This window comes from Streptomyces marincola, assembly GCF_020410765.1.
In the GTDB taxonomy this organism is placed as follows: domain Bacteria; phylum Actinomycetota; class Actinomycetes; order Streptomycetales; family Streptomycetaceae; genus Streptomyces; species Streptomyces marincola.
Genome location: NZ_CP084541.1, coordinates 6,415,959 through 6,473,629, shown reverse-complemented (window position 1 = coordinate 6,473,629; position 57,671 = coordinate 6,415,959). Strand labels below are relative to the sequence as shown.

Here is a 57,671-nt window from a genome sequence, read left to right as displayed (position 1 = left end):
CGCTGGACCGCAGCCAGCGCTCGCGCAGCCGGGACTCCTCGTACAGCCGGGCGTTGTCGATCGCCACCCCCGCCGCCACCGCGAGCGTGGACAGGATGGACTCGTCCTCCTCGTCGAACTCGGCGCCGCCGCGCTTCTCGGTCATGTACAGGTTGCCGAACACCTGGTCGCGCACCCGGATCGGCACCCCGAGGAAGGTGTGCATCGGGGGGTGGTGGGCGGGGACGCCGTAGGAGGAAGGGTGTTCCGACAGCCTGGCGAGGCGCAGCGGCTCGGGGTGCCGGATCAGCTCCCCGAGAATGCCGTGGCCCTCGGGGAAAGGGCCGATGCGGGCGATCTGCTCGTCGCTCATGCCGACCGTGAAGAAGTCGGTCAGCAGCCTGCCGTCGGGGCCTATCACGCCGAGCGCCGCGTACTCGGCGTCGACCAGCGCGGCGGCGGATTCGACGATCCGGCGCAGCGCCTGTTCGAGATCGAGTTCCCTGCCGACGCTGAGCACCGCCTCCAGCAGGCTGTGCACCCGGTCCCTGGTGCCGCGGGCCGCGTCGACGCGGGCCTGCAACTCCTCAAGCAGTTCGTCCAGGCGCAACTGCGGCAGCCGCACCCGGGCCTCCCCCGGCTCCACGGGATGTCCCACGGCTGCTCCTCTCACGTGATCCGGCTCACCGGCGGCGGGGCGTGCCCCGCCGCTTCGCCACGGTAACGGTCCCTCCCGCCGTCCTGGGCACGTGCCCGGTGCGCGGCTCCCCGGGGCCCTGGGGCCCGGCGGCCGGGGCCGGAGGGCCCTGGGGCGGGGCCGCGGGCCGGGGGAGCCTGGAGGTCCGGCTCATCGGTCCGAGGAGGGAACCCATGACGGTCGAGTTCACCGGCGCCCGCGGCGCAGCCGCCGCGGTGCGCGTGCGCCCGCAGGGCGACGCCGCCGCCGTGGCGCGGCGGCCCGGCGCGCTGAGCACGCGCCCGCGGGGGCGTCAGTGGCCACCGCGCAGCCGGTCGCGGACCTCGGTGGCGATGACGGCGGCCTGGATGCGCCGTTCCACGCCGAGCTTGGCGAGCAGGCGGGAGATGTGGTTCTTCACCGTCTTCTCGGCCAGGTAGAGGCGCTGGCCGATCTGGCGGTTGGTCAGGCCCTCGCCGATGAGGACCAGGATCTCGCGCTCCCGGTCGGTGAGCCCGGGCAGCGCGTCCCGTTCCTCCTCCTGGCGGCTGCCGCCGCGCAGCCTGGCCATCAGCTTGGTGGTGGCGCTCGGGTCGAGGAGCGACTGGCCGCGGGCCACGGTGCGCACGGCCGAGACGAGGTCGGAGCCCTGGATCTGCTTCAGCACGTAGCCGGCCGCGCCCGCCATGATCGAGTCGAGCAGCGCCTCCTCGTCGTCGAACGAGGTGAGCATGAGGCAGGCGAGTTCCGGCAGGCGGGAGCGCAGTTCGCGGCACACGGTCACGCCGTCGCCGTCCGGCAGGCGGACGTCGAGCACCGCGACGTCGGGGCGCAGGGCCGGGACGCGCGCCAGGGCCTGCGCGACGCTGCCGGCCTCACCGACCACCTCGATGTCCGGCTCGTCGTTCAGCAGGTCGTGGACCCCGCGCCGCACCACCTCGTGGTCGTCGAGGAGGAAGACCCTGGTCGGTGTGTCGGGGCCGGCCTGCTCGTCCGCCATCGGTCGCTCCTCGCGGTGTGTGCTGGGTCCGGGGCGTGGTTTCCCGGAGCAGCATGGTTTCCCGGGGCAGGGCCCGACGGCCAGGGCCGATCGGCCCTGATCCGGGGAACGCGCCGGACGTGGCCGGCCGCGCGGCCCGGCCCCGGCGGTCAGACGTACAGGGTGCCATCGGCGGCGATGGTCCCGTGCCCGCCGACGGTCACCCGGTGGACGTGCTCGCCCCGGCCCTGCGCGACGACCCGCATGAGGGAGGGGCGGCCCATCTCGACGCCCTGCGTGATCTCCAGCTCCTGGCCGTACGAGGCGAGGCCGTGCCTGGCCAGGTGCACGGCGAGGGGCCCGGCCGCGGAGCCGGTGGCCGCGTCCTCGACCACGCCGTAGGCCGGGGAGAACATCCGGGTGCGCCAGCGGCTGCCGCTCCCCGCGAAGCAGTTGGCGGCCATGTCGGGGAACGCGCCGAGCGCCCGGTGGTCGGGGCGCAGCGCCGAGAGCGCGGCCACGTCCGGCAGGCCGACGAACACGTGGCGCGGGCCGTTGCGGTAGATCTCCACCGGCAGCGTCGACGCGGGAACGCCGAGTGCCGCCAGCAGCTGTGCCGCGTGCTCGTAGGGCTCCCACGTCGGGATGGGCTGCCGCATCCGCGCCGCCGCGGCGCCGTCGTCGTCGAACAGTTCGATGGGGATGACGCCGAGCGCGGTCTCCAGCCGCAGGCTGTCCTTCTTGAGCCGCCGGCCGAGGGCGAGCGCGGTGCCGAGGATCGGGTGGCCGGCGAACGGCAGTTCGTTGACGGGGGTGAAGATGCGGATGTGGGCGTCGCCGCGCCGGGACGGGAGGACGAAGGTGGTCTCCGAGAGGTTGGTCTCCCGGGCGATGCGCTGCATCACCTCGGGCGTGAGGTCGTCCGCGTCGAAGAAGACGGCCACGGGGTTTCCCGCCAGCGGATGGCGGCTGAAGGCGTCCACCACCGTGTACCTGTGCATGGGGTCTCCTACCTCGGTGGGGCCGGGCCCGGCTCGCCGGGACCGGCAGGTGACCAGTGGCCCTCGACCGCGGCTTCGACGTCGAAGGCGAGGCGGTGGGTCGGCGGGCGGCCGATCAGTCCGGCCGCGAGGTTGGGTGGCAGGTGTGCGGGGCGCTCGTTCTCCCAGATCATCACCGCGCCCCACCGGTTGCCCGCGCGGTCGGCGATCCACAGCTTCAGGCGCAGGCCGGGCACCTGCGCCCAGGGCTCGACCGCGCCCGTGCGCAGGTGCTCGTTCAGGGAGTCGATGGTCCGGCCGGTGCCGTCCAGCTCCCACCAGACGAGCTCCGCCCTCATCGGTCGAGCACCCCCTGGATGAGCCGGGCCAGGATGCGGGGGCCGTCGACGGTCAGCACGGATTCGGCGTGGAACTGGACGGACGCGAAGTGCGGTCCGCGCAGGGCGTGCACCTCGCCGGTCCGCGCGTCCCTGCTGACGTCCACGACACCGGTGCCCGCCACCTCCCACTTGTCCTCGGCGCTGCGCGCGGCGAACGTGTTGTAGTAGCCGACGCGCTCGGCGGAGCCGAAGAGGTCGATCCTGCGGCGCGTGCCCTGGTGGGGAGCGGCCAGGCGCGTGAGGTGGAGGCCGAGGCGCCTGCTGAGGACCTGGTGGCTCAGGCACACCGCGAGGAAGGCGCGGCGTTCGGCGAGGAGGGCGTCGATCGCGGCGGCCAGGTGGCGGATCTTGGGGTCGGCGTCCCGGCGCGGGTCGCCGGGTCCCGGTCCCATCACCACGAGGTCGTGTCCGTCGAACGTGTAGGGCTCGTCGAAGCGGCGGACGGTCACGTCGAGGCCGATGGCGGACAGCTGGTGCCGGATCATCGCGGTGAAGGTGTCCTCGGCGTCGACGACCAGCGCGCTCACGCCGGCCAGGCGCGGCGCCGCGACGCCTCGTGCGCCGCCGCCGCTCAGCCAGAAGTCCGCGATGCCGTCGTTGCGCCGCCGCAGGGCCGCGCGGACGTCGGGGTGCCTGCCCAGCCGGCCGCTGTCCCCCGACTTCAGCGCGTCGAGCAGGGCCGCCGATTTGGCGCGGGTCTCGGCGGCCTCGGCCGCGGGTACCGAGTGGCGCACCAGGGTGGCGCCGACGTCGATGCGCGTGTGCCCGCGCGGATCGATGTCGGCGGTGCGGATGAGGATCGCGGAGTCGAGGGTGCGGTCCCCCGCGCGGTCGCGGCCGATGAGCGCGGCCACGCCGCTGTAGTACCCGCGCCCCTCCGGCTCGTGGCGGCTGATGACGCGGGCCGCGCTCTCCAGCGGGCTTCCGGTGACGGTGGGCGCGAACATCGTCTCGCGCAGGATCTCGCGCACGTCGCGCCGGGTGCGGCCCTCGATGAGGTATTCGGTGTGGGCCAGCCGTGCCATCTCCTTCAGGTAGGGGCCCTTGATGCGGGCCCCGCCGTCGCACAGGCGCGCCATCATCTTGAGTTCCTCGTCGACGACCATGTACAGCTCGTCGGTCTCCTTCTCGTCCGCGAGGAACGCGGTGAGCCCGGGGAGCGTGGGCCCGGTGGCGGGGTAGCGGTAGGTGCCGCTGACGGGGTTCATCGTGGCGGTGCCGCCGCGCAGGGAGACGTGGCGCTCGGGGGTGGCGCCGACGAGCGTCCGCTGCCCGGTGTGGATGACGAACGTCCAGTAGGCGCCCTGTTCGCGGCGGAGCAGGCTGCGGAAGAAGGAGAGCGCGTGCCGCGGCGAGAAGGCCCGGATGTCGGCGCGGAAGGAGCGTTTGATGACGAAGTTGGCGCCCTCGCCGGTGCCGATCTCGTCCGTGACGACGCGGCGGACGGTGTCCGCGTAGGCGTCGTCGTCCTCGTCGAAGCCGTGCGACGCCACCTCGGCCGGCACGTGGGGGACGCGGGCGAGCACGTCGGGCAGCGGCACCTCCTCCCGGTCCGTGATGGCCATCGCGACCAGCGGGGCGCCGTCGTCGGGTGCGGGGTATCCGCGTTCGGCGAGCTGCCGGTAGGGCACAAGGAGCAGCGTTCCGTGCCCCTCCGCGCGGTCGTCGTCGAGGGGGAGGTCCGCCAGCGTCCGCGGGTGGGTGATGTCGCCGGTCAGCACGTCGACGACGCCGGCGGTGCCGCTCTCCGGGCGGTGCAGCAGCGCGAACGGCGCGTGGGGCGCCGCGGCGGTCAGGAGGCGGTCGAGCAGGTCGGGGGTGCCGGCGGCCCGCGGCGCCTCCGGGCGCGGAGCGGGGGTGTGGGCGGTCATGGCAGCACCGCCCCGGTCGCGAGGACCATGCCGCAGCGCTGGGCCGCGTAGTCGAGGGCCATCCGGTGGTGGGCCTCGGAGAAGTCGCCGAGCGCGTCGGCGACGAGGAACGGCTCGATGTCGTGCGCGTAGGCGTCGAGCGCGGTCGCCAGCACCCCGACGTGGGCGTAGACCCCGCACAGCACGAGCTGGTCGCGGCCCGCGGCGCGCAGGCGCGCGAGCAGGTCGGTGCGGTGGAAGGCGCTGTAGCGCCACTTGGTGAACGTCCAGTCGCCCGGCGCGGGGGCGAGTTCCGCGACCACGTCGCGGTCGGCGGGCTCGGTGCGCATGCCCGGGCCCCAGAAGTCTTTGAGCAGGCCGCGTTCCTCGTCGGTCATCCGGCCGGGCTGGGCCGTGTAGGCCACGGGCACGCCCAGGGCGGCGCAGCGCGCGCGGAGCGTGCCGGCGTTGCGCACCAGCTCGGACCGCAGCGGTTCAGGGAAGGGCCGCAGGAAGTAGCGCTGCATGTCGTGCACGAGCAGCACCGCGCGTTCCGGCCGCACGCGCCAGTGCGCGCGGTTGCCGGGCGGGCCCGGCTCGGTGGGCAGCGGGTAGGGGGCGATGGCGGGGATGCCGGTCATCGGGCCGCGACCCGGCCGGAGCGCGGCGCGGCGACCAGGGCTGTGGTCTCCATGGGCAGCGCGGCGGCGCGCTCGACCTGCCAGCCGGCGCGGTCGAGCAGCGAGGTGAACTCCTCGACGCCGCGGTGCCGTCCGCCGGTCGTCATCAGCAGGTGGAGGTCCCACAGGGCGGGCAGCACGCTCGACTCCTCGTCCACCACCATCCGGTCGAGGACCAGCAGCCGGGCGGAGGGGTCGGTGATCGCCCGCCGGCAGTGGGCGAACGCCGCGACCGCGTCGTCGTCGTGCCAGCCGGCCAGCACCCGGCAGAAGACGTAGACGTCACCGCCCTCGGGAACCGCTTCGAACATGTCGCCGCCGACGAGTTCCACGCGGTCGAGCCCGATGGTGCGGGAGAGGTTCGCGCGGGCGAGGGGGATGACGTGCTCCCGGTCGAGGAGGGTGCCGCGGGCGTCGGGCACGGCGTCGAGGATCACCGAGAGCAGGTGGCCGTTGCCCCCGCCGCAGTCGACGATCGTCTTGCCTCCGGTGAAGTCGAAGACCTCGGGGACACTGTCGAAGAAGAGGTTGCCTGCCACCATCGCGCGCTGGAAGCGGTCCGCGAGGCCGGGGTGCTCGTCGAGGTGCGCGTAGAGGGGGCGGCCGTAGGCGAGTTCGAAGCCGGACGTCACGGTGCTGATGCTCTCGGCCGCGTGGCCCCAGGCCGTGTAGAACTCCTCGCCGTACAGCAGGCACATGTCGCGCAGGCTGCCGGGGGCGTCGAGCAGCGTCGCGCTCACCGGGGTGTTGCGGTAGCCGGCGCTGGGGCCGCCCTCGAACAGGCCCACCGCGACGAGGAGCCGCATGAGGCGGCGGATGCCGTCCTCCCGCGCGCCGGTCGCCGCCGCGAGTCCGGCGTCCGTGGTCACGCCCGCCGCTATGTGGTCGGGTAACCGGAGTTTCGCGGCGGTGTGAACGGCCTGCGCGCGCCAGCCGCCGGATATCAGTTCGACAGCCGCCTGAACGGCTTTGAAATCGGTGGTCACGTGTTTCTCCCCGGGCAGGGTCATATGACGTCGGCTCATGCTAGGAGCGGTGGTGCCGTCCAACCACAGGACCGCGAGTCCAACGCGGGACGTTGACCTGGTTGGACATCGGGGCGCCGCGTCCCGGCGCGCGGGGTGTCCAGCCGGCGGTTCGCCCGCACAGGGCACGTGGGGGAATCATGACCCGGTCTGCCGGCTCCTCGGCAGGTGACGTGACGTGGAAGGAAGACGGGAAAGCCATGACCAACGACATCGCGCCCGCCCATCCCCCGGTCGACGAAAAGGAACTGCGCGACCACAATCGCGCCATTGTCGAGCAGTACATGAACACGCGGGGCCAGGACCGCCTGCGCCGCCACTTGCTGTTCACCGAGGACGGGACGGGCGGGCTGTGGACGACGGAGAGCGGTGAGCCGATCGTCATTCGCGGGCGCGACCGGCTCGGCGATCACGCCGTTTGGTCGCTCAGGTGCTTCCCGGACTGGGCGTGGATCAACATCGAGATTTTCGACACCCAGGACCCCAACCGGTTCTGGGTCGAATGCGACGGCGAGGGGAAAATCCTGTTCCCCGGCTACCCCGAGGGACACTACCGCAACCACTTCCTCCATTCGTTCCTGTTCGAAGGGGGAAAGATCAAGCAGCAGCGGGAGTTCATGAACCCGTGCCAGCAGTTCCGCGCCCTGGGGATCGCCGTGCCCGAGATCCGCAGGGAAGGAATCCCCACCTGAGCGGAGCGGCCCCGTGGACTCAAGCAGGTTCGAATCCCTCACCGGCACGGTCGGCCTCGACTTCCCCGAGTACGACGCGCCGCCCGACCGCCCCCTGGGGCTCGTCCGGCGCTGGCTGGCCGAGGCCACCGAGCGCGGCGTCCGCGAGCCCCGCTCCATGGCGCTCGCCACCTCGGACCGGGACGGCCGGGCCTCCAACCGCATGGTGACCGTGACCCGGCTCGACGACGCCGGCCTCGTCTTCAGCACGCACGCCACCAGCCGCAAGGGGCGCGAGATGGAGGCGACGGGCTGGGCGTCGGGCCTGCTGTACTGGCGGGAGACCAGCCAGCAGGTCGTGCTGTCGGGGCCGGTCGCCCGGCTCGGCGACGAGGAGTCCGACGCACTGTGGGCGGCGCGCCCCGTCCCGCTGCACCCCATGTCGCACCTGTCCCACCAGAGCGAGCCGCTGGGGGACGCCGAGGCGCTGCGCGGCCGGGCCCGCCGCCTTGAGGCGGCGGGCGCGCCGCTGCCCCGCCCGGCGAGGTTCGCCGGCTACCTGCTCGGCCCCGAGTCGGTGGAGTTCTGGTCGGCCGCCCCCGACCGCCTGCACCGCCGGCTGCGGTACGACAGGGACGCGGGCGAGGCGGAAGGCTGGCGCGTCACCCGCCTCCAGCCGTGAGGCCGCGGCCTTCCGCGCCACCGCGGGGCCGAGGCCCCGCGGTGGCGCGCGACGCCCAGCAGCCCGGTCACCGGGCGCCCGGCTCGCCTCCCGGGCGCACCCGCAGCGCGAAGTCCCGCCAGAAGTCGGCGTATTCGACGGCCAGCCGGTGAACGGCACCGCGCCAGTGCGGCGGGACGCTGCGGACGAGCGCGTCGCGCTTCTCGTCCGACAGGGCGTTGGCGGCCAGGACGCGCAGCAGGAAGCGCCCCTGGTCGGAGTATTTCAGGGCCGGGTCGCCGAGCAGCCCGTCGAGCCGGTGGGGCTCCTCCCGCGCGCCCCTGGCCGGCCGGGGGTCGGGGACGGCGCGCAGCAGCGGTCTTGAGGGGCTTTCCGGTCTGGGCCCGGACCGGCCCGCGGGCAGCGGGTCATCGCCCCGCCGCAGCCGTTCCCTGACGTCCCGCACCGTCCACGGCGATATGCCGGCCTCCCTGGCGACCGCTCGGAGCGATGCCCCGGGATTCTCCCTGATCACCTCGGCCGCCCGCAGCCGCCCGGCCGTGCTGTCGACGGGGCGCGCCCTGCCGTCCCTCCCCACCCTGACGGCGGCGGGGAGCACGCCGGCGGCCGTGTCGCGCCGCAGCGTGCGGACCGTCTTCGTGGAGAGCGCCGCGATGGCGGCGACCACGCCGTCCGACCATTCCGGGTGGGAGGCGAGGATGCGCCGCGCCGCCGCCGTGCGTTCGGAAAGGGTCAGCGGAAGGCCGTGGCGCGTGTTCCGCTCCACGGACAGGGCGAACGCCTCGCTCTCCGATCCGTCGAAGAACCGGACGGCTATCCACGTTCTGCCCGAATCGCCCGCCACCCGCAGCCGGTGCCTTCCGTCAATCACGCGCATGGTGGGCCGGTGGACGATGATGGGCGGTAACTCCCCCTCCGATTCGGCGAGTACTTTCACGTGCACCTGGTCCTCGGCCGAGGAACGCGGCGAATCGGCGGCGGTGAGCGCGGCGACGGGCACCATTTCGATGGCCGAAAGCACGCGCGCCCACCTGGCGCGCAGGAATGCGAAGTCGTCTCCTGGCTGAACGGCGGCACGGGGCGGCACGATATTGCGGCTCATTGAGGGCTCCTTCATGGCCTTCCGACGGCATGTTCGCTCGATCACGCTCGGATGGTCACATGCCGTCAGCAGGCTCGGGCGCCGCCACGGAAACGTCGCTCGGCGTCGGCGACGCGGCAGGCCCGGCCGCTGCGCCACGAGACACCATTCCAGATGATCCCCTGGAGAACTCCGGGAATAACCCCGCCGCAGGGGGTTAATTTTCGCTGAAATCAAAGTCCTGGCACTGGGGCCCGAGTGCACTCGTGGGGCGGTTGTGCCGTGCGGAGCGCCCTACCGGCGGCGCCGTCCGCCCCGGTCGGGGCGGACGGCGCCGCGGGCGGGAGGGCCGCGGGTCAGCGCGGGGGGCCGGCTTCGCCGGCCGGCCCCTGGGCCATCCGCCGCCGCTGCGCGGCCATGAACACGTCCAGTTTGTGGTCGAGTTCCGTGGCCGGCGGCAACGCGCTGAACAGCGCTTTCGCCCGCTGGGTGAGCTGCCCGGCCGCGCTCCGGTCGGTGATGGCGTAGGGCGCGCCGGCCTTCACCGCGGCCACCACCATGGGGCCTGCCGCGTCCGGGTCCATGCCGAGGTTGCGCAGGAAGCTGGTCTCGTCCCGCTCGCGCCGCTCGTCGCGCTCCCGCTCCTCGGCGGACGCCTCGGGGCGCGGGGCGGCGCCGTCCCTGGCCGTGCGCGAGGTGGCGGCCAGGTTCGTCGCCACCACGCCGGGGCACAGGACCGTGACGCCGACCGGGTGGCCCTCCAGGGCGAGTTGCTTGCCGAGGGACTCGGAGAGTCCGACCACCGCGGTCTTCGACGTCTCGTAGATGGTCGAGCCGCCCGCGGGGGCGAGACCGACCGCGGAGGCGGTGTTCACCACGTGCCCCGGCTCGCCGCGCGCGATGATGCGCGGCAGGAACGTCTGGATTCCGTTGATCACCCCGCCGATGTTGATGCCCACGTAGAGGTCCCACAGCTCGTAGGACATCTCGGCGATCGACAGCGGCCCGCCGATGCCGGCGTTGTTGACCAGCAGCGTCACCGGGCCGACGCGCGCCTCCGCCGCGTCCGCGACGCTCGCGAACGCCGCGCGGTCGCGCACGTCGAGGCGGAAGGCCGCCACGGTGGTGAGTGCGGACAGTTCGGCTTCCGCCTTGTCCAGTGCCTCCTGGTCGATGTCGGTGATCGCGAGTCCGACGCCCTCCCGGGCGAAGGCGCGGGCGATGCCGAGGCCGATTCCCTGGGCGGCACCGGTGATGAACGCGGTCCGCCCGGCCAGTTCGAGCACGGTGTGCTCCCTTCTGCTTCGCTGCTGTGCGCGGCCGGCGGGCTCTCGCCCGCGCCGGCCGCCGTTGGTCCCGGGCGGGGCCGCGGGACCGGGCTGCTCACGCCTCGAACCGCTGGCGCAGCCACTCGTCCAGGACTCCGGCGGTGTGCGTGCCGCCCGGCCCCTCGATCACGGAGAAGTGGTTGCCCGGCACGGCGATCGACGTGTGCGGGTGCTTCCAGTCGGCCACCGAGTCCTCTCCTTCCGCGTCCGGGTCGATGCGTTCGCTCGCCCGCAGGAGCAGCGTTTCCGCGGCCACCTGCCGGGGCTCGAACCGCATGCCCATGTACCGGGCCCGCGCGGTCACCCACGCGTCGCCCCAGTCCTCGCCGAGCTGGTCCTGCTGGCTGCCGCGGTCGAGCACGCCGCTGGCGATGTTCTTCACCCACGGGTCGTCCTCGTTGTAGCCGTAGAGGTCCATCCAGTGGGTGTCGATCATCACCAGGGCGGCCGGGCCGGAACCGGCCTGTTCGAGCCGGTGGGTGATGGCGTTGGCGAGGAAGCCGCCGATGGAGTAGCCGACCACGACGAACGGATCGTCGCCCATCTCCCGGCGGATCGCCTCGGCCTGGGCGTCGACGAGCGCGTCGAGCCCGCTGGGCAGTTGCTCGCCGCTCTTGAAACCGGGCAGCGCGAGCACGGACAGGGACCGGTTCCCGGTGAAGCCGGCCGCGAACGTCGAGTACTGGTAGGGGCTCGGCTTCCACGCGAAGGTCGGCACGCACACCAGCCGCGGCAGCCGCGGGCCGCGGGCCAGCGGGGTCAGGCGCGGCAGCTCGGCGATGTCCTCGGCCGAGGTGAACCTCGGGCGGAACTCGGCCAGTTGCAGCATGACCTCGTGCAGCTGGGGGCCGCGTCCCGCGGCGAACTGCGTCTGCCACATCGCGCTGATCGACTCCGGCGCCGGGGGCGCGGCGGGAGCCGCCGCCACGGGTGCCGCGCCGGAGGCCAGGGTGTCGCGCAGTTCTTCCGTCAGGTGCCGGGCCAGCGCGAGGGGCGTCGGGTGCTCGAAGATCAGCGTGGGCGCCAGTTCGAGGCCGGTCGCGGCGTTGAGGCGGTTGCGCAGCTCCACGGCGGTGAGCGAGTCGAACCCGAGGGCCAGGAACTCCCGCCCGGTGTCGATGCCTTCGGCGTCGGCGAAGCCGAGCACCACCGCGACGTGGTCGCGGACCAGGGCGAGCAGCGCCTGCTCGCGTGCGGCCTCGTCCAGGCCGGCGAGCCGGGCGTTCAGCGCCCCGGCGTCGGTGGTCGCGGCGGCGCCGCCGGTCGCGCGCTCCACGGAACGGCGCTGCGCGGGCGGGCGGATCAGTGCCCGCATCATCGCGGGCAGGCTCGCCGCCGAGCCGGCCGCGGCGGCCAGGCCGCGGATGCCCGCGAGGTCGAGGCGCGCGGTGACCAGCAGGGCCTCGTCGGTGCGGACGGCCGCGTCGAACAGGGCGTTGCCCTCCTGGGCGGTCAGGGGCACGAGTCCGTTGCCCGAGATCCGGTCCCGGTCGCGTCCGCCGAGGTGCCCGGTCATGCCGCTCGCGTCCGCCCAGAACCCCCACACGAGCGAGGTGGCGGGCAGCCCCCGGGCGCGCCGGTGGTGGGCCAGGGCGTCGAGGAAGGCGTTGGCCGCCGCGTAGTTGCCCTGCCCCGGGCCGCCGAAGACACCGGCGGCCGAGGAGTAGAGAGCGAACATGGACAGGTCGGCGTCGCGCGTCAGCTCGTGCAGGTTCAGCGCGGCGTCGACCTTGGGCCGCCACACGCGGTGGACCTGCTCCTCGGTGAGCGAGGCGAGGACGCCGTCGTCCAGCACGCCCGCGGCGTGGACGACGCCGGTCAGCGGGTGTTCGGCCGGGATGGCGGACAGGACGGCGGCCAGTTCGCCGCGGTCGGCCGCGTCGCAGGCGGCGATCTCCACGCGGGCCCCCGACTCGGCCAGCTCGGCGGCCAGTTCGGCCGCGCCCGGCGTCTCAAGACCCCTGCGGCTGGTGAGCACGAGGGACCGCACGCCGCGCTCGGTGACCAGGTGGCGGGCGAGGATCGAGCCGAGCGTTCCGGTGCCGCCGGTGATCAGCACCGTGCCCTGCGGGTCGAGGGCGGGCGGCACGGTGAGCACGATCTTCCCGATGTGCTTGGCCTGCGACATGAAACGGAACGCCTCCGGCGCCCGCCGCACATCCCACATGGTGATCGGCAGCGGACGCAGGGCTCCCGTCTCGAAGAGCCGCACGATCTCGGCCAGGATCTCGCCGACCCGCTGCTCGCCGGCGTCCCCGAGGTCGTAGGCCCGGTAGCGGACTCCGGGGTGGTCGGCGGCGACCTGTTCCGGGTCGCGGATGTCGGTCTTGCCCATGGAGGTGAACCGGCCGCCGCGCGGCAGCAGTTCGAGGGAGGCGTCCACGAACTCCCGCGCCAGCGAGTCCAGCACCACATCCACACCGGCGCCGTCGGTCGCGGCGAGGAAGGTGTCGCGGAAGTCCAGATCGCGCGAGGACGCGATCCGCTCCACCGGCACCCCCAGCTCCCGCACGGTCGCCTGCTTGGCCTCGCTCGCGGTGGCGAACACCGTCGCCCCCAGGTGCTGCGCGAGCTGCACCGCCGCCATGCCCACACCGCCCGCGGCAGCGTGGACCAGCACCGACTCCCCCGCCCGCAGCCCGGCCAGGTCCACCAGGCCGTAGTACGCGGTCACGAACGCCACCGGCACCGACGCCGCCTGCTCGAACGACCACCCCTCGGGGACGCGGACCACGGCGCGTGCCGGGGTGATCGCCAGGGGGCCGAAGCCCTTGGGGATCAGGCCCATCACCCGGTCGCCCACGGCCAGGCCGGTCACATCGGCGCCGACCTCGACCACCACACCGGCGGCCTCGCTGCCCAGCGGCGCCTCCTCCGGGTACATGCCGAGGCCGAGCAGCACGTCGCGGAAGTTGAGGCCGGCCGCCCGGACGGCGACGCGCACCTCGTTCGGGGCGAGCGGGTCGTGGGCCTCGGGCGTCGCGACCAGGGCCAGGTCCTCCAGGGTGCCCGAGCCCGTGGCGCGCAGCGCCCAGGCGGTCGCGTCGGCCGGCGGGGCCAGCGCGCCGCCGTGCGCCCGCACCAGGCGGGGCACCAGGGCCTGCGCGGCGCGGATCGCCACCTGCGGCTCGCTCGCGGCCATGGCGGCGAGCACGGCGGCGACCAGTTCCTGCTCCGCACCGGTCGCGGGATCGACATCGAGCAGCAGGAAGCGGTCGGGGTGTTCGGACTGCGCCGAGCGCAGCAGGCCCCAGAGCGGGGCGTTGCGGAGGTCGGTGACCTCCTGCCCCGGGCCGGTGGCGATCGCTCCCTGGGTGACCACGACCAGCCGGGTCTCGGTCAGCCGTTCGTCGGCCAGCCATTCCTGGGCGACGCGCAGGACGTCCACGACGACGTCGGGGCTCGCCTCACCCGCCGGCTCGCCGGGCGGGCAGGTCAGCAGCATGACGGCGGGCGCGGGCACCCCGGCGTCGAGCACGGCGCGCAGGGAGTCCAGGTCGGGATAGGCGTCGATGGCCAGGCCGGCCGCGTGCACGGCGGCCCCGACGCCGAACGCCTCATCGCCCAGCACCGCCCACACGCCGAAGGGCACGCTGTCGGTGTCGATGGGCAGGCCGGTCCAGTCCACGCGGAACAGGGACTCGGCCCCCGCCTGGTCGTCCGCGGCGAGCTGGCCGGCGGTGACCGGCCGCAGCACCAGCGATTCGGCGCGCGCGACGGTCCGGCCCGAGGAGTCCGCCACCAGCAGGGAGACTTCCTCGGGGCCGGCCGACTTGAGGCGCACCCGCAGCCGCGCCGCGCCGGTGGCGTGCAGGGACACGCCGGTCCAGGCGAACGGCAGCAGCAGCGTGTCCCTGGCCTCGTCGGACGCGGCCACGGCGTTCGCGTGGAGTGCGGCGTCGAGCAGGGCGGGGTGGATGCCGAAGCGGGCGGCGTCGGCCTGCGCCGTCTCCGGCAGGGCGACCTCGGCGTAGATCTCCTCGCCGCGCCGCCAGGCGGCGCGCAGCCCTTGGAACACCGGCCCGTACTCGTAGCCGGCCTCGGCGGCGGCCGGGTAGAAGGCGGAGACGTCGACCGGTTCCGCGCCCTGCGGCGGCCAGTTCGTGAGGTCCTCGGTGCCGCCGGTGTGCGGCTCGTCGGTCAGGATGCCTTCGCCGTGGCAGGTCCAGGGCAGTGCCGGATCGGCGTCCTCGGCACGCGAGTACACGTGCACGCTCCTGCGCCCGTCCTCACCCGGCACACCGACCACGACCTGAAGCTGAACGCCCCCCTCATCCGGCAGCAGCAGCGGCGCCTGAAGCGTCAGTTCCCGCAGCTGACCGCAGCCGACCTCATCACCCGCACGCAACGCCAACTCGACAAAACCCGTCCCCGGCAGCAGCACCGTGCCGTTCACCGCGTGATCCGCCAGCCACGGATGCGTACGCGACGACAACCGCCCCGTCAGCAGCACACCGCCGTCCACGGCCAGCGTGACCGAGGCACCGAGCAACGGGTGCTCGGCGGCGCGCAGACCGGCACCGCTGACGTCCACGTCCTGGGCGCCGCTGTCCAGCCAGTAGGGAGAGCGCTGGAAGGCGTAGGTGGGCAGGTCCACGCGGTGCACGGCGCGCCCGGCGTAGAACGCCGCCCAGTCCACGGTGGCGCCGTTGACCCACAGTTCGGCAGCGGAAGCCACCAACCGCGCGGCCTCGTCCTCGTTGCGGCGCAGCGTGCCCACCACCACGGCGTCCTGCGCGCCCGCGGACTCCGCGATCTCCTGCACGCTCATCGTCAGCACCGGGTGGGCGCTGACCTCAACCACCGACCGGAACCCCAACGACAGAGCCGTGCCCACCGCGTCGGCGAACCGCACCGGCTGCCGCAGATTCCGATACCAGTACCCCGCATCCATCCCGGCCGTGTCCAGCACCTCACCCGACACCGCCGACACCAACGGCACCCGAGACGAACGGGGCTCGATGGGGGCGAGGTCGGCCAGGATCCGCTCCTCGATCGCCTCGACGTGCGGGGAGTGGGAGGCGTAGTCCACCGGCACCCGACGCGCCCGCACCCCCGCCGCCTCAGCGGCAGCGATCACCGCGTCGAGCCCCGCCACATCACCCGCCACCACCGTCGCCGACGGCCCGTTCAACGCCGCCACCGACACCCCACCCGCACCAGCCTCAGCCAGCAACTCCTCCACCCGCCCCGCACCCGCAGCCAGGGACACCATGCCCCCGCCACCGGCCAACTCACGAATCGCGAGCGAGCGCAGCGCCACCACCCGCGCGCCATCCGCCAGCGACAACGCACCCGCCACCACCGCGGCGGCGATCTCGCCCTGGGAATGCCCCACGACCGCAGAGGGCACCACACCCACCGACTCCCACACCGCCGCCAACGACACCATCACCCCCCACAGCACCGGCTGAACCACATCCACCCGCTCCAGCCAGCTCTCATCCGCACCCCGCAGCACCTCGACCAACGACCACTCCACGAACGGCGCCAACGCCTCCCCGCACTCACCCAACCGCGCCGCGAACACCGGCGAGCACTCCAACAACCCACGCCCCATACCCACCCACTGCGACCCCTGCCCCGGGAACACAAACAGCAGGCCGGTGTCCTCGGCACCGGTGCCGTGCGTGGCGTTGACCGCCGGGCTGTCCGCCGCGACGGCCCGGAGCCCGCTGACCAGCTCGCCCCGCTCCGCACCCCAGACGACCGCCCGGTGCTCCAGTGCCGCGCGGCCCGTGATGAGGCTCCAGCCGATGTCGGCGGGTTCGGCGCGCTCGGCCGCGTCGGCCACGCGCTCGGCCTGCGCGGCCAGCGCCGCGGCGCCCCGGGCGGAGACGATCCAGGGCAGCAACGGCGCCGTCCAGGCGCGCGGCGCGTCCCCGGCCGGGGGAACGACGGGCCCGTCGGCGGCGGCGTCGGCCGGTGCCTCCTCCACGATCAGGTGGGAGTTGGTGCCGCTGATGCCGAACGAGGAGACGCCGGCGCGGCGAGGCCGCTCACCGGCGGGCCACGGGCGGGAACGGGTGAGGAGTTCCACGGCTCCGGCCGACCAGTCGACCTTGGGAGTCGGCTCGTCGACGTGCAAGGTGCGCGGCAGCACGCCTTCCCGCATCGCCATCACCATCTTGATGACGCCCGCGACTCCGGCGGCGGCCTGGGCGTGGCCGATGTTCGACTTCACCGAGCCCAGCCACAGCGGCCGGTCCTCAGGACGGCCCTGGCCGTAGGTGGCGATCAGTGCCTGGGCCTCGATCGGGTCGCCCAGCGTGGTGCCCGTGCCGTGCGCCTCGACCGCGTCCACGTCGGCGGCCGAAAGACCGGCGTTGGCCAGCGCCTGTCGGATGACGCGCTGCTGCGAGGGGCCGTTCGGCGCGGTCAGACCGTTACTGGCGCCGTCCTGGTTGACCGCCGAGCCACGGATGACGGCGAGCACCTGGTGGCCGTTCCGCCGCGCGTCGGACAGTCGTTCGAGGACGACCATGCCGACGCCCTCGCCCGGGCCGAAGCCGTCGGCCGCCGCCGAGAAGGCCCGGCAGCGGCCGTCCGCCGAGGCGCCTTTGAGGCGGCTCTGGAGAACGAAGCTGGTCGGGGTGCTCATGACCGTGACGCCGCCCGCCAGGGCGAGAGAGCACTCGCCGTTGCGCAACGCCTGCGCCGCGAGGTGCATGGCCACCAGCGAGGAGGAGCAGGCCGTGTCGAGCGAGACGGCTGGTCCTTCGAGGCCCAGGGTGTAGGCGATCCGCCCCGACACCACGCTGGGCGAGTTGCCCGTGCCGAGGAAGATCTCGATCTCGTCCGGGGCGCTGACGATGCGGCTGGTGTACTCGGAGGGCAGGGTGCCCGCGAAGACGCCGATCTGGCTGCCGCGCAGCCCGGTGGGCGGTATGCCCGCCCGTTCGAACGCCTCCCACGACGTCTCAAGCAGCAGCCGCTGCTGCGGGTCCATCGCCAGCGCCTCACGCGGGCTGATGCCGAAGGGCGCGGGGTCGAAGGAGGTGGCGTCCCGCAGGAAGCCGCCCTCGACGACGTAGCTCTTGCCCGGCTGCTCCGGGTCCGGGTCGTAGAGGCTTTCCAGGTCCCAGTCCCGGTCGGTGGGGAACTTGTCGACCGCGTCCACCTCGTCGCGGACGACCCGCCACAGGTCCTCGGGGGACTCGACGCCGCCGGGGAACCGGCAGGCCATGCCGACGATGGCGATCGGCTGGTGCTCCTCCAGCTCCTTGACCCGCCGCCGGACCTGGCGCAGGTCCGCCGTCGCCCGCTTGAGGTACTCACGGAGCTTGTCTTCGTTGTTCATCCCTAAGTCACCTAATTCAGGCCGTGTCGTGGGAGGGGGATCAAGGAGTGCCGAGCTCGTCTTCGAGGAGTTCGAAGAGTTCGTCGTCGGTGACGGACGCCAGGTCGTCCTCGGTGTCGGCGGGGGCCGGGTCGGTCGAGCCGTCCTTGAGCCGGGCGAGCGTGGCACGCAGCCGGTCGGCGATGCGGTCGCGCGCGATGTCGTCGGGGCTCGCGGTGTCGAGCGTGGCGTCGAGCCGGTCGAGTTGGGCGACCAGGGACGGGACGTTCTCCGTCTCCTTCCGCGGCTCGGTCAGGACCAGCTCGGACCGGATCAGCTCGGCGAGCGCGAGCGGTGACGGGTGGTCGAAGATCAGGGTGGCGGGGAGGCTGAGGCCGGTCGCGGTGTTGAGCCGGTTGCGGAGTTCGACGGCCGTGAGGGAGTCGAAGCCCATGTCCTTGAACGGCCGGTCGGCGCCGATGGCCCGGGCGTCTGCGTGTCCGAGCACGGTGGCGACGTTCCCCCGGATCAGGTCGAGGAGCGCCTTGTCCCGTTCCGCGTCGCTCAGCGCGGCCAGGCGCGTCGTCAGGGCCGTGCCGCCGCCGGTGGCCGCGGCCGACTGCGCGGCGCGCCGGGTCGGCGCGGTGCGGACCAGTGCGCGCATCAGCGGCGGCAGGGCCGTCGCGTCGGCGGGTGCGGAGCCCCCGGCGAGATCGAGGCGTGCGGTGACCAGCAGGGCCTCGTCGGTGCGGATGGCCGCGTCGAACAGGGCGTTGCCCTCCTCGGGGGTGAGGGGCACGAGTCCGTTGTTCGAGATCCGGTCCCGGTCGCGTCCGCCGAGGTGGCCGGTCATGCCGCTCGCGTCCGCCCAGAATCCCCAGGCCAGCGAGGTGGCGGACAGCCCCCGGGCGCGCCGGTGGTGGGCCAGGGCGTCGAGGAAGGCGTTGGCCGCCGCGTAGTTGCCCTGGCCCGGGGCGCCGAAGACACCGGCCACGGACGAGTACATCGCGAACATGGCGAGGTCGGCGTGCCGGGTCAGCTCGTGCAGGTTCAGCGCGGCGTCGATCTTGGGCCGCAGGACGCGGTGGACCTGCTCCTCGGTGAGCGAGGCGAGGACGCCGTCGTCCAGCACGCCAGCGGCGTGGACGACGCCCGTCAGCGGATGCCTGGCGGGGATGCCGGCGAGTACCTTGGCGAGCTGGTCGCGGTCGGCCGCGTCGCAGGCGGCGAGCACCACCCGGGCGCCCAGGTCCTCCAGTTCGGCGGCGAGATCGGTGGCGCCCGGCGCGAGCGCACCGGCGCGGCTGGTCAGGACGAGGGAGCGGATGCCGTGCTCGGTGACCAGGTGGCGGGCGAGGATCGAGCCGAGCGTTCCGGTGCCGCCGGTGATCAGCACCGTGCCCTGCGGGTCGAGGGCGGGCGGCACGGTGAGCACGATCTTGCCGATGTGCTTGGCCTGGGACATGAACCGGAACGCCTCCGGCGCCCGCCGCACATCCCACGTGGTGGTCGGCAGCGGGTGCAGCACGCCCCGTTCGAAGAGGCGCACGATCTCGGTGAGGATGTCGCGGATGCGGTCGGGGCCGGCCTCGCCCATGTCGAACGCGCGGTAGCGGATCCCGGGGTGGTCGGCGGCGACCTGTTCGGGGTCGCGGATGTCGGTCTTGCCCATCTCAAGGAACCGGCCGCCGCGCGGCAGCAGTTCGAGGGAGGCGTCCACGAACTCCCGCGCCAGCGAGTCCAGCACCACATCGACGCCCGCACCGCCGGTCGCGGCGAGGAAGGTGTCGCGGAAGTCCAGGTCGCGCGAGGACGCGATCCGCTCCACCGGCACCCCCAGCTCCCGCACGGTCGCCTGCTTCGCCTCGCTCGCGGTGGCGAACACCGTGGCGCCCAGGTGCTGGGCGAGCTGCACCGCCGCCATGCCCACACCGCCCGCGGCGGCATGGACCAGCACCGACTCCCCCGCCCGCAACCCGGCCAGGTCCACCAGGCCGTAGTACGCGGTCAGGAACGCCACGGGCACCGACGCCGCCTGCTCGAACGACCACCCCTCGGGGACGGCGGCGAGCACGCGGGCGTCGGTGACCGCGAGGGACCCGAAGCCCTTGGGGATCAGGCCCATGACGCGGTCGCCCACGGCCAGTTCCGTGACGCCCTCGCCGACCTCGACGACGACGCCCGCGGCCTCGATGCCCATGTCGCGGTCGTCCGGCGCCATGCCGAGACCGAGCAGCACGTCGAGGAAGTTCAGCCCGGCCGCACGCACCGCGACCCTGACCTGGCCGGCCGGCAGCGGGGCCGCGGCCTCGGGGGCCGGCACGAGCGCCAGGGACTCCAGCGTGCCGCCGCCGAGCGCGTCAAGCCGCCAGGCCGTCTCGTTCGCGGGTGGCAGCAGGCCGCCGTCGGCGCCGCATCGGTTCATCCTGGGCACCAGCACGGTGCCGCCGCGCACGGCGGTCTGCGACTCGGCGTCGCGCAGCGCCACGTGCACGGCGCGGGCCAGGTCGTCGGGAGCGGGTTCGGTGGAGGGGTCGAGATCCACCAGGAGCAGCCGGTCGGGGTTCTCCGACTGGGCCGACCTGACGAGTCCCCACACGGAGGACAGCGGCAGGTCCGCGATGTCGTGGGCGGCGCCGGTGGCGACCGCGCCCCGCGTGACGACGGCCAGCCGGCTGCCGGCGGACCGTTCATCCGCGAGCCATTCCCTGACGTCGCGCAGGGCGTCGAGAACGGAACGCGTCGCGGCGCCCGCCGCCTCTTCGCCTCCCGTGGTGGCCGCGGCGGCGGGGGCGAACACGACGACGGGCGGCGGTGCGGAACCGGCGGAGCGGTCTTGCGGACCGAAGGTGCCGAGACCGAGGCCGAGCCGGTCCTCCCCCAGCACGACCCACGTGGCGAGCGCCGACGTGCCGGGCCCGGTACCGGTGTCCGCGTCGGCCGGCGTCCACGCGATGCGGAACAGACCGTCGCGCGCCGGGTCGTCGGCGGTGGCCAGCTGTCCTTCGGTGACCGGCCGCAGCACCAGCGATTCGGCGTGGGCGACCGGCTGGCCGGTGGCGTCCGCGACGAGCACGGCCAGCCCGTCCGCTCCGGCCCGGCCGATGCGCACCCGCAGCCGGGCCGCGCCGGTGGCGTGCAGGGACACGCCGGTCCAGGCGAACGGCAGCAGCAGCCTGCCGTCCCCCGTGCCGAACGGGCCGAGGCTGTTGGCGTGGAGTGCGGCGTCGAGCAGGGCGGGGTGGATGCCGAAGCGGGCGGCGTCGGCCTGCGCCGATTCGGGCAGGGCGACCTCGGCGAAGATCTCCTCGCCGCGCCGCCAGGCGGCGCGCAGCCCTTGGAACACCGGCCCGTACTCGTATCCCGCGTCGGCGGCGGCCGGGTAGAAGGCGGAGACGTCGACCGGTTCCGCGCCCTGCGGCGGCCACAGCAGCAGATCGGCGTCCTCCTGCGGGGCGGACGGCTTCTCGGTCAGGATGCCTTCGCCGTGGCAGGTCCAGGGCAGTGCCGGATCGGCGTCCTCGGCACGCGAGTACACGTGCACGCTCCTGCGCCCGTCCTCACCCGGCACACCGACCACGACCTGAAGCTGAACGCCCCCCTCATCCGGCAGCAGCAGCGGCGCCTGAAGCGTCAGTTCCCGCAGCTGACCGCAGCCGACCTCATCACCCGCACGCAACGCCAACTCGACAAAACCCGTCCCCGGCAGCAGCACCGTGCCGTTCACCGCGTGATCCGCCAGCCACGGATGCGTGCGCAGCGACAACCGCCCCGTCAGCAGCACCCCGCCATCGGCCGCCAGTGTGACCGAGGCACCGAGCAACGGGTGCTCCGTTGAGCCGAGACCGAGGCCGGTGGCATCCGCGGCCAGCGGATTCGGTTCCAGCCAGTAGCGCTTGCGTTGGAAGGCGTAGGTGGGCAGGTCCACGCGGTGCACGGCGCGCCCGGCGTAGAACGCCGTCCAGTCCACCGTGGCGCCGTTGACCCACAGCTCGGCAGCGGACGCCACCAACCGCGCGGCCTCGTCCTCGTTCCGGCGCAGCGTGCCCACCACCACGGCGTCCTGCGCACCCGCGGACTCCGCGATCTCCTGCACGCTCATCGTCAGCACCGGGTGGGCGCTGACCTCAACCACCGACCGGAACCCCAACGACAACGCCGTGCCGACCGCGTCGGCGAACCGCACCGGCTGCCGCAGATTCCGATACCAGTACCCCGCATCCATCCCGGCCGTGTCCAGCACCTCACCCGACACCGCCGACACCAACGGCACCCGCGACGAACGAGGCTCGATCGGCGCCAGGTCGGCCAGGATCCGCTCCTCGATCGCCTCCACATGAGCCGAGTGGGAGGCGTAGTCCACCGGCACCCGCCGCGCCCGCACCCCCGCCGCCTCCGCGGCAGCGATCACCGCGTCGAGCCCCGCCACATCACCCGCCACCACCGTCGCCGACGGCCCGTTCAACACCGCCACCGACACCCCACCCGACACACCGGCAGAAGCCAGCAACTCCTCCACCCGCCCCGCACCCGCAGCCAGCGACACCATCCCCCCACCACCGGCCAACTCACGAATAGCCAACGAGCGCAGCGCCACCACCCGCGCGCCATCCGCCAACGACAACGCACCCGCCACCACAGCAGCCGCGATCTCGCCCTGCGAATGCCCCACCACCGCAGAGGGCACCACACCCACCGACTCCCACACCGCCGCCAACGACACCATCACCCCCCACAACACCGGCTGCACCACATCCACCCGCTCCAGCCAGCTCTCATCCGCACCCCGCAGCACCTCCACCAACGACCACTCCACAAACGGCGCCAACGCCTCCCCGCACTCACCCAACCGCGCCGCGAACACCGGCGAGCACTCCAACAACCCACGCCCCATACCCACCCACTGCGACCCCTGCCCCGGGAACACAAACACCGACCCACCACCCGCATCAGACCCCGCCACACCCACCACCGCGTTCACCGCCGCCGCCGACGAAGCCACACCGGCAAGACCCGACACCAACTCACCGGTCTCCGCACCCCACACCACGGCCCGGTGCTCCAACACCGCACGCGACGACGCCAACGCCCAACCCACGTCCGCCGGAACGGCATCGCGGCCACCGGCCGCCTCCGCGAGCCGGCCCGCCTGCGCCGCCAGGGCTTCTTGGCCCCGGGCGGAGACGATCCAGGGCAGCACGGGCCCCCGCCACACCGGCTCGCGCTCGGCCGCGACGACCACCGCGCCCGGCGCCTCGTCGGCCGGCGCCTCCTCGATGATGACGTGCGCGTTCGTCCCGCTGATACCGAACGACGACACGCCCGCCCGACGCGGACGGCCCTCCCGCACCCACTCCCGCGCCTCGGACAGCAACTCGACCGCACCCGCCGACCAGTCCACATGCGGAGTGGGCTCGTCGATGTGCAGGGAACGCGGCAGCACACCGGCCCGCAGGGCGAGCACCATCTTCATGACGCCGGCGACACCGGCGGCGGCGCCGCCGTGCCCGAAGTTCGACTTGATCGAGCCGAGCCGCAGCGGCCGGCCCTCGGGACGGTCCTGGCCGTAGGTCGCCAGCAGTGCCTGGGCCTCGATCGGGTCCCCGAGTTTCGTGCCGGTGCCGTGCGCCTCGACCGCGTCCACGTCGGCGGCCGAAAGACCGGCGTCGGCCAGGGCGTCCTTGATGACCTGGCGCTGCGCCAGCTCGTTGGGCGCGCTGAGGCCGTTGCTCGCGCCGTCCTGGTTGGTGGCGGAGCCCCGGACGAGGGCGAGGACGCGGTGCCCGTTGCGCTGTGCGTCGGAGAGGCGTTCGACGAGGAGCATGCCGACGCCCTCGGACCAGATGGTGCCGTCGGCCGCCGCCGAGAACGTCTTGCAGCGGCCGTCGCGCGCGAGGCCGCGCTGCTGGCTGAAGGCGGTGAACGGGGTGGGGGTGGGCATGACGTTGACGCCGCCGGCCAGCGCGAGGTCGCAGTCGCCCTGCCGCAGGGACTGCACGGCCAGGTGCAAGGCGACCAGCGAGGACGAGCACGCCGTGTCGATGGTGACGGCGGGGCCGTGCAGGCCGAGTGAGAAGGCGACCCGGCCGGAGATCACGCTGGCCATGGTCCCGGTGGCCATGAACCCGTCCACGCCCGGCGGAACGCTGCGCCCTGTGGCGTAGTCGGAGGAGACCGCGCCGGCGAAGACGCCGGTCCTGCTGCCGCGCAGGGCGGTCGGCGCGATACCGGCCTGTTCGAACGCCTCCCAGGACGCTTCGAGCAGTAGCCGCTGCTGCGGGTCCATCGCCAGCGCCTCGTTCGGGGAGATGCCGAAGACCTCGGGGTCGAAGTGTCCCGCGTCGTGCAGGAAGCCGCCCTCGGTGACGTAGCTCTTGCCCGGCCGATCCCCGTCGGGGTCGTGGAGGTCATCGGGCCAGCCCCGGTCGGTGGGGAACGGGCTGATGGCGTCCACGCCGTCGGCCACCAGGCGCCACAGCTGTTCCGGTGAGTCGGCGCCGCCGGGGAACCGGCAGGCCATGCCGACGATGGCGATCGGTTCGTGCGCTTGCGTCTCCAGCTCGTGCACGCGATGGCGAAGCTTGCTGAAGTCTGCGGTGACGCGCTTCAGATAGTCACGAAGCTTGTCTTCTGTGGTCGGCATCGTGGGCACTCCTACGGAACGGGGCGGAAGGTCTGGGGTCCGGCGGGAAGGCCGGGAGCCTGGGTCGGCTCCCGGCCGGCCCGTCAGGGCTCACCCAGTTCCCGGTCGATCAGGTCGAACATCTCGTCGTCCGAGACGGATTCGAGGACGTCGTCGGTCAGGACGGCCTCCGTCGCCCTGTCCTGCGGGGTGGCCTCGCTGCCCAGGCGCCAGGCGAGGTTCTGGAGGCGTTTGGCGATGCGTGCGCGGTCCTCGTGCGCCGCGTCGAGAGCGGTCAGGGCGCTGTCCAGCCGGTCGATCTCGTCGAGGACGCGGCTGCTCGCGGTGTCGGCCGCCGGTTCCAGCCGGCCGCCGAGGTAGTCGGCGAGCGCGGCCGGGGTGGGGTGGGCGAACGCGAGGGTGGTCGGCAGGTCCAGGCCGGTTTCCGCGGCGAGCCGGTTGCGGAGCTGCACGGCCATCATGGAGTCGAAGCCGAGGTCCTTGACGAGCCGGTCGGGTTCGATGTCGCGGGCCGACGCGTGGCCGAGGACGGCCGCGATCTGCTGCCGCACCAGGAGCACGAGGGCGCGCTGCCGTTCGGCGTCGCCGAGGCCGGCCAGCCGCTGGGCGAGCGCCTGCCCGTCGCCGCCGGCCCCCGCGGCCCCGCCGGCCGCGACGCGGCGGCCGGCGGTGACGGCCGCGGGCCGGGCGGCGGCCCGGGGCACGAGGAACGCGTCGCCGCGCACGGCGAGGCAGGACTCGCCGCCGGCCGAGGCGGCGGCCACGGCCAGCGGCAGGAGGTCGGCGGCCGGGCCGCCGTCGATGTCGACGAGGAGCAGGCGTCCTGGCGCGGTGTCCCGGGCGGACCGGACGAGACGCAGGACGCCCGCGCCCTCGGGGTCGTCGATCTCGTCGTCATCGGCGGCGGCCACGGACCGGCTGGTCACCACGGTCAGCAGGGCGCCGGCCAGCCGGCGTTCACCGAGCCAGTCCTCGACGAGGGCGGCGGCGCCTTCTGCGGTGAGCGGGCCGGCCCGGCCGGGTGCGCGGACGGCGAGGACGACGTCCGGCGCGGGGATTCCCGCGTCCAGGGCGGCGCGGAGGGCGGCCAGGTCCGCGTAGGCGTCGACGGCGAGGCCCTCGTTCTGGACGGCGGCGCCGACGCCGAGCCCGTCCTCACCGAGCACGGCCCACCGCTGGGCCGCCCGTCCCTCCTCGTCGGCCGGCGGCACGGGCAGCGGCACCCAGCCGCGGTCGGGCAGTCCTGTGCCCTCCTCCGCGCCGGCGGCCCCGGCGATCGCGCGGGCGAGCTGGTCGGCGGACACCGTGCGCTGCACGAGCGTCTCGACGGTGGCGACGGGCCGGCCCTCCGGGTCGGTGAGGAGGATGGCCAGCCCGTCGCCGGCCATGGGCGTGAGGCGGACGCGCAGTTCGGTCGCGCCGGTCGCCAGGAGCGTCGTCCCGTTCCACGCCATGGGCTGGCGCAGCGTGCCGTCCCCGGCGGGCGCGCCGACGCCGCCGGCCTGGAGGGCGGCGTCGAGGAGAGCCGGGTGCAGACCGAACGCGGCTGCCTCGCCGCGCAGTTCCTCCGGCAGCCGCACCTCGGCGAAGATGTCGCCGCCGCGCCGCCACACCGAACGCAGCCCCTGGAACGCCGGCCCGTAGCCGTATCCGGCGGCCTCGGCGGCGGGGTAGAAGCCGGTGATGTCGACGGGTTCCGCCCCCGCGGGCGGCCAGGCCGTCAGGTCCTCGGCCGGGACGGCCGCGCCGCCGGGCGCGAGCACGCCCTCGGCGTGGCAGGTCCACGGCCGTCCGTCCGGCGCGTCGTCGGGCCGCGCGTACACGCTCAGGGCGCGGCTGCCGTCCTCGGCGGCCGGGCCGACGACCAGTTGGATCCGCACTCCGCCCAATGCCGGCAGGGCGAGCGGTGCGAGCAGCAGGAGTTCCCGCACGTGGCCGCAGCCGACCTCGTCGCCCGCCCGGACGGCGAACTCGGTGAACACCGAGCCGGGCAGCAGCGCGGTTCCCGCGACCGTGTGCTGGGCCAGCCAGGGCCGGTCCCTGGCGGTGAGCCTGCCGGTGAGCAGCACTCCGTCGCCGGCGGCCAGGGGCACCGCGGCGCCGAGCAGCGGGTGGCCGGTGTCGCCCAGGCCGAGTCCCGCCGGGTCCGCGGCGCCGCCGGCCGTCGCGTTCAGCCAGTAGCGGCTGCGCTGGAAGGGGTAGGGAGGAAGGTCGACCCGGCGCAGGTCGCGGCCGTCGAGCAGTGCCTCCCAGTCCACGTCGAGGCCGCGCACCCACAGTTCGCCCGCGTTGGCGATGAGGCGTTCGCCGCCGTCCTCCGCGCGGCGCAGCGTGCCCACCGCGGTGGCCTGGGCGCCGGTGGCGCCGATGATCTCCAGCAGCGGGACGTTCAGCACCGGGTGCGGGCTGACCTCCACGAACGCGGCGCAGCCCTGGTCGATCGCGGTGCGCACGGCCCGCTCGAACTCGACGGTCTCGCGCAGGTTGGCGTACCAGTAGGCGGCGTCCATGGTCTCGCCCTCGCGCACCTCGCCGGTGACGGTGGAGATCACCGGCACCCGGGAGGCGCGGGGCCGGACGGCGGCCGTGGCCGCGAGCAGGTCGTCGCGCAGCGCCTCCATGCGCGGCGAGTGCGCGGGGTGGGTGCCGGGCACGCGGCGGCACCAGACGTTCTCCGCCGCGAGCAGGTCGGCGAGTTCGTCGAGCGCGGCGAACTCGCCGGAGACGACGATGCCGGTGGGCCCGTTGACGGCGGCCACGGACAGCCTGCCGGGCCAGCGCGTCAGCCAGGCGTCCACCCGTTCGCGGTCGGCGGCCACCGTCAGGAGGGTGCCGCTGTCCCGGGTGGGAGCGACGAGCGCGGACCTGGCGACGACCACGCGGGCCGCGTCCTCAAGGCTGAGGGCGCCCGCGACGGCGGCGGCGGCCAGCTCGCCCTGCGAGTGCCCGATCACGGCGGAGGGCTCGACGCCGAGCGCCTCCCACACGGCGGCCAGGGAGACCATGACGGCCCACAGCAGCGGCTGGAGCACCTCGACGTCCTCAAGCCAGCCGGGTTCGGCCCGGCCGTCGAGTACCTCGGTGGCCGACCAGTCGACGAACGGCGCGAGTGCCGCCTCGCACTCCGCGAGCCGGGCCGCGAAGACCGGGGAGGTGGTGAGCAGGTCGCGGCCCATGCCGATCCACTGGGAGCCCTGTCCCGGGAAGACGAACACGATCCCGCCGGCGAGGTCGGCCTGGCCGACGACGAGGCGGCCGGCGTGCTCGGGCCGTCCGGGCGCCTCCGCGTCCGTGCCGCGTCCGGCCCCGCCCTCTTCGTCGCCGTCTTCGAGGGCGGCCAGGGCCGCGGCGGCGCCGGTCAGGGCGTCCCGGTCGCGGCCCCACACCAGCGCGCGGTGCTCGAACGCGGCGCGCCGCGTCAGCAGCGCGTGCGCGACATCCGCCGGGTCGGCGTCCAGGTCCGCGACGTGCCGGGCGAGCCGCCCGCCCTGCTCCCGCAGCGCGCCGGGGGCGCGGGCCGAGAGCACCCACGGCAGGACGGCGGGCGCGAACGGCGCCGGCCGGTCCCGGGTGACGACGGGTTCCGCGGGCGGCTCGGCGGCCGGCTCCTCCAGGATGACGTGCGCGTTGGTTCCGCTGATGCCGAACGAGGAGACGGCGGCCCGGCGCGGACCTGTGCCCGCCTTCCACGGGCGGGAGGCGGTCAGGAGCGACACCGGGCTCGCGGACCAGTCGATCAGCGGGGACGGCTCGTCCACGTGCAGGGTCGAGGGCAGGACGCCCTCCCGCATCGCCATCACCATCTTGATGACCCCCGCCACACCGGCCGCCGCCTGGGTGTGGCCGATGTTCGACTTGATCGAGCCGAGCCACAGCGGCCGGTCCTCGGGCCGCTCGCGGCCGTAGGTGGCGATCAGCGCCTGGGCCTCGATCGGGTCGCCGAGCGAGGTGCCCGTGCCGTGCGCCTCCACCGCGTCGACGTCGGACGCGGTGAGCCCGGAGTTGGCCAGCGCCTGCCGGATGACGCGCTGCTGGGACGGGCCGTTGGGGGCGGTCAGGCCGTTGCTCGCACCGTCCTGGTTGACGGCCGAACCGCGCACCACGGCCAGCACCCGGTGCCCGTTGCGGCGCGCGTCCGAGAGCCGTTCGAGGAGCAGCATGCCGACCCCCTCGGCCGGCCCGAAGCCGTCCGCCGCGGCCGAGAACGCCTTGCAGCGGCCGTCGCGCGCGAGGCCGCGCTGCCGGCTGAACTCCACGAAGATGCCGGGCGTGCCGAGCACGGTGACGCCGCCCGCGAGCGCCAGGTCGCTCTCGCCGCGGCTGAGGGACTGGGCCGCGAGGTGCAGGGCGACCAGGGACGCGGAGCACGCCGTGTCGACGGTGACGGCCGGGCCTTCGAGGCCGAGCGCGTAGGCGACCCGGCCCGAGGCGACACTGGCGGCGGTGCCGGTGCCGACCATGCCCTGCAACTCCTCGGGCACGTAAGTAGCCGAGGGGGAGAGGCTGTTGGTGAGGGCGACGATGCCCGTGAACACGGCGGTCTGGCTGCCGTGCAGGCTCGTCGGGTCGATGCCGGCCCGCTCGACGGCGTCCCAGGACGCTTCGAGCAGCAGCCGCTGCTGCGGGTCCATCGCCAGCGCCTCGCGCGGCGAGATCCCGAAGAACCCGGCGTCGAAGTCCGCCGCGCCGGTGAGGAAGCCGCCCTCGCGCGTGTAGGTGGTGTGCGGCCGGTCCGGGTCCGGATCGTAGTAGTCGTCAATGTTCCAGCCCCGGTCGTCCGGGTAGCGGGTGATGGCGTCCGTGCCGTCGGCGACCAGCCGCCACAGGTCCTCGGGCGACTCGACGCCGCCGGGGAAACGGCAGGACATGCCGATGATGACGATCGGGTCGTCCGCCGGGTCGGCGCCACGCGCCCCGGCACGCGCCCGCGCGCCGGTGTCCGCTCCCTCGTCGGGCAGCAGTTCGCCGCGCAGGAAGCGGGCGACCGCGAGCGACGTGGGGTGGTCGAAGACGAGGGTGGCCGGCAGCGCGAGGCCGGTCGCGGCGACGAGGCGGTTCCTCAGTTCCACGGCCGCCAGCGAGTCGAAGCCCAGTTCTTTGAACGGCTTCTCCCGCGCGACCGCCTGGGCGCCCCGGTGGCCGAGAACGGTGGCGACCTGGGCGCGCACCAGGTCCACCAGGGCCCGCTCGCGTTCCGCCGGGGCCAGCCCGGCCAGCCGGTCCACCAGCTCACCGGACCGCTCCCCCGCCTGCCCACCGCCCGCGCGCTCGGCCAGGCGGCGGACCTGCGGCAGGTCCGCGATCAGCGGACTCGGCCGCAGCGAGGCGAAAACGGCGGCGAACTGCTCCCAGTCCACGTCGAAGACGGTGATCGGGCCGTCGCCGCCGCGCACCGCCTGCCGAAGCGCGGCGAGCGCCAGGCCCGGGGCCAGCGGCGTGAGGCCGGAACGGCGCATGCCCCGTTCGACGGCCTCCGTTCCGGTGGCCATGCCGGCCCCGGCCCACGGCCCCCACGCGATCGAGACGGCCGGCAGGCCGGCGGCCGCGCGCTGCTCGGCGAGGGCGTCGAGGAACGCGTTCCCGGCCGCGTAGGCGGCCTGCCCAGGGGAGCCGAACGTCCCGGCGAACGAGGAGAACAGCACGAAGCTCGACAGACCGTGGGTGAGCGTCAGCTCGTGCAGGTTGAGCGCGGCGGTGACCTTCGGCCGCAGCACGCGGCGCATGGGCTCGGGCGTGAGCGCGTCCACCACACCGTCGTCCAGCACGCCCGCCGCGTGCACCACCGAGGCGAGCGGCCGGTCCGCCGGGATGGCGTCCAGCACCTCGGCCAGGCGGTCCCGGTCGGCGGCATCGCAGGCCGCGAGCGTCACTTCGGTGCCGGTCGCGCGCAGTTCGTCCGCCAGGTCCGCGGCCCCCGGGGCCTCGGCGCCGCGCCGGCTGAGCAGCAGCAGGTGCTCGGCACCGTTGTCGGCGAGCCAGCGGGCCAGTTCGGCGCCGATGCCGCCGGTGCCGCCGGTGACCAGCACGGTGCCGGGCGGCGGCCACGCGGCGCCACCGGCCTCCGGCGGCACCGGCGCCGTTCCGAGGCGGCGGGCCAGCGCCCCGGAGCGGCGCACGACCACCTGGTCCTCCGCCCCGCCGCCGGACAGCAGCCCGGCCAGCAGGCGCGCCCCGCGCTCGTCCAGGTCGTCGGGAACGTCCACCAGGCCGCCCCAGCGTTCCGGCGCCTCAAGTCCTATGACCCGGCCGAGCCCCCAGAGCATCGCCTGGGCGGCGTCGGGCGCCGGGTCGCCGGACGCGGCGGCGACCGCCCCGCGGGTCGCGCACCACAGCGGCGCGGTCACCCCGGCGTCGGTGAGCGCCTGCGTCAGCGCGACGGTCGCGGCGAGACCGTGCGGCAGCTCGTCGGCGTCGAGCGGGGGCGCCTCCGCCACGGCGAGCAGGGACAGGACACCCGCGAAGGCGGGGGCGCTCTCCGTCTCGCCCGCAGCCGGAACGGCCGCCAGGTCGAGCAGCAACTCACCGATGTGATCGGCCAGTTCCATCCGGTGCGCGGCGGCGGCGTCCACCGTGAGGACTTCCAGTTCCGCGCCGTGGGCGGTCAGCGCGGCGCGGCACGACTCCACCAGGCCCGGGTCGGTCGGCGCCGAGGGGACGACGAACAGCCAGGTGCCGCCGCGCAGGGCGGGCGCGGGCAGGTCCACGGGCGTCCAGGCCACGCGGTAGCGGTAGTCACCGATCAGGCTGCGCTCCCGCCGCCCGCGCCGCCACGACGACAGCTGCGGCAGCACCTCGCGCAGCGATTCCTCGCCGCTCACCTGGAGGGCATCGGCCAGTACGGCGAGGTTCTGCTGCTCCACCGCGTCCCAGAAACGCGCCTCCTCCGGGTCCACGGCGGCGAGCTCGTCGGACGCGGGCGCGTTCTCCAGCCAGTACCGCTGATGCTGGAAGGCGTAGGTCGGCAGGTCGACCCGGCGCACGGCGCGCCCGGCGAACGCGGCCCGCCAGTCCACGGAGACACCCCGGGACCAGACGCGGGAGAGGGCGCTGGTGAACGTCTGCACCTCGTCGCGTTCGCGCCGGGTGGTGGGCACGAAGGCGGTGGTGGTGTCGTCCTCGGGCAGGCACTCCGCGCCCATCGCGGTGAGTGTCGCGTCCGGACCCAGTTCGAGGAACGTCGACACCCCCGCGGCACGCAGCGCGTCGATGCCGTCCGCGAAGCGGACGGTGGCGCGCACGTGCCGCACCCAGTACCCGGCCGACCCGATCTCCTCGCTCCCCACCTCGCCGGTCACGTTCGACACCACGGGAATGGCGGGGGCACGGTAGGTGAGCTGCGCGGCGATGCGCTCGAACTCCTCCAGCATCGGGTCCATCAGGCGCGAGTGGAACGCGTGCGAGACCGTAAGCCGCCGCGTCTTCACACCCGTTTCGGTGAGCACCGTGCCGAGCCGGTCGATCGCGGCCTCGTCACCGGCCACGACGACCGAGCGCGGCCCGTTGACCGCCGCCACGTCCAGACCATCGACCTCGCCCAGGGCTTCCGACACCTGCTCGGGCGTGGCCTGCACGGACAGCATCGCGCCACCGGCAGGAAGCGCCTGCATCAGCGAGCCACGCGCGGCCACCAGACGGCACGCGTCCGCGAGGTCGAACACCCCCGCCACGTGCGCGGCGGCGATCTCACCGATCGAGTGCCCGGCAACGAAGTCGGGCTTGACACCGAAGGACTCGATCAGCCGCCACAGCGCCACCTCGACCGCGAACAGCCCCGCCTGCGTGAACACCGTCCGATCCAGATCATCACTGGTCTCGTCGGCCAGCACCTCCGCCAGCGGACGCGGCAGCAGACCATCGAACCCGGCACACACCTCGGCCAGAGCGTCCGCGAACACGGGGAAGGCGTCGGCCAGCTCCGCACCCATCCGGGCCCGCTGCGCACCCTGCCCCGTGAACAGCACCGCGACCCGGCCCTCAACCACCTGCTCCGCAGCCGACACCTGGCCCAGAGCCGCGACCAGTTCATCGGCGTCCCGGCCCCACACCACCGCGCGGGACGCCAACTCCGCACGCCCGGAGGCCAACGACCACCCGACATCCCCCGCGTCCAGCTCGGCAGCCGCGCCCGCCAGCCGTTCCGCCTGGGCGGCGAGCGCCTCGCTCGTGTAGGCGGACACGGCCCAGGGCACTGCGGGGAGAGGTTTCCCGGGGACGACGGTCGAGTCGGGTTCCGCGTCCGCCGGTGCCTGCTCGATGATGACGTGCGCGTTCGTGCCGCTGATACCGAACGACGACACGCCCGCCCGGCGCGGCCGGTCGTTCTCCGGCCAGGCACGGCCCTCGGTGAGCAGCGAGACCGCACCCGCCGTCCAGTCGACGAACCGCGAGGGCTCGTCCACGTGCAGGGTCGGCGGCAGGGTACCGGCCCGTATGGCCATCACCATTTTGATGACGCCCGCGACGCCCGCAGCCGCCTGGGTGTGCCCGATGTTCGACTTGATCGACCCCAGCCACAACGGGTCGTCCTCGGACCGGTCCTGGCCGTAGGTCGCCAGCAGCGCCTGGGCCTCGATCGGGTCACCCAACGAGGTGCCCGTACCGTGCGCCTCCACGACGTCGATGTCCCCGGTCGTCAGGCCCGCGCCGGCCAGCGCGGCCCGGATCACGCGCTGCTGCGAGGGGCCGTTCGGCGCGGTCAGGCCGTTGCTCGCACCGTCCTGGTTGATCGCCGAACCGCGTACCACCGCCAGCACCCGGTGCCCGTTGCGCCGCGCGTCCGACAACCGCTCCACGAGCAGCACGCCCGCGCCCTCGCCCCACCCGGTGCCGTCCGCCGCCGAGGCGAACGACTTGCACCGGCCGTCGGCCGCAAGACCGCGCTGGCGCCCGAACTCGACGAACGTCGACGGGGTCGACATCACCGTCACGCCCCCGGCCAGCGCCATGTCGCACTCGCCGTTCCGCAGCGCCTGCGCCGCCAAGTGCAGCGCGACCAACGACGAGGAACACGCCGTGTCCACCGTCACCGCGGGACCCTCAAGACCGAACGTGTAAGCCAGCCGCCCGGACAGCACACTGCCCGCGGTGCCCGTCCCGATGTAGCCGCCGACCTCCTCCGGCAGCCGCGTCAGCCGACTGCCGTAGTCGTGGTACATGAGGCCGGCGAAGACACCGGTCCGGCTGCCGCGCACCGAGTCGACGGCGATACCGGCCCGTTCGAACGCCTCCCAGGTCGTCTCAAGGAGCAGCCGCTGCTGCGGGTCCATCGCCAGCGCCTCACGCGGCGCTATCGCGAAGGGCTCCCCGTCGAACGCGGCGGCCTCGTACAGGAACCCGCCCTCGCGGGTGTAGGTCCGCCCGGGCACCCCGGGTTCCGGGTCGTACAGGCCGTCGGTGTCCCAGCCCCGGTCGCCGGGGAACTCGCCTATCGCGTCCGAGGCCGTGTCCACCAGGCGCCACAGGTCCTCGGGCGAGTTCACCCCGCCCGGGTAACGGCAGGCCATCCCGACGATCGCGATCGGCTCACGGTGCGCGGCGAGGAGCTGCTGGTTCTGCTTGCGGAGCTGATTGGTCTCGGTCAGCGAAGCCCGCAGGGCCTCGACGATCTTCTCGTTGCCGGTGGGTGCCGCCATGAGCGTCGCTCAGCTTTCTCGTGGATTCGGTCAGGAGTCGGAGTCGCCGAGTGCCATGCGCACGAGGTCGTCGACCTCCATGTCGGCGATGCCGGGCCCCGGATCGCCCTCGGCCGCGGGGCGTTCCTCGTCCTCCGGCCTGGCCAGCTGCATCAGGGCCTCCAGCAGCCCGGACGCGCGGAGCCGGGCGAGCGGGATGGCCGCCAGCAGCTCGCGCACCTCCGCGTCCCGCTCCTCCTCCGGCGTACGGGCGTCGGCCGGGGCGAGCTGCGCGACGAGCGCGCGGGCGAGCCCGGCCGGTGTGGGGTGGTCGAAGACGAGGCTGGCGGCCAGTCGCAGCCCGGTCGCCGCACCGAGCCGGTTCCTGAGATCGACGGCCGTCAGCGAGTCGAAGCCCAGCTCCTGGAACTGCCGGTCCACGTCGACGGCCAGGGCGTTCGGGTGCCCGAGAACCAGGGCGACCTCCTCCCGCACCAGGTCCGTCACGACCCGGTCGCGCTCGGCGTCACTCAGCCCCGCCAGCCGGCGCCGCAGCGACGCCGCGTCCTCCGCGCTGCCGGCCGCCCCGGCCGTGGCCCGTCGCACCCGGGTGCGCACCAGGCCGCGCAGCATGCCGGGCAGGCCCCCGCGTTCGGCCTGCCTGCGCAGCACCGACGCGTCCAACGGGGCGCCCACGAGCAGGGGTTCGCCGAGGAGCAGCGCTTCGTCGAACAGGGCGAGTCCGTGGGCCGGGGACAGCGGCACCAGGCCGCTGCCCGCCATGCGTTCGCGGTCGGCCGTGCTGAGCCCGCCGGTCATGCCGTCGTGCGCTGCCCACGGTCCCCAGGCGAGGGAGGTGCCGGGCAGGCCGAGTCCGCGCCGGTGCGCCGCCAGGCCGTCGAGGAACGCGTTCGCCGCCGCGTAGTTCCCCTGACCAGGACCACCGAACACACCGGCCACCGAGGAGAACAGCACGAACATCTCCAGATCGGCATCACGCGTCAGCTCGTGCAGATTCCACGCGGCCTCCGCCTTCGGTCGCAGCACCCGCCGCACCTGCTCATCCGAAAGCGACGCGACCAAGCCGTCGTCCAGCACACCCGCCGCATGCACCACACCCGACAACGGATACTCGGCCGGGATCTGCGCGAGTACCCCCGCCAACGCCTCGCGGTCAGCGGCATCGCACGCCGCCACCTCAACCCGCGCCCCCAGCGACTCCAACTCCCCCACCAACTCCGCGGCACCGCGCGCCGCCGGCCCACGACGACTCGTCAACACCAACGACCGCACCCCGTACCGCTCCACCAGATGCCGAGCCACCAGCGCACCCAACGCACCCGTACCACCCGTCACCAACACCGTGCCCGGGAACCCGGGCCGCGTGGTGGAGGGGGCGTCGGGCGCGGGCGCGCCGGCGGGGGCGACGCGGACCAGACGCGGCGCGTGGGCCTGCCCGCCGCGGACCAGCACCTGGGACTCGTCCGCCGCCATGGCGCCCGCGACCACGTCGGGGATCGCGGCCTCCTCGATCCCTACTTCGGGGTCGAGGTCCACCAGCAGGAACCGGTCGGGGTTCTCCGTCTGCGCGGAGCGCACCAACCCCCACACCGGCGTGTGCATCAGATCCCTCACATCGTTGCCGTGTCCGTTGACCGCGCCCTGAGTGACCACCACCAGACGGGACATGGCCAACCGGTCATCAACCAAGCACGCTCGCAACACGGCCAACACCCCAGAGATGGCGTCCTCGCCCCCTACGTTGAGCCGCCGCTCGTCGTCCGGGGGCAGGCAGGGGAGCAACAGCACCGAGGGCGCTTTCTCGCCCGCGTCCAACGCCGTGATCAGCGTGGACAGGTCGTCGTGGCGGGCCATGCCGTTCGCCACGAGCGGCGACGAGCCCAGCACGGCCCAGTCCCCGACGGGGGTGTCACCGCCGGTGCTCAACGGAACCCACTCCACCCGGAACAGCGCGTCCCGCGTGGCGGAGGAGGCGACCGCGGTGAGTTGCTCGCCGGTCACCGCGCGCAGGAGCAGCGAGCCGACAGCGGCCACCGGCCGACCGTTGGTGTCGGCGGCCTGAAGTGCGAGTTCATCCGTTCCGGTCGGCACGATCCGCACGCGGAGGGCGGTCGCGCCCGAGGCGAGCAAGGACACGCCCGACCAGGCGAACGGCAGCCGGACCCCGTCGCCGCTCCGGCCGGAGGCGGACTCGGCGGTGTCGCCCCCCACCAGGCTCTGCGCGTGCAGAGCCGCATCGAGCAGGGCGGGGTGCAGGCCGTAGCGTGCCGCCCGGCCCGCTTCGTCCTCGGGCAGGCCGACCTCGGCGTAGATCTCCTTGCCACGCCGCCACGCGGCGCGCAACCCCTGAAACACCGGCCCGTACCCGTAACCCGCGTCGGCGAGGGTGCGGTACACCCCTGAGACGTCGATGGTCTCCGCGTCGGCGGGGGGCCACTCGGCCAGGTCCAGCTCGTCGTGCAGGGCCTCGGGCTCGCGCCCGAGAGCGCCCTCGGCGTGCTGGACCCAGGGCTCGTCGGCGTCGGCGTGCTCCGGACGGGAGTAGATCCGCACCTCGCGACTGCCCAGGTCATCGGTCGTCCCGACGACGACCTGCACCTGAACGGCGCCGCGCTCCGGCAGCACGAGTGGCGCCTGGAGGGCGAGTTCCCGCACCTGCCCGCAGTCGACCTCGTCGCCCGCGCGGATGGCGAGTTCGACGAAGCCGGTGCCGGGGAAGAGGACCGTTCCACCGATGGCGTGGTCCGCCAGCCACGGTTGCAGGCCCACGGACATGCGCCCGGTGAGGACGACACCACCGTCAGCCGCGAGGTTGACGGCGGCGCCCAGCAACGGGTGCCCTGCCGCGCCGAGACCGAGCCCGGTCGGGTCGCCGCCCGCCTCCGACTCCAGCCAGTAGCGGCGGCGTTGGAAGGCGTAGGTCGGCAGGTCGACCCGGCGCACGGCGCGCCCGGCGAACGCCGCCTTCCAGTCCACGGACACACCACGCCCCCAGATGCGGGACAGGGCACTGGTGAACGTCTGCACCTCGTCGCGTTCGCGCCGGGTCGTGGGCACGAAGGCGGTGGTGGTGTCGTCCTCGGGCAGGCACTCCGCGCCCATCGCGGTGAGCGTGGCATCCGGTCCCAGTTCCAGGAACGTCGACACACCGGCGTCACGCAGCGCGGCAATACCGTCCGCGAAGCGAACGGTGGCGCGGACGTGCCGCACCCAGTACCCGGCCGACCCGATCTCCACCCCGGCCAGCTCGCCGGTCACATTCGAGACCACGGGAATGGCGGGGGCGCGGTAGGTGAGCGTCGAAGCGACCCGCTCGAACTCCTCCAGCATCGGGTCCATCAGGCGCGAGTGGAACGCGTGCGAGACCGACAGCCGCCGCGTCTTCACGCCCGCCTCGGTGAACGACTCCCGCAGCCGCTCGACCGCCGCCTCGTCACCGGCCACGACGACCGAGCGCGGCCCGTTGACGGCCGCGATGTCCAGACCATCGACCTCGCCCAGGGCTTCCGACACCTGCTCGGGCGTGGCCCGCACCGACAGCATCGCGCCACCGGCCGGGAGGGCCTGCATCAGCGAACCGCGCGCGGCCACCAGACGGCAGGCGTCCGCGAGGTCGAACACGCCCGCCACATGCGCCGCCGCGATCTCACCGATCGAGTGCCCCGCGACGAAGTCGGGCTTGACGCCGAACGATTCGGCCAGCCGCCACAGCGCCACCTCGACCGCGAACAGCCCCGCCTGCGTGAACACCGTCCGATCCAGATCATCACTGGTCTCGTCGGCCAGCACCTCACCCAGCGGACGCGGCAGCAGACCGTCGAACCCGGCACACACCTCAGCCAAAGCATCCGCGAACACGGGGAACGCGGCAGCCAGTTCGGCACCCATCCGAGCCCGCTGCGCACCCTGCCCCGTGAACAGCACCGCGAGCCGGCCCTCGACCACACCCTCACCGGCCGACACCGCACGCAGAGCCGCGACCAGTTCATCGGTGTTCCGGCCCCACACCACCGCGCGGGTCGGCAGCGCCGCCCGCCCGGAGGCCAGCGACCACCCGACATCGGCAGCGTCCAACTCAGCAGCAGCCTCGGCCAGCCGTTCCGCCTGCGCCGCCACGGCATCCGCGGTGCGGGCCGACACCACCCACGGCACCACCCCAAGGCGGTCACCCGGCAGCACCACGGCCTTCGGCTCGGCATCCTCGACCGGCGCCTGCTCAAGAATCACGTGCGCGTTCGTGCCGCTGATACCGAACGAGGACACGCCCGCCCGACGCGGACGCCCCTCCCCGACCCACTCCCGGGCCTCGGTCAGCAGCTCCACAGCGCCGGCCGACCAGTCGACCTGAGTGGTCGGCTCCTCCGCGTGCAGCGTGGGCGGCAGCACGCCTTCGCGCAGCGCCATCACCATCTTGATCAGGCCGGCGGCACCGGCCGCCGCCTGCGTGTGGCCGATGTTCGACTTGATCGACCCCAGCCACAACGGCCGGTCCTCGGGCCGGTCCTGGCCATAGGTGGCGATGAGTGCCTGGGCTTCGATCGGGTCGCCCAGCCGGGTTCCGGTGCCGTGGGCCTCGACCGCGTCGATGTCGCCGGGGGTCAGCCCCGCGTTGGCCAGCGCCGAGCGGATGACGCGCTGCTGCGCGGGACCGTTCGGCGCGGTGAGGCCGTTGCTCGCACCGTCCTGGTTGACGGCCGAACCGCGCACCACGGCCAGCACCTGGTGGCCCTTGCGCCGGGCGTCGGACAGGCGCTCGACCACGAGGACGCCGACGCCCTCGCCCCAGCCCGTTCCGTCGGCAGCCGAAGAGAAGGGCTTGCAGCGGCCGTCGGCCGCGAGACCGCGCTGACGGCTGAACTCGACGAAAGCGCCCGGCGTGGCCATCACCGTCACGCCGCCGGCCAGCGCCATGTCGCACTCGCCGTTCCGCAGCGCCTGCGCCGCCAGGTGCAGCGCGACCAGCGACGAGGAACACGCCGTGTCCACTGTCACCGCGGGTCCTTCGAGGCCCAGCACGTAGGCGACCCGGCCCGAGATCACGCTGGTTGTCGTGCCGGTGAGCGCATAGCCCTCCGCGCTGTCGGAGATGCGCTGGATGCCCGAACCGTAGTCCGACTGCACCCCGCCGACGAACGTTCCGACCGCACGGCCGCGCAGCGAGGCCGGTGGGATTCCGGCCCGTTCCAGGGACTCCCAGGTGACTTCGAGCAGCAGCCGCTGCTGCGGATCCATGGCCAGCGCCTCACGCGGGCTGATGCCGAAGAAGTCCGCGTCGAAGTGCGACGCCTCGTGCACGAATCCGCCGTCCCGCACGTAGGAGGCGCCGGAGGCGGCCGGGTCCGGGTCGTAGAGGCGTTCCAGGTCCCAGCCCCGGTCGGCCGGGAAGGGGCCCATCGCGTCGGCGCCGTCGATGAGCTGGCGCCACAACTGCTCCGGTGAGTCCATGCCGCCGGGGAACCTGCACGCCATGCCGACGATGGCGAGCGGCTCGTCCGCCGCGACGGCGGTCGCGGCGGCGGGGGCCTCCGCGTCCGCCGTACCGACACCGAGTTCGCTCAGCAGGAACGTGGCGAGCGCGGCCGGCGTGGGGTAGTCGAAGATGAGCGTGGCCGGCAGGCTCAGTCCGGTCGCGCCGTTGAGCCGGTTGCGCAGCTCCACCGCGGTCAGCGAGTCGAAGCCCAGGTCCTTGAACTGCCGCTCGGCGTTGATGGCCGCCGCGCTCGCGTGGCCGAGCACGGCCGCCACGTGGGTGCGGACCAGTTCGGACACCAGAGTCACGCGGTCCGCCGTGCCGAGCCTGCCCAGTTGCGCCGCCAGCGAGGACGCGTCGCCGGTGGGCCCGGTGGCCGTACGCCGTCCGGTGACGCGGATCAGGGCGCGGAACAACGGGGGCACCGCCCGCGCCCCGCCGGCCTTGGCCGCGTTCCGCATCGTGGCGAGGTCGAGGCGGATCGGCACGGTGACGGCTTCGTCGAGCCCCTGGGCCACGTCGAAGAGGCCGAGTCCCTGAGCCGAGCCGAGCGGCAGCATGCCGCCGCGTGCCAGGCGCGCGAGGTCGGCTTCCGACAGGTCGCCGCTGACGCCGCTCGCCTGCTCCCACAGCCCCCAGGCGAGGGATGTGGCGGGCAGCCCTTGCGCGCGGCGGTGGGCGGCCAGGGCGTCCAGGAAGGTGTTCGCCGCCGCGTAGTTGGCCTGGCCGGGATTGCCCAGGATGCCGGCGGTCGAGGAGTACAGGGCGAAGAGCCGGAGGTCCGCGTCGCGGGTCAGCTCGTGCAGGTTCAGCGCGGCGTCGACCTTGGGTCGCAGGACCCGCTCGATCCGCTCCTCCGTCAGGTCGCCGAACATCCCGTCGTCGGCGATCCCGGCGGCGTGCACGACGCCGGTCAGGGGGTGTTCGGCCGGGATGGCGGACAGTACCGCGGCGAGCTGGTCGCGGTCGGCCGCGTCGCAGGCGGCGACCTCCACCCGCGCGCCCAGTCCTTCCAGCTCCTCGACCAGCTCCGCCGCCCCCGGCGCGTCGAGCCCCGCACGGCTGGTCAGCACCAGCGAACGCATCCCGCGCGCCGCCACCAGGTGCCGCGCGAGCAACAAGCCCAGGGTCCCCGTACCACCGGTGATCAACACGGTGCCCGCCGGATCGGGGTCCTGCGGAACCGTCAGCACGATCTTGCCCACATGCCGGGCCTGCGACATGAACCGGAACGCCTCCGGCGCCCGCCGCACGTCCCAGGTGGTGATCGGCAGCGGGCGCAGCCTGCCCTGTTGGAGCAGGTCGACGATCTCGCGCAGCATCTCACCAATGCGGTCGTGACCGGCCTCCAGCATGTCGAAGGACTGGTAGCGCACTCCGTGATGCTCGGTGGCGACCTGTTCGGGGTCGCGGATGTCGGTCTTGCCCATCTCAAGGAACCGGCCGCCGCGCGGCAGCAGTTCGAGGGATGCGTCCACGAACTCCCGCGCCAGCGCGTCCAGCACCACGTCCACACCGGCGCCGCCGGTCGCGGCGAGGAACGCGTCGCGGAAGTCGAGATCGCGCGAGGACGCGATCCGCTCCGCCGGCACCCCCAGCTCCCGCACGGTCGCCTGCTTGGCCTCGCTCGCGGTGGCGAACACCGTGGCGCCCAGGTGCTGGGCGAGCTGCACCGCCGCCATGCCCACGCCGCCCGCGGCGGCATGGACCAGCACCGACTCCCCCGCCCGCAACCCGGCCAGATCCACCAGGCCGTAGTACGCGGTCAGGAACACCACCGGCACCGACGCCGCCTGCTCGAACGACCACCCCACCGGCATCCGCACCACCAACCGCGCGTCCACCGTCGCGAGGGAACCGAAGCCCTGATGGATGAGGCCCATGACGCGGTCGCCGACCGCGACGTGCTCCACTCCCTCACCGACCGCGACGACGACACCGGCGGCCTCGCTGCCCAGCATCACGTCGCCCGGGTACATGCCCAGACCCATCAGCACATCGCGGAAGTTGAGACCCGCGGCACGCACCGCCACACGCACCTGCCCGGCAGGCAGCACGCCCGCTTCCTCCGGGGCCGGCACCAGCGCCAGCGACTCCAACGTCCCCCCACCCAGCACGTCCAGCCGCCACGCCGACTCACCCACCGGCGGCACCAGACCACCGCCACCGGCCGACACCCGCACCAACCGGGGCGCCAACGCCACGCCACCCCGCACCGCCACCTGCGACTCGTCGGTGGCCAGCGCGGTGGCCAGGGCGGAGGCGGCGGCCTGTCCGGTCGTGCCCGGTTCCAGATCCACCAGGACGACGCGGCCGGGGTTCTCCGACTGGGCCGTCCGCACCAGGCCCCAGACCGGAGCGGCAGCGAGGTCGGGGACGTCTTCCCCATGACCAACGGCGACCGCACCGGCGGTGACCACCACCAAGCGGCAGTCGGCGCGTTGTTCGCTCGCCAGCCAGTCGCCAACGGTGCGCCACGCGTGCAGCGTCGCGTCCCTGGCGCCGTCGGCCAGGGAGTCCGGCGTGCCGTGCGCCGGGGCGGCGGATGCGGTGTGCGCGCCGACGGCGAGAACCAGAACGTCAGGCGCCGGGGCGGCGTCCTCTGCCCGGTCGACGCCCGCGTACACCGGCAGGCCGAGGCCCAGTCCGTCCTCGGTTCCGAGCAACGCCCAGGCGTTCCGCCCGGCGTCGCTCACCTCAGCGCCCGCCTCCTCTCGCGCGCTCCCGGCAGGCAGCCAGTCGAGCCGGTAGACCGACTCGGTGTCGGCAGCCTCCACGCCGAGCGTTCCGCTGTTGACCGCACGCAGAACGAGGGAGCCGATGCTCGCGACCGGCCGCCCGGCCACGTCGGCCAGGACGATCCTCGCGTTCTCCGGTCCGCGCACCGTGCAATGGACCCGAACGGCCGTGGCTCCCGTGGCGTGCAGGGACACACCCGACCACGCGAACGGCAGCCGCACCTTCCCGTCCTGCTCGGCGCTGCCGGCAACGGAGGCAGCGAGCCCGTGCGCGTGGAGCACGGCGTCGAGCAACGCCGGATGGATGCCGAAACGGTCGGCGTCCGCCTGTGCCGACTCGGGCAGGGCGACCTCGGCGAAGATCTCGTCACCGCGCCGCCAGGCCGTGCGCAGGCCCTGGAACACCGGCCCGTATGCGTAACCCGCGTCGCCGAACGCGTCATAGAAGCCGGCCAGGTCCACGACCTCCGCGTCGGCCGGAGGCCACTGCGCGAGATCGGTTGCCTCGTCGTCAGCCGGCCGCTGGTGATCCAGCCCGCCCTCGGCGTGGCAGGTCCAGCTCTCGTCGGCCTCCGCGTTCTCCGGCCGGGAGTAGATCCGCACCTCGCGACGACCCGTCTCGTCCGAGCCGCTGACGACGACCTGGATCTGGACAGCGCCGCGTTCGGCGATGACGAGGGGCGCCTGGAGGGTGAGTTCCCGCAGGTGGGCGCAGTCGACCTCGTCGCCCGCGCGGATGGCGAGTTCGACGAAGCCGGTGCCGGGGAAAAGGACCGTTCCGCCGATGGCGTGGTCCGCCAGCCACGGGTGGGTGTGCAGGGAGAGCCGACCGGTGAGCATCGCGCCGCCCTCGGCCGCCAACGTGACGGCCGCGCCCAGCAGCGGGTGCCCCGCCGCGCTCTGCCCGAGACCGGCCGGGTCTCCCGCGACTTCCGCCTCCAGCCAGTAGCGCTTGCGTTGGAAGGCGTAGGTCGGCAGGTCCGCGTAGCGCACGGCGCGCCCGGCGAACGCCGCCTTCCAGTCCACGGACACACCACGCCCCCAGACGCGGGACAGGGCGCTCGTGAACGTCTGCACCTCGTCGCGTTCGCGCCGGGTCGTGGGCACGAAGGCGGTGGTGGTGTCGTCCTCGGGCAGGCACTCCGCACCCATCGCCGTCAGCGTCGCGTCCGGACCCAGTTCGAGGAACGTCGACACACCGGCGTTACGCAACGTCGTGATGCCGTCCGCGAAGCGAACGGTGGCGCGCACGTGCCGCACCCAGTACTCCGCCGACCCGATCTCCACCCCGGCCAGCTCACCCGTGACGTTGGAGATGACCGGGATGGCGGGGGCGCGGTAGGTGATCTGCGCCGCGACCTGCTCGAACTCCTCCAGCATCGGGTCCATCAAGCGCGAGTGGAACGCGTGCGACACCGACAGCCGCCGCGTCTTCACACCCGCCTCGGCGAACGACTCCCGCAGCCGCTCGACCGCCGCCTCCTCACCGGCCACGACGACCGAGCGCGGCCCGTTGACCGCCGCCACATCAAGCTCAGGAACATCCGCCAGGGCCTCGGTGACCTGTTCCGGCGTGGCCTGCACCGACAGCATCGCCCCACCGGCAGGCAACGCCTGCATCAGCGAACCGCGCGCGGCCACCAGACGGCAGGCGTCCTCAAGACCGAACACCCCCGCCACATGCGCGGCGGCGATCTCACCGATCGAGTGCCCCGCGACGAAGTCGGGCTTGACGCCGAACGACTCGATCAGCCGCCACAGCGCCACCTCGACCGCGAACAGCCCCGCCTGCGTGAACACCGTCCGATCCAGATCATCGCTCGCCTCGTCGGCCAGCACATCCGCCAGCGGACGCGGCAACAACCCATCGAACCCGGCACACACCTCGGCCAGAGCATCCGCGAACACCGGGAACGCGGCAGCCAGTTCCGCACCCATCCGGGCCCGCTGCGCACCCTGCCCCGTGAACAGCACCGCGACCCGGCCCTCGACCACCTGCTCCGCAGCCGAGACCTCACCCAGAGCCGCGACCAGTTCCTCAGTGTCCCGGCCCCACACCACCGCACGCGCGGACAGCTCCGCACGTCCGGAGGTCAAAGTCCACCCGACATCCACCGGGTCAAGACCAGGCGTGGCCTCGGCCAGCCGCTCGGCCTGCGCCATCACGGCATCCGCATCCCGCGCGGACACCGCCCACGGGATCACCGGCAGGCGGTCACCCGGCAGCACCACGGCCTTCGGCTCGGCATCCTCGACCGGCGCCTGCTCCAGGATCACGTGCGCGTTCGTGCCGCTGATACCGAACGAGGACACACCCGCCCGACGCGGACGCCCCGCATCCACCCACTCGCGAGCCTCGGTCAGCAGCTCGACCGCGCCCACCGACCAGTCCACATGCGACGTCGGCTCATCAACGTGCAGCGTCGGCGGAAGCACACCCTCCCGCATCGCCATCACCATCTTGATCACACCAGCCACACCCGCAGCCGCCTGCGTGTGACCGATGTTCGACTTGATCGACCCCAACCACAACGGCCGGTCATCCGGCCGGTCCTGCCCATACGTCGCCAGCAACGCCTGCGCCTCGATCGGGTCACCCAACCGCGTGCCCGTGCCATGCGCCTCCACCACGTCCACGTCCTCGGGGACCAGGCGGGCATTGGCCAGGGCGGCCCGGATCACGCGCTGCTGCGAGGGACCGTTCGGGGCGGTCAGACCGTTGCTGGCGCCGTCCTGGTTCGTGGCGGAGCCGCGTACGACGGCCAGGATCTGGTGCCCGTTGCGCTTCGCGTCCGACAGGCGTTCCACCAGGAGCATCCCGACGCCCTCGCCCCAGCCCGTGCCGTCCGCCGCCGAGGCGAACGGCTTGCACCGGCCGTCGGCCGCGAGACCGCGCTGCCGGCTGAACTCCACGAAGGTGTTCGGGGTGGGCATCATCGTGACACCGCCCGCGAGAGCGAGGTCGCATTCGCCGTTCCGCAGCGCCTGCGCCGCGAGATGCAGCGCGACCAAGGACGATGAGCACGCCGTGTCCACCGTCACCGCGGGGCCCTCAAGCCCGAACGTGTAGGCCACGCGGCCCGAAGCGAGGCTGACCATCGTGCCGGTCCCGATGAAGCCTTCGACCTGCTCCGGGACACTGGTCAGTCCCGTCGCGTAGCCGGTGGCGAGCACGCCCGCGAAGACACCGGTTCGGCTGCCGCGCACCGACTCGGCAGCGATACCGGCCTGTTCGAAGACCTGCCAGGACGCTTCGAGCAGCAGCCGCTGCTGCGGGTCCATCGCGGTCGCCTCGCGCGGCGAGATGCCGAAGAAGTCCGCGTCGAACGTCGTCGCGTCGTAGAGGAACGCGCCCTCGCGGGCGTAGGTGGTGCCGTGCCGCTGAAGTTCCGGGTCGTAGAGGCGGTCGATGTCCCACCCCCGGTCGGCCGGGAACGCGGACACCGCGTCCGTGCCCTCGGCGACGAGCCGCCACAGGTCTTCCGGGGATTCGACGCCGCCGGGGAACCGGCACGACATGCCGACGATGACGATCGGCTCGTCCGTCCCGAGGGAGGGGGCCACCTCGGCGGCGGCGTCCTCGGCGATCGTGCCCCAGACCTCGCGGAACACGAAGGTCGCGAGCGCCTGGGGAGTCGGGTGGTCGAAGACCAGGGTCGCCGGCAGTCGCAGGCCGGTCGCGGTGGTGAGTCGGTTGCGCAGTTCCACCGCGGTCAGCGAGTCGAAGCCCAGGTCCTTGAACCGTCGTTCCGCGTCCACGCCGAGCGGATCGGCATGGCCGAGCACCGCGGCCACATGGGTGCGCACCAGGTCGAGCACGGTCTGGGTCCGTTCGGCCTCACCGAGCCCGGCGAGTTGCTGGCGCAGGGTGGACGCCTCGGCCGCCGAGCCGGTCGCGCCGACCGCCGCGCGCCGCGTGCGTGCGGGGCGGACAAGTCCGCGCAGCAGTCCGGGCAGCGTCCCCCGGTCGGCCTGGGTCTGCAAGGCGGTCCGGTCCAGCGGGCTCGCGACCAGCAGGGCGTCGTAGGCCCCGCCGGCCACGTCGAACAGGGCCAGCCCGTGGGCGGACGAAAGGGTGGGCACGCCGTTCCTCGCCATGCGGGCCCGGTCCTGTGCCGCGAGGTCCGCGGTCATTCCGCTGGCCTCGTCCCACAGGCCCCAGGCCAGGGAGGTGGCCGGGAGGCCGTTGGCCCGCCGGTGGGCGGCGAGCGCGTCGAGGAAGGTGTTCGCCGCCGCGTAGTTCGCCTGCCCGGCGTTGCCGAAGACACCGGCCGCCGAGGAGTACAGCACGAACATGCGCAGGTCGACGTCGCGGGTGAGCTCGTGCAGGTTGACGGCCGCGTCCACCTTCGGCCGCAGCACCCGCCGCACCTGCTCGTCCGTGAGCGACGCCACCATCCCGTCGTCCAGCACGCCCGCCGCGTGCACCACACCCGTCAACGGGTGCTCGGCCGGGATCGCGGACAGCACCAGGCCCAGTTGTTCGCGGTCGGCCGCGTCGCAGGCGGCTATCTCGACTCGGGCGCCCAGTTCGCCCAGCTCGGCGGCCAGTTCGGCCGCGCCGGGGGCCTCACGCCCCTTGCGGCTGGTCAGCACGAGGGAACGCACGCCGTGCTCGGTGACCAGGTGCCGCGCCAGGAGCGAGCCGAGCGTTCCGGTGCCACCGGTGATCAGCACCGTGCCGTCCCGGTCCAGCGCCGGGGGCACGGTGAGCACGATCTTGCCGGTGTGCCGGGCCTGGCTCATGTGGCGCAGCGCCTCGGGAGCGCGCCGCACGTCCCAGGTGGTGACCGGTAGGGGGCGCAGCACGCCCTGCTCGAAGAGTTCCACGAGCGCGGCCAGCATCTCGCCGAGCCGGTCCGGTCCTGCGTCGAGGACGTCGAACGCCTGGTAGACCACGCCCGGGTGGTCCTGGGCGACCTGTTCGGGGTCACGGATGTCGGTCTTGCCCATCTCCACGAACCGGCCACCGCGCGGCAGCAGTTCGAGGGAGGCGTCCACGAACTCCCGTGCCAGGGCGTCGAGGACGACGTCGACGCCCGCACCACCGGTCGCGGTCAGGAAGGCGTCGCGGAAGTCGAGGTCGCGGCTGGAGGCGAGATGGCTGTCGTCGATTCCGAGCCCGCGCACGACGTCCCACTTGGGTCGGCTGGCGGTGGCGAACACCTCGGCGCCGAGGTGCTGGGCGAGTTGGACCGCGGCCATGCCGACACCGCCGGCGGCGGCGTGGATGAGGACCGACTCGCCTTCGCTCAGCCCTGCCAGGTCGACCAGGCCGTAGTAGGCGGTGAGGTACACGATCGGGATGGAGGCACCTTGTTCGAAGGTCCAGCTGTCCGGCATGCGGGCCAGGGTCCGGTGGTCCGTCACGGCCAGCGGACCGAACGACCCGGGAATCACACCGAACACCCGGTCCCCGGGCGTCACCTGTGTGACGTCCTCGCCCACTTCGACGACCACGCCGGCGGCCTCGCCACCGAGGTTGGCCGCCCCGGGGTACATGCCGAGGCCGATGAGCACGTCGCGGAAGTTGAGGCCGGCGGCCCGCACCGCGACCCGGACCTGTCCAGGCTCCAGCGGCGCGGCGGCCTCGGCGCTGGGCAGCAGCGCCAGGCTCTCCAGGGTTCCGGCACCGGTGGAGTCCAGGCGCCACGCGGTCTCTGACGCGGGTGGCAGCAGAGCGCCTGTGGTGCCGACGCGGGCGAGGCGTGGCGTACGCACACGGCCGGCGCGCAGCGCGAGTTGGGACTCGCCTGCCGCGATGGCCGCGGCGACGGCCTCGATGATGTCGGCGCCGGACGCCGGATCGTCGGACGCCGGGTCCAGGTCGAGCAGCACGAGCCGGTCCGGGTTCTCCGACTGGGCGGAACGCACCAGACCCCACACCGGGGCGAGCGCGAGCTCGCGCACGTCCTCTCCCGGCTCTGTGGCGACCGCCCCGCGGGTGACGACGACGAGCCGCGAGCCGGCCAGTCGCTCTTGCGCCAGCCACTCCTGAACCGTCTCCAGCGCTGCCAGTGTCGCGGCTTCGGCGGCACGGGCCGGCTCCTGCCGGTCGGCGGTCCCTGCACTCGGGGCCCACACGACGACGGTGGGCGTTCCGTCGCCCGCGCCGGTGCCGGTGGTCGCCTCGGCCAGGTCGGCCACCGCGGTCGCCTGAACGGGGAGTCGCGCGCCGAGCCCGAACCGGTCCTCGCCGAGCAGTGCCCAACGTTCTGTCGACGGTGCGTCGGCGGAGCCCTCGGGGAGCGGGGCCGAGGCGTGCGGAGCCACCCAGTCGACGCCGAACAGCGCGTCGTGCTCCGGACCGCTGTCCTTGGCCGCCTCGCCGGGTGCCATGGCGCGCAGGACCAGGGACTCGACCCGCGCGACGGTCTGGCCGGCGGAGTCGGCCGCCTCGATGGACACGGCCTCGGGGCCGGCCGGGGCAATCCGCACGCGGAGGGCGGTGGCACCGGAAGCGAGCAGCGAGACGCCCGTCCAGGCGAACGGGAGGCGCGCACCGCCTTCGGCCGCGAGCGGGCCGAACCCGTTGGCCTGGAGAGCGGCGTCCAGCAACGCCGGGTGCAGGCCGAAGCGCACAGCGTCCTTCTTGAGGTCGTCCGGCAGGGAGACCTCGGCGAAGACCTCGTCACCGCGGCGCCAGGCCGCCCGCAGCCCCTGGAAGGCGGGCCCGTAGCCGTAGCCGGCGCCGGCCATCGCGGGGTAGAAGTCCGAGATCTCCACGGGTTCGGCGTCGGCCGGGGGCCAGGACGTCAGGTCGGCGGAGAGCGTGGAGGCCGCCGGTTCCGGAGCCAGCAGCCCTTCGGCATGGCAGGTCCACGACTGACCGGCGGTGGCGCTCTCCGGGCGGGACCAGACGCGCACCTCCCGGACTCCGGTCCCGTCCGGAGCACCCACAACCACCTGTACCTGAACGGCCCCCCGGTCGGGGAGGACCAGCGGCGCCTGGAGCATCAGCTCCCGCACGTGGCCGCAGTCGACCTCGTCGCCGGCACGGACGGCAAGCTCGACGAAACCGGTCCCGGGCAGCAGAACGGTGCCACCGACGGCGTGGTCCGCCAGCCACGGGTGGGTGTGCAGGGAGAGCCGACCGGTGAGCATCGCGCCGTCTTCACCCGCCAGGTGCGCGGTGGCACCCAGCAGCGGGTGCTCGGCCGCCGCCAGCCCGGCTCCACTGACATCGGCGGTCCCGGCAGCCCCTTCGAGCCAGTACCGCTGGCGTTGGAAGGCGTAGGTCGGCAGGTCGACCCGGCGCACGGCGCGCCCGGCGAATGCAGCCTTCCAGTCCACGGACACACCACGCCCCCAGATGCGGGACAGGGCGCTGGTGAACGTCCGCACCTCGTCGCGTTCGCGCCGGGTCGTGGGCACGAAGGCGGCGGTGGTGTCGTCCTCGGGCAGGCACTCCGCGCCCATCGCGGTCAGCGTCGCGTCCGGGCCCAGCTCCAGGAACGTCGACACACCGGCGTTACGCAACGTCGTGATGCCGTCCGCGAAGCGGACCGTGGCGCGGACATGCCGCACCCAGTACTCCGCCGACCCGATCTCCACCCCGGCCAGCTCACCCGTGACGTTCGACACCACGGGAATGGCGGGGGCGCGGTAGGTGATCTGCGCGGCGATGCGCTCGAACTCCTCCAGCATCGGGTCCATCAGGCGCGAGTGGAACGCGTGCGAGACCGACAGCCGCCGCGTCTTCACACCCGCCTCGGTGAACGACTCCCGCAGCCGCTCGACCGCCGCCTCCTCACCGGCCACGACGACCGAGCGCGGCCCGTTGACGGCCGCAATGTCCAGACCGTCGACGTCGTCCAGAGCCTCGCTGACCTCTTCCGGCGTGGCCTGCACCGACAGCATCGCGCCACCGGCCGGCAACGCCTGCATCAGCGAACCGCGCGCGGCCACCAGACGGCAGGCGTCCGCGAGGTCGAACACCCCCGCCACGTGCGCGGCGGCGATCTCACCGATCGAGTGCCCCGCGACGAAGTCGGGCTTGACGCCGAACGACTCGATCAGCCGCCACAGCGCCACCTCGACCGCGAACAGCCCCGCCTGCGTGAACACCGTCCGATCCAGATCATCGCTCGCCTCATCGGCCAGCACCTCACCCAGCGGACGCGGCAACAACCCATCGAACCCGGCACACACCTCGGCCAGAGCATCCGCGAACACCGGGAAGACGGCAGCCAGTTCGGCGCCCATCCGGGCCCGCTGCGCACCCTGCCCCGTGAACAGCACCGCTACGTGGCCCTCGACCACATGCTCGGCAGCCGACACCCCGCGCAGCGCCGCGATCAGCTCCCCGGCATCCCGGCCCCACACCACCGCACGCGCGGACAACTCCGCACGCCCGGACACCAACGACCACCCGACATCCCCCGCGTCCAGCTCAACAGCAGCATCCGCCAGCCGTTCCGCCTGCGCCACCACAGCATCCGCATCCCGCGCGGACACCACCCACGGCACCACCGGCAACGGCTCGCCGGCCTGCACCACAGCGCCCGGCTCGGCATCCGCCGGCGCCTGCTCGATGATGACGTGCGCGTTCGTGCCACTGATACCGAACGACGACACGCCCGCCCGACGCGGACGGCCGTTCTCCGCCCACTCCCGCGCCTCGGACAGCAACTCCACCGCACCCGCCGACCAGTCCACATGCGACGTCGGCTCATCGATGTGCAGCGAACGCGGCAGCACACCCTGCCGCATCGCCATCACCATCTTGATGACGCCCGCGACACCCGCCGCCGCCTGCGTATGCCCGATGTTCGACTTGATCGACCCCAGCCACAACGGCTGGTTCTCCGGCCGGTCCTGCCCATACGTGGCCAGCAGTGCCTGCGCCTCGATCGGGTCGCCCAACGAGGTACCCGTGCCGTGCGCCTCGACCACGTCGACGTCCCCGGTCTTCAGACCCGCGTTGGCCAGGGCCTGGCGGATGACGCGCTGCTGCGAGGGGCCGTTCGGCGCGGTCAGGCCGTTGCTCGCGCCATCCTGGTTGATCGCCGAGCCCCGCACCACCGCGAGCACCCGGTGGCCGTTGCGCCGCGCGTCCGACAGCCGCTCCACGAGCAGCACACCCACGCCCTCGCCCCAGCCCGTGCCGTCCGCCGCCGAGGCGAACGGCTTGCACCGGCCGTCGGCCGCCAGACCACGCTGACGGCTGAACTCCACGAACGTGCCCGCCGTCGGCATCACCGTCACGCCGCCGGCCAGCGCCATGTCGCACTCGCCATTCCTCAGTGCCTGCGCCGCCAGGTGCAGCGCGACCAACGACGAGGAGCACGCCGTGTCCACCGTCACCGCGGGCCCCTCAAGCCCGAACGTGTAAGCCAGCCGCCCCGAGACGACGCTGCCGGAGGAGCCGGTACCGACGAAGCCCTCGATCTCCTCCGGTATCCGGGTCAGACGAGTGGCGTAGTCGTAGTACATGGCCCCGGTGAAGACTCCGGTGCGGCTGCCGCGCACGGACTCGGCCGGGACACCGGCCCGTTCGAACGCCTCCCAGGACGCTTCGAGCAGCAACCGCTGCTGCGGGTCCATCGCCAGCGCCTCACGCGGCGACACCCCGAAGAACTCGGCGTCGAACTCCGCCGCGTCGTACAGGAACCCGCCCTCACGGGCGTACGTCGTACCGTGCCGGCTCGGGTCGGGGTCGTACAGGTTCTCCAGATCCCAGCCCCGGTCGGCGGGGAACCCGCCCACGGCGTCCGTACCCTCGGCGACCAGCCGCCACAGGTCCTCGGGAGAGCTGACGCCGCCCGGGTAGCGGCAGGCCATGCCGACGATGGCAATCGGCTCCTCCGCGTCACCGCCGACGGCCACGGCCGGACCGGCCGCGTCCGCGGCCAGGCCGAGCACCTGCCGCTGCACGAACGCGGCGAGAGCGACGGGCGTGGGGTGATCGAAGACGAGAGTCGCGGGCAGCCGCAGACCGGTCGCCGCGTCGAGTCGATTGCGCAGTTCGAGAGCGGTGAGCGAGTCGAAGCCCAAGTCCTTGAACTGCCGTTCCGTCTCCACCGCCTGGGCACTGGCGTGCCCGAGGACGGCGGCGACCTCCTCGCGCACCAGACCGAGGACCAGCTTGTCCCGCTCGACGCGTTCGAGTCCGGCCAGTCGACGCCGCAGCGCGGACCCCTCGACGTGTCCCTGGGAGCCCGCGGCGGCGCGCCGCGCGCCTCGGACCCGGATCAGACCGCGGAGCAGTTCGGGAACGGGCCCGCGGTGTGCTCGCGCGTTGAGCGCGGGCATGTCGAGGGGGTTGGCGACGAGCAGGGCGTCGGCCGCGACTCCGGCCGAGTCGAACAGCGCGAGCCCCTGCTCGGTGGTGAGCGGCACCATACCGCTGTGCGCCATGCGGGACCGGCTCTGCCCGTCGAGCTGTCCCGTCATTCCGCCGTCCTGCTCCCACAGGCCCCAGGCGAGGGACACGGCGGGGAGGCCGTTGGCCTGCCGGTGGGCGGCGAGCGCGTCGAGGAAGGTGTTCGCCGCCGCGTAGTTCGCCTGCCCGGCGTTGCCGAAGACACCGGCGGCCGACGAGTACAGCACGAACATGGCCAGGTCCGCGTCGCGGGTGAGCTCGTGCAGGTGGACGGCCGCGTCCACCTTCGGTCGCAGCACCCGCCGGAAACGCTCGTCGTTCAGCGACGCGAACAGGCCGTCGTCCAGCACACCGGCCGCGTGCACCACACCGGTCAGCGGATGCGCGGCGGGCACCAGCGCCAACGCGCGGGCCAGCTCCCCACGGTCCGCGGCGTCACAGGCCACGACCTGGGCGTGAGCCCCGGCAGCGGCAAGCTCGGCGACCAATTCGGCCGCTCCCGGGGCATCGGCACCGCGGCGGCTGGTCAGCAGCAGCGAGCGGATGCCGTAACGGGCCACCAAGTGGCGGGCCAGGGCCGCGCCCAGCGAACCGGTGCCCCCGGTGATCACCACGGTGCCCTCGGTGTCGAGCCGCGCCCACGGCGTGGGCGCCCCCTCCTCCGTTTCGCCCGCGCGCGACAGGCGGGGCACGAGGATGTCGCCCGCGCGGGCGGCGGTCTGCGCCTCACCCGTGGCCAGGGCTGCCCCGACGAGACGTTCCAACTCCTCGTTCCCGGGAACGCCGGCGTCCGGGTCGAGATCGAGCAGTACGAGGCGTCCTGGAGCTTCCGACTGCGCCGAACGGATCAGCCCCCACACGCCCGCGTGGGCCAGGTCGGGCGCGCCCTCGCCGGGGTGAACGGCCACGGCGCCTCGCGTGACCACGACGAGGCGGGAGGCGGCCAGACGCTCCTCCGCGAGCCAATCACGCACAGTCGCCCATGTCCGCACCGTCGTGTCGGCCATACGTTCGGCGAGTCCGGTCGCTCCGGGAGCCGCCGTCGCCGGTTCGCCAGCGAGGTACAGCACCACCACGGGCGGAGCCGCGGTGTCGGTGCCCTCGACGCCATCCGGCGCGAGTCCTGGCAGGTCGTCGAGCGCGTCATGGACGGGCAGCCGCAGGCCGGGCATCAACCGGTCCGTGCGCAACGCGGCCCACGTTCCGACCGCTGGCACCTCGCCGGCCCCATCGGCCTCGGGCGCCGCCCACCCCAGCCGGAACAGGGCGGCGCTCCCGCCTCCACCCGCCGCGGCCATCTGCTCGGACGTCACCGGCCTGACGGTCAACGCCTCGATCTCCGCGACACGTTGCCCCGCGGGATCAGCCACCTGGATCGAGATCGCGCTGTCACCGACCGGAAGCAGTCGCGCCCTGACAGCCGCGGCGCCCGACGCCGCGAGCGTCACCCCTGACCAGGCGAACGGAAGGCGCAAGCCGGCGGCGTCCTCGTCGGCGTCGGCCGCGCCCGCGAATCCGTGCGCGTGGAGGACGGCGTCGAACAACGCGGGGTGGAGACCGAAGCGGGCCGCGGCGGACTGCTCGTCCTCCGGCAGGGCCACCTCGGCGAAGATCTCCTCACCGCGCCGCCAAGCCGCGCGCAGTCCCTGGAACACCGGGCCGTAGCCGTAACCGGCCTCGGCGGCGGCCAGGTAGAACCGCGACACATCCAGTTCTTCCGCGTCTGCGGGCGGCCAGACGCTCAGCTCCACCGGCGGGGCGGCGTCCGTGTCCCCAGGCACAAGACTGCCGTCGGCATGGCAGGTCCAGTCCTCGTCCGGAGCGGCGTTCTCCGGGCGGGACCAGACATGAACCGCCCGCTGCCCGGTGTCGTCCGCGGCACCGACGACGACCTGGACGGCGACCCCACCGCGTTCGGGGATGACGAGGGGCGCCTGGAGGGTGAGTTCCCGCAGGTGGGCGCAGTCGACCTCGTCGCCCGCGCGGATGGCGAGTTCGACGAAGCCGGTGCCGGGGAACAGGACCGTGCCGCCGATGGCGTGGTCCGCCAGCCACGGGTGGGTGTGCAGGGAGAGCCGACCGGTGAGCATCGCGCCGCCCTCGGCCGCCAACGTGACGGCCGCGCCCAGCAGCGGGTGCCCCGCCGCGACCAGGCCCGCGGAACTCACGTTGCCCGCGCCGGTCTCCTCGCGCAGCCAGTAGCGGCGGCGTTGGAAGGCGTAGGTCGGCAGGTCGACCCGGCGCACGGCGCGCCCGGCGAACGCCGCCTTCCAGTCCACGGACACACCACGCCCCCAGACCCGGGACAGGGCACTGGTGAACGTCTCCACCTCGTCACGCTCACGCCGCGTGGCAGCGACGAATGCGGCGGTGGCGTCGTCCTCGGGCAGGCACTCCGCACCCATCGCGGTCAGCGTCGCGTCCGGCCCCAGCTCCAGGAACGTCGACACACCAGCGTCACGCAGCGCGGCAATACCGTCCGCGAATCGCACCGTGGCGCGCACGTGCCGCACCCAGTACTCCGCCGACCCGATCTCCACCCCGGCCAGCTCACCCGTGACGTTCGACACCACGGGAATGGCGGGGGCGCGGTAGGTGAGCGTCGAGGCGACCCGCTCGAACTCCTCCAGCATCGGGTCCATCAGGCGCGAGTGGAACGCGTGCGACACCGACAGCCGCCGCGTCTTCACACCCGTTTCGGTGAGCACCGTGCCGAGCCGGTCGATCGCAGCCTCGTCACCAGCCACCACAACGGACCGCGGCCCGTTGACCGCCGCCACATCAAGCTCAGGAACATCCGCCAGGGCCTCGCTGACCTGCTCCGGCGTGGCCTGCACCGACAGCATCGCCCCACCGGCAGGAAGCGCCTGCATCAGCGAACCGCGCGCCGCCACCAGACGGCAGGCGTCCTCAAGACCGAACACCCCCGCCACATGCGCCGCCGCGATCTCACCGATCGAATGCCCCGCGACGAAGTCCGGCTTGACGCCGAACGACTCGATCAGCCGCCACAGCGCCACCTCGACCGCGAACAGCCCCGCCTGCGTGAACACCGTCCGATCCAGATCATCGCTCGCCTCGTCGGCCAGCACATCCGCCAGCGGACGCGGCAGCAGACCATCGAACCCGGCACACACCTCGCCCAGAGCATCCGCGAACACCGGGAACGCGGCAGCCAGCTCCGCACCCATCCGGGCCCGCTGCGCACCCTGCCCCGTGAACAGCACCGCGACCCGGCCCTCGACCACCTGCTCCGCAGCCGACACCCCGCGCAGCCCCGCGACCAGCTCCCCGGCATCCCGGCCCCACACCACCGCACGCGCGGACAACTCCGCACGCCCCGAGGCCAACGACCACCCGACATCCCCCGCGTCCAGCTCAACAGCAGCATCCGCCAGCCGTTCCGCCTGCGCCATCACGGCATCCGCATCCCGCGCGGACACCACCCACGGGATCACCGGCAGGCGGTCGCCCGGCAGCACCACGGCCTTCGGCTCCGCGTCCTCGGCCGGGGCCTGCTCCAGGATCACGTGCGCGTTCGTGCCGCTGATACCGAACGAGGACACACCCGCCCGACGCGGACGACCCTCCCCCACCCACTCGCGGGCCTCGGTCAGCAGCTCGACCGCGCCCGCCGACCAGTCCACGTGCTCCGACGGCTCATCGACGTGCAGCGTCGGCGGAAGCACACCCGCCCGCATCGCCATCACCATCTTGATGACACCCGCGACACCCGCAGCCGCCTGCGTATGCCCGATGTTCGACTTGATCGACCCCAGCCACAACGGCCGGTCCTCCGGCCGGTCCTGCCCATACGTCGCCAGCAGCGCCTGCGCCTCGATCGGGTCACCCAACCGCGTGCCCGTCCCATGCGCCTCCACCACGTCCACATCGGTCGTGGACAGCCCCGCACCGGCGAGGGCCTGGCGGATGACGCGCTGCTGCGAAGGGCCGTTCGGGGCGGTCAGACCGTTGCTCGCACCGTCCTGGTTGATCGCCGAGCCCCGCACGACGGCCAGCACCTGGTGCCCGTTGCGCCGCGCGTCCGACAGCCGCTCCACAAGCAGCACACCGACGCCCTCGCCCCAGCCCGTGCCGTCCGCCGCCGAGGCGAACGACTTGCAGCGGCCGTCCGCCGACAGACCACGCTGGCGGCTGAACTCCACGAACGTGCCCGCCGTCGGCATCACCGTCACGCCGCCGGCCAGCGCCATGTCGCACTCGCCCTGACGCAGCGCCTGCGCCGCGAGATGCAGCGCGACCAACGACGAGGAGCACGCCGTGTCCACCGTCACCGCGGGCCCCTCAAGCCCGAACGTGTAAGCCACGCGGCCGGACAGGACGCTGCCGGAGTTGCCCGTTCCGAGGAACCCCTCGACCCCTTCCGGCACTTCGTTCAGACGGCTGGCGTACTCGTGGTACATGACGCCCGCGAACACACCGGTGCGGCTGCCGCGCACCGACTCGGCCGGGACACCGGCCCGTTCGAACGCCTCCCACGACGCTTCGAGCAGCAACCGCTGCTGCGGGTCCATCGCCAGCGCCTCACGCGGCGACACCCCGAAGAACGGCGCGTCGAACTCCGCCGCGTCATACAGGAACCCGCCCTCCCGGGTGTAGCTGGTGCCGTGTCGGCCCGGCTCCGGGTCGTAGAGGCGGTCGATGTCCCACCCCCGGTCGGTCGGGAACGTTCCGATGGCATCGCCGCCGGAGCCGACGAGCTGCCACAGCTCCTCGGGCGAGTTCACCCCGCCCGGATAACGGCAGGCCATGCCGACGATGGCGATCGGCTCGTCGTGCACGGTGGCCGCGGGCAGGGTCGCGGGCGCCCCGGTCTCGCCACCGCCCACCTCGGCGTGGACGAACGCGGCGAGCGCGGCGGGCGTCGGGTGGTCGAAGATGAGGGTCGCGGGCAGCCGCAAGCCCGTGGCCATGGTCAGCCGGTTGCGCAGTTCCACGGCGGTCAGCGAGTCGAAGCCCAGTTCGTTGAAGGGGCGTTCGGCGTCGATCGCGAGCGCGTCCGCGTGGCCGAGCACCGCGGCGACGTGCGCGCGCACCAGGTCGAGCACGACGCGTTCGCGCTCCTGCGTCTCCAGTCCGCGCAGTTGGTCGGCGAGCGGCGAGCTGGCAGCGGCCTTCGCGCTGCGGCGGCCGGGCGCACGGGAGACGAGGCCGGAGAGCAAGGCGGGCACACCGCCGTCCGCTGCGCGGGTGCGCAAGGCCGGGAGGTCCAGCCGGACCGGGAGCAGCAGA

Annotated in this window: 13 protein-coding genes and 4 pseudogenes (2 of these 17 cut by a window edge); 2 read left to right on the top strand and 15 right to left on the bottom strand. The window is 73.7% G+C overall.

Annotated features, from left to right (window positions below; translation table 11 throughout):
* From LC193_RS28250 to LC193_RS28220, 7 genes are all read right to left on the bottom strand, one after another.
* Nucleotides 1-637: the 5' end (the start) of a GAF domain-containing sensor histidine kinase gene (locus LC193_RS28250; protein WP_226078214.1), read on the bottom strand. 1,088 nt of this gene lie to the left of the window's left edge; the window shows 637 of its 1,725 coding nt (coding positions 1-637); its start codon is at nt 635-637; its stop codon lies beyond the left edge, outside the window.
* 331 nt (nt 638-968) lie between these two features.
* Entirely contained in the window at nt 969-1,655 is a 687-nt protein-coding gene (locus LC193_RS28245) for a response regulator (protein ID WP_226078213.1), read from the bottom strand.
* A gap of 149 nt (nt 1,656-1,804) precedes the next feature.
* Nucleotides 1,805-2,635, bottom strand: a complete 831-nt coding sequence (locus tag LC193_RS28240) for a PhzF family phenazine biosynthesis protein (RefSeq protein WP_226078212.1) — start codon at nt 2,633-2,635, stop codon at nt 1,805-1,807.
* An 8-nt stretch (nt 2,636-2,643) separates the two neighbouring features.
* A complete protein-coding gene (locus tag LC193_RS28235; RefSeq protein WP_226078211.1) occupies nt 2,644-2,973 on the bottom strand; it encodes a hypothetical protein in 330 nt (109 codons plus the stop codon).
* On the bottom strand, nt 2,970-4,886 hold the full coding sequence (locus LC193_RS28230; RefSeq protein ID WP_226078210.1) for an anthranilate synthase family protein: 1,917 nt from the start codon (nt 4,884-4,886) through the stop codon (nt 2,970-2,972). The genes LC193_RS28235 and LC193_RS28230 overlap by 4 nt, the downstream gene beginning before the upstream one ends.
* On the bottom strand, nt 4,883-5,506 hold the full coding sequence (locus LC193_RS28225) for an isochorismatase family protein (protein WP_226078209.1): 624 nt from the start codon (nt 5,504-5,506) through the stop codon (nt 4,883-4,885). Before LC193_RS28225 ends, LC193_RS28230 begins: the two co-directional genes overlap by 4 nt.
* A complete protein-coding gene (locus LC193_RS28220; protein ID WP_226078208.1) occupies nt 5,503-6,531 on the bottom strand; it encodes an acetylserotonin O-methyltransferase in 1,029 nt (342 codons plus the stop codon). The genes LC193_RS28225 and LC193_RS28220 overlap by 4 nt, the downstream gene beginning before the upstream one ends.
* Before the next feature lie 239 nt (nt 6,532-6,770).
* Between LC193_RS28220 and LC193_RS28215 the strand changes: the two genes are divergently transcribed.
* Nucleotides 6,771-7,262: a PhzA/PhzB family protein gene (locus LC193_RS28215; protein WP_226078207.1), complete on the top strand. Its 492-nt coding sequence runs from the start codon at nt 6,771-6,773 to the stop codon at nt 7,260-7,262.
* A 13-nt stretch (nt 7,263-7,275) separates the two neighbouring features.
* Nucleotides 7,276-7,923, top strand: a complete 648-nt coding sequence (gene phzG, locus LC193_RS28210; protein WP_226078206.1) for a phenazine biosynthesis FMN-dependent oxidase PhzG — start codon at nt 7,276-7,278, stop codon at nt 7,921-7,923.
* 67 nt (nt 7,924-7,990) lie between these two features.
* On the opposite strand, the gene LC193_RS28205 is transcribed toward phzG, so the two are convergent.
* The 8 genes and pseudogenes from LC193_RS28205 to LC193_RS28180 all read right to left on the bottom strand — a co-directional run.
* Nucleotides 7,991-9,025, bottom strand: a complete 1,035-nt coding sequence (locus tag LC193_RS28205; protein WP_226078205.1) for a ParB/RepB/Spo0J family partition protein — start codon at nt 9,023-9,025, stop codon at nt 7,991-7,993.
* Between the two features lie 335 nt (nt 9,026-9,360).
* Entirely contained in the window at nt 9,361-10,290 is a 930-nt protein-coding gene (locus tag LC193_RS28200) for an SDR family NAD(P)-dependent oxidoreductase (protein WP_226078204.1), read from the bottom strand.
* 97 nt (nt 10,291-10,387) lie between these two features.
* Nucleotides 10,388-17,614: pseudogene (locus LC193_RS28195) on the bottom strand (SDR family NAD(P)-dependent oxidoreductase); the annotation flags it as partial.
* Between the two features lie 58 nt (nt 17,615-17,672).
* Nucleotides 17,673-24,254, bottom strand: coding sequence for a type I polyketide synthase (locus LC193_RS28190; RefSeq protein ID WP_226078202.1), 6,582 nt, complete (start codon nt 24,252-24,254; stop codon nt 17,673-17,675).
* Between the two features lie 83 nt (nt 24,255-24,337).
* Nucleotides 24,338-33,886 (bottom strand): type I polyketide synthase, encoded by a 9,549-nt coding sequence (locus LC193_RS28185; protein WP_226078201.1) that lies wholly within the window; start codon nt 33,884-33,886, stop codon nt 24,338-24,340.
* Between the two features lie 30 nt (nt 33,887-33,916).
* A pseudogene (locus tag LC193_RS29285) lies at nt 33,917-40,456 on the bottom strand (type I polyketide synthase); the annotation flags it as partial.
* A 147-nt stretch (nt 40,457-40,603) separates the two neighbouring features.
* Nucleotides 40,604-41,887, bottom strand: a pseudogene (locus tag LC193_RS29280) (SpnB-like Rossmann fold domain-containing protein); the annotation flags it as partial.
* Nucleotides 41,888-42,091: 204 nt separating this feature from the next.
* Nucleotides 42,092-57,671 (bottom strand): annotated as a pseudogene (locus tag LC193_RS28180) (SDR family NAD(P)-dependent oxidoreductase) (its annotated part continues 4,718 nt past the right edge of the window); the annotation flags it as partial.

What these genes read in the sequence shown, in the direction of transcription:
- LC193_RS28245 (WP_226078213.1), bottom strand. Translation starts at nt 1,655, where the DNA reads ATGGCGGACGAGCAGGCCGGCCCCGACACACCGACCAGGGTCTTCCTC.
- LC193_RS28240 (WP_226078212.1), bottom strand. Translation starts at nt 2,635, where the DNA reads ATGCACAGGTACACGGTGGTGGACGCCTTCAGCCGCCATCCGCTGGCG.
- LC193_RS28235 (WP_226078211.1), bottom strand. Translation starts at nt 2,973, where the DNA reads ATGAGGGCGGAGCTCGTCTGGTGGGAGCTGGACGGCACCGGCCGGACC.
- LC193_RS28230 (WP_226078210.1), bottom strand. Translation starts at nt 4,886, where the DNA reads ATGACCGCCCACACCCCCGCTCCGCGCCCGGAGGCGCCGCGGGCCGCC.
- LC193_RS28225 (WP_226078209.1), bottom strand. Translation starts at nt 5,506, where the DNA reads ATGACCGGCATCCCCGCCATCGCCCCCTACCCGCTGCCCACCGAGCCG.
- LC193_RS28215 (WP_226078207.1), top strand. Translation starts at nt 6,771, where the DNA reads ATGACCAACGACATCGCGCCCGCCCATCCCCCGGTCGACGAAAAGGAA.
- LC193_RS28205 (WP_226078205.1), bottom strand. Translation starts at nt 9,025, where the DNA reads ATGAGCCGCAATATCGTGCCGCCCCGTGCCGCCGTTCAGCCAGGAGAC.
- LC193_RS28190 (WP_226078202.1), bottom strand. Translation starts at nt 24,254, where the DNA reads ATGCCGACCACAGAAGACAAGCTTCGTGACTATCTGAAGCGCGTCACC.
- LC193_RS28185 (WP_226078201.1), bottom strand. Translation starts at nt 33,886, where the DNA reads ATGGCGGCACCCACCGGCAACGAGAAGATCGTCGAGGCCCTGCGGGCT.